This is a genomic window from Arthrobacter sp. Y3224055, from assembly GCF_059090825.1.
Map to the genome: position 1 here is coordinate 1 of NZ_JBNHGB010000006.1, position 56,653 is coordinate 56,653.

Consider the following 56,653-nt stretch of genomic DNA (forward strand, 5'->3'; position numbering starts at 1 on the left):
CGCGCTGATCCTCGGATAACGAACTACATGCATGCATAAAACTGCTCCCCAGGAGTCGGAACTGAATTTCTCAGTCCAACTTCCGGGGAGCAGTTCACCGGCGGCCGGGACCCTCTGCTGTGTGGTACTGGAGCGGCTTTACAGCTGGCCGAACTCCTCGCGCTTCGGCTGCGGTACGTTGGTGTCGTCGTACTCGTAGATGCCGATGTAGGCCTCGGTCGGGTCACCGTTCTCGTCGAACGAGATCGGGCCGGAGATGCCGTCGTAATCGATGTCCTTGCCGTCGCGGAGCAGCGTGACACAGCCGGCGAAGTCGAAGCACTTTTCACCGTCCGCGGACACGCCCTGCATTTCCTTGGCGATGTCCTCGCCCTTGGTGCTTCCGGCAGCCTCGGCTGCCAAGGCCACCAGGTTTACCGCATCGTAGGACTCACCGGCGTAGGAGTAGGAATTGAGCTTATCGTCCATTTTCGCCAGCGCCGCCTGGAAATCTTCCTTGGCGAACGTTCCGGGGATCGTGCCCTGGGCTCCGGCCATGGCACCCGGATCGAGGTCCGCGCTCAGGTCCGAGGTGTTGCCGTCCACCAGGAACATCTGGTCGGGGGTGACTCCCTTGGACAGCAGCAGCGGTGCGATCGACTTGATCTGGTCAAAGGTGATCAGCGCGATCGCGTCGGGCTTGGCGTTGACCACGGCGTCCACCTGCGAGCTGAACTGGGAGTCGCCCTCGTTGAACATCTCGGTGGCCACTACCTGGCCGCCGGCGCCCTCAAACGCCTGCTTGACGTTCTCCGCGAGGCCGGTGCCGTAGGCGTCGTTCAGCACGATCATGCCCAGCGTCTGGGCGCCGCAGGACACCATGTAGCTGCCCAGCGTGCGGCCCTGCAGCACATCGGACGGGGCGGTGCGCCAGTACAGGTTGTTGTCGTCCCAGGTGGTGAAGTCCGGCGACGTGTTCGCAGGGGAAATCTGCACCACGCCCGCGCCGGTAATTTGGTTGATCACCGTCTTGGAGACGCCCGAGGACGCCGCGCCTACGACGGCGCTGACGTCCTCGCTCAGCAGTTCGGTCACGGACTGGGTTGCAATGTCGGTGGTGGTATCGCCGGAGTCTCGCTGGATGGTTTCCACGTCCTTGCCCAGGACGCCGCCGGCCTCGTTGATCCGTTCGACGGCCAGCTCGACGCCCGCGACTTCCGGCGGGCCCAGGAAGGCCAGCGAGCCGGTGGCAGGCAGCAGCGTGCCGATCTTCAGCGGGGTATCGGTGGAGCCCTTCGTCTCCGGAACGGCGGAGGGATCACCCGTCGCGCCTGAGGTGGGGCCAGCGCCCTCTCCCCCCTCGGGACAGACCAAACCGGATGCGCCCGCCGGTGCCGATGTGCCGGCTCCCCCGCCGGTCTCCGAGGGCGTTGACGTGCCCCCGCCGCAAGCCGAGGCAAACAAAGCGATCCCCAATCCGAGCGCGGCCACCCTTCCCGCGCGTGCGGAGTTGGCGCCGGTGCCGAAAAGCACTGCGTTGCGTGTTGCAGTCATGTATGTTTTCTCCTCGATCGAAAGGTCCGCGAACCTTTGATGCGATCACCAGGTATTCCTGATTACAGAGAAAACTAGTCCAATTCGTTGTTGAAAATAAGCGTTTTGGGTTACATCCTTGTAACGCTCGTCACACTTAATCCGTACCCCCGGTGGGACTCGAACCCACACTGGACCGATTTTAAGTCGGTTGTCTCTGCCATTGGACTACGGGGGCCAGCACTCCGGCACCTACCTAGGGTACTTGATGGGCCCGCGCCGGTTCACAATCGCCCGAAGGGTTCGGCGTAGCGGAAAACACCCCCCGGCACCGGCCGGCCGGCCAGCGGGAGGGCCATGAAGTTGGCGTCCCACGACGGATCCGGGGCACCGATGCCCAGTTCGCTGGCTGGCCGATAACCAAACCGCGGATAGTAGCCGGTGCTTCCCAGCAGCACGATCACGCTCTCCCCGGCCGCCTCGGCGCGATGCCGCGTTTCCTGCAGCAGGGCCGCCCCGATCCCTGCACGCTGATGGGTCGGCTCCACGGCAAGGGGCCCCAAACCCAGCGCGGGCTCATCGCCGATCCAGCCGCGGGTGCTGATGACATGGCCAATGACGGCGCCCCCTTCTTCGGCGACGAGCGAAAACTCCGGCAGGAAGCCGTCGCAGCCGTACAACTCGGCCAGCAGCCGGGCTTCCACCGGTTCATCCCCGTCGTCGGTGGCGAAGGCGCGTGCCACCAGCCGGAGCACGGCCGACCGGTCGTCCCGCTGTTCCGTCCTGATCCTCACGGCAGCATTCTATGCGGCCCCGCCCCAACGGAATCTCGTTGAATGCAGTAAGGCCCGGGCACCGCCACAGCGGTACCCGGGCCTGATGCTGGTGCGCCTAGCGACCGGTGGAGGCGAGTTCCTTGTCCGCCCCGCTGCCCTTGGCATCCCCTGCCGGCTTGGGGGTCTCGGCGGCCTGCGGGCGCGGCTTGGGGGAAGCCGCCTCGCGGAACTGGCGGTACGGGGTCTGCAGGTCGGCAAGGCGCGTGGTGTCGCGGCCCAGGAAGATCGTCCAGAACCAGTTCGAGATCACGCGGATCTTGCGCTCCACCGTCGGCATGGCCATCCCGTGGTAGCCGCGGTGAGCCATCCATGCCGGCCAGCCCTTGAGCTTGATGCCCATAATCTTGGCGACGCCCTTGTTCAAGCCGAAGCCGGCGACGGCGCCCAGATTCTTGTGCTTGTACTCGGTGACGGTGCCCACGCCCCAGCGGGCGGCGTAGATGTTCTTGGCGAGACGCTTCGCCTGGCGAATGGCGTGCTGGGCGTTGGGAACGCAGAACCCTCCCACGCCGCCGCCGGTCAGGTCCGGCACGGCGGCGACGTCGCCGGCGGTCCAGGCTCCCTCGATCGGGCCGTTCTCGTCGATGATCTGGAGCGTGGCGTCGGCCTTGATCCGGCCGCGCTCGTCCTGCGGGAAGCCGAAGTTGCGCGCCACCGGGTTCGCCTGCACTCCGGCGGTCCACAGCAGGGTATCGGCCTCGAAGGTTTCGGCGGGAGTCTTGTCCGGCATGTTGATCAGCTCCAGCACGCCGCCTTCTGCCTTGGCCAGCGAGGTGTTAAGCATGACTTCGATGCCGCGCGAGCGCATGTGCTCCACGACCCATTCGGCCTGGTCTTCGGTGACCTCGGGCATGATCCGGCCCATCGCCTCGACCAGGACGAAGCGCAGGTCTTCCTGGCGCAGCCGCCCGTTCTTCTTGACGGCGGCGCGGGCCAGATCCTCGATCTCCGTCATGGCTTCAATGCCGGCGAAGCCTCCGCCGACGCCGACGAAGGTCAGCGCGCGGGTCCGCTCCGGCCCCTCCGGGAGCAACGAACCGGTTTCGATCCGCTCGAGGACCTTGTTGCGCAGCTCCACGGCCTCTTCGACCGTCTTCAGGCCGATGCCGGCTTCGGCCAGTCCCGGGATCGGGAAGGTGCGGGTAATGGCACCGGCGGCAACGACGACGTCGCGGTAGTCCAGCTCGAAGGCCTCGCCGACGGCGGGGGTGATCACGGCCTTCTTCGCGGCATGGTCGATCGACGTCACCTTGCCGGTGATGAGTTCGGTGTCCCGCAGGTGCTGCCGGTGGTTGACCACCACATGGCGGGCTTCGATGCTGCCGGAGGCGACCTCGGGCAGGAACGGCTGGTAGGTCATGTACGGCAGCGGGTCCACCAGGGTAACGATGCCCCCGTGCCGCTTGACCTTCTTCTGGAGGTTCAGCGCGACGTAAAGACCAACATAACCGCCGCCGACCACCAGGACGCGCGGACGATCGGACAGAGCAGGAGTGAGTGCCATGCTCCCAGTATAGCCGCTTTTGTGAAACTTTTCACGAAGTATGGACGGCGGGCGTGACGGCCCTGGGGCCCGGCAGAATCAGCGCTTGGCCGGCTTCCGGATCTCTTCCCGGATCGGCGGGATGAAGTCCGTGTTTGCTTCCTCGACCGCCGACGTGCCCTGCCGCACGGCCTTGCGCGTGCGCAGGGTCTGGACGGCGCCCAATACCAGGACGGCGGCGATCAGTCCGCCGAAGGAAAACACGAGGACGGCCGGCAGCACCGAGTCTTCGCTGTTCGGGGGAACCGCCACGGGCGTAGTCGGTTCCGGAATATCCGGCGCCTCGGCCTTGGACTGCACCGGAGCCTCCGACTGGGGGGCGGCGGCTTCGCCGCGGCGGTGCACCGTAATCCATTGCGCGATGGAGCCGAGCGGGTTGCCGGCGACCTCCGGCACGTCCGCGTTCAGTGCTGCCTCCGCGTCGAGTACGCCGTAGCCGTAGATCGGATCATGGCCCGGAACACCCGCGTCCTTGGCCGTGCTGACGATGCGATTGATCACCTGGGCCGCGCTCATGTCCGGGTACTTGGAGCGGATCAGTGCGGCCACACCCGAGACCAGCGGCGTGGCACCGGAGGTGCCGGACCAGTCGGCATAGAGGCCGCCGGGCAGTCCGCCGACCAGGTTCTCGGCGGGTGCCGCAACACCGATGACGATGCTCTGGGCCGAGGCCTCCTGGCTCGCCTCGCCGTCGCGGTTCAATCCCGCCACGGTCAGCACGCCGGGGATGGTAGCCGGGGCGCCGGACTGTTCCGTGCCGCCCGCGCGGTTGCCCGCGGCGGCGACGACCACCACGTCATGCTGTTCGGCGTAGAGGAACGCCGCGTCCCAGCTCTCCGGCCAGGAGGTGCTGGAGCTGGTCAGTGACATGTTGATGACCTGCGCGCCATTGTCCACGGCCCAGCGGACGGCCGCCGGGATCTGCTCGTCGACGCCTATGCCCGAGGGGTTGGGCGTGCCGAGCCAGGTAGACGCCGTCAGGATCTGTGCCTTCGGTGCCACCCCGATCACGCCGTCCGTGCCGGCGCCGATCCCCTCGTCCTTGTGCTTCGACTTGGGCTTGGACTCTTTGTCGTTCTTCTTTTTGTCGTCCTTTTTGTCTTTCTCCGGCGCGTGGCCGCGTCCGGCCAGCAGGGTGGCAACCAAGGTGCCGTGCTCCGGCGTTTGCCCGATGCCCCGCTGGCCATCGGGATCACCGGAGCCGGAGACGTCGGTACCGCCAACCACGGCGCCCTTAAGGTCCGGGTGCGTCGCGTCAACGCCGCTGTCGATCACTGCTACCTTGACGCCTTCGCCCTGCGATTCGTCCCAGGCTGCGCGAATCCCATAGGCGTCCAGCCAGTATTCCTTGCCGCGGGTGTCGTCCGCCTGGGCCGGACCGGCAAGCACCAACGAGGCGAGCACCGCGATCGCCGTTCCCAGCGAGAAGGCCTTCGACGCGGCCGCGCGTCTGGCCGGCCGTTCACTGTCGCGCTGGCGCATGGATGTCCCTTCGTTGGCAAAGCGGTCTGGTCCCCGGACGTTGGCAAAGCGGTCTGGTCCCCGGAACCCGGGAAGCTCAGTGCGGCAGCCGGGTGGCCGCACTCAGGGCGATTCCGTCAAGAATATCGTGTTCGCTGGCGGTCGCACCGTCCACGCGGCCGCCGCTCAGTGCGGCCAGCCGTCGGGAAACGGTCCGCCAGATGAGCGCGCCGGCGCCGATGACATCGACCCGTCCCGGATGCATGTAGGGCAACGCGGCCCGCTGTTGCCGCGTCATCTCCAGGAGGGAGGTGCACGCAGCATCCAGCCGGGCACCGTCCAGATGCGCCCCGTGGATGGTTTCCGGACGATACTCGGCCAACTGCAAGGCGTGGGCGGTGACCGTGGTGACGGACCCCGCCACTCCGACCAAGCGGTCGACGTCGGCCAGCGGCACCTCGTCGAGCACGCGCGCCAGGTGTTCTTCGGCGCCCGCCACGGCGTGGGAGATCTCGGCGGCGGTTGGCGGATCCGAGAGCAGGTGCCGCTCGGTAAAGCGGACGCAGCCCATGTCGGTGCTGAGCGCGGCCAGCACCCCGTCGGCGGTTCCCAGCACGAACTCGGTGCTGCCGCCGCCCAGGTCCACCACCAGCACCTTCTCCCCCGGTTGCGGCGCCAGGACGTTGGCGGCGCCCGTGAAGGACAGCTCAGCCTCTTCCCGGCCACTGATCACTTCTGGTTCCACGCCGAGGCGCTGGCGGATGCCGTCGACGAAGACCTGGCGGTTGGCGGCGTCGCGGGTGGCGGAGGTGGCAACAAAGCGCAGGGTTTCGGCACCGTGGCTGCGCAGCTGGCCGGCATAGTCCTCCGCCGCCGCGAAGGTCCGCTCCAACGCTTCCGGCGCGAGCGCCCCGGTGGCGTCGACGCCCTGCCCCAGCCGCACGACTCTCATCTCGCGGACCACGTCGGTGAGCCCGCCGTCCTGGACATCGGCGATCAGCAGGCGGATCGAGTTGGTTCCGCAATCGATCGCTCCGACGCGTGCCACTAGGACTCGCCTCCGTCTGCCTGGCCGGACGTGGGGCCATCGACGGTGCCGCCGTCGTCGTCCGCCGCCTCCCTGCCGCCGGCTCGCCGGGCCTTCTTCGCGGCCAGCTCTTCGGCCGTCAGTCCCTGCGTCCGGGTGTGCCGGCTTAGATCCCGGGCCGGAGCGATGCCGTCCACATCCCAGGCTCCGGGGCAGTAGCAGCGGTCCGCGGTCCACCATTCCGCGATACGTTCGATCGCTTCGTCGCCCAGCGGATTCACCCCGGGACCTGCGGCCAGCGAATGACCCACCAGGACGTGCAGGCATTTGACCCGCGTGGGCATGCCGCCGGCGGAGACACCCGCGATTTCGGGCACGTCGCCGATGCCGGCCCGGCGGCCGACCTCGTCGCGGGCCGCCAGGTACTCCTCGTGCGCGCGGCGGTAGGCCGCGGCCAATTCCGGATCCTGCTCCAGCCGTTCGGTCATCTCCGTCATGACCCCTGCGGCCTCCAGCCGGGATACCGCCGACGTGATGACCGGGTGGGTCAGGTAGTACGTGGTCGGGAAAGGGATTCCGTTCCCTAGCCGCGGCGCCGTCGTGGCGACCAGCGGGTTTCCGCAGACGCATCGTGCGCCGATCTCCACGACGTCGCGCACGGGCCTGCCGAGCTGGCGGCTCAGGGTGTCGAGATCGTCGGGGGTGGGGGTGCGCTGAGCGTCGTTCATGGCTCAGTCCTTTCCTGGCGCTGCGGCCCGTGGGGCAGGGCCGTGTGATTCGGCAGGCTCTGCCGGGAGGTCAGTCTGCTGCGGGCGAGTCTGTGGCCGCGCGGGTCACCGAGTTCCACAGGGCGTCGACCCACGGCAGGTCCTCGGGTGCGGTGGCGGAGGCATGTTTGTTGGACTCGCGCAGTCCCTCCGCGCCGGTGACCATGTACCGCTTCTCCCCCGGCATTACATAGAATATGCGATCCCGGGCCTGCTGCTTGATGTAGGCGGGATCGTCCCAGCGGGCCAGTTCCTTGGTCAACTGTTCATTGGAGTCTTTCTTGGCGGCGATATCCGCCTGCAGCGCGGAGAGTTCCGCCCGCTGTTCAATGAAGATCCGCACCGACGGGGCCAGCAGCACGGTGATCGATACCAGCACCAAGGCCAGCGCCAGCAGGCGCCCGGAGAACGCTTTCGCCGGGACCGGCACGGCGTCGGCCGGGATCTCCTTGGCCGGTGGCCGGGGCTTTTGGCCGGCAGCCGGTGCGGCGGGCTGCCGGATGGCCTCGGACAGCTGCCGGCGTTCGGCCGCGCGGGCTTCCGACGGCGAGGGTTTGGGTTTCGCCGGCGGCTTCGGCTTTCGCTGCTGGCCGGCGTCCGGCGCGCGGGGGGTGCGGGCATCCGGCTGCGGAGCGGAGCCGGTCGGGGGCCGGCCGAAGTCGGCCCGGATCACCTGTCCGGACTCCGGTTCCCGCGCGTCGGTGTCCTTGCCGTCCACGCCGCCCGAGGCAGGCCCGCTGCCGGCCGGGCGGCCGGCCCGGGGCATGTTGGGGCGTCGGGTGGACATTCGCGGCTCCTCACCGTGGTCGTCGTGCGGGGCCCGGCTCCGGTTTTGCCGCCGGGCCCCGCTTAAGACATTACCGAGGGTCGGGCCGAACTACGCCGTGAAACGCGGGAAGGCGCCGCGACCGGCGTAGCGGGCTGCGTCGTCGAGCTCCTCTTCGATGCGCAGCAGCTGGTTGTACTTGGCCACGCGCTCGGAACGGGCCGGGGCTCCGGTCTTGATCTGGCCGGCGTTGGTGGCCACGGCGATGTCCGCGATCGTGGTGTCCTCGGTCTCGCCGGAGCGGTGCGAGGTGATCGTGGTGTAGCCGTTGCGCTGGGCCAGGGCCACGGCCTCCAGGGTTTCGGTCAGCGAACCGATCTGGTTGACCTTGACCAACAGGGAGTTGGCGGTCTTGGCATCGATGCCCTGCTGCAGTCGCTCGGGATTGGTGACGAACAGGTCGTCGCCGACCAGCTGCACCTTGTCGCCCAACTCGGCCGTCAGGGCGGCCCAGCCCTCCCAGTCGGATTCGTCCAGCGGATCCTCGATGGAGACCAGCGGGAAGTCGGCCACCAGCTGGGCGTAGTAGGCGCTCATTTCCGCCGCCGTCAGGGACTTGCCCTCGAACTGGTAGGCGCCGTCCTGGTAAAACTCGGAGGACGCCACGTCCAGGGCCAGGGCGATGTCCTTGCCGGGGGCGTAACCGGCACGGGTGATCGCCTCGGTGATCAGATCCAGCGCGGCCCGGTTGCTGGGCAGGTTCGGGGCGAAGCCGCCCTCGTCGCCCAGCCCCGTGGACAGGCCCTTCTCCTTCAGCACGGTCTTGAGGCTGTGGTAGACCTCCACGCCCCAGCGCAGCCCCTCGGAGAACGTGGCGGCGCCCAGCGGCACCACCATGAATTCCTGGATGTCCACGTCGGAGTCGGCGTGCGATCCGCCGTTGAGGATATTCATCAGCGGGACCGGCAGCACGTGCGCGTTGGGGCCGCCCAGGTACTTGTACAGCGGGAGGTTGGCGGATTCGGCGGCGGCCGAGGCCACGGCCAGCGACACACCGAGGATGGCGTTGGCGCCCAGATCGGATTTGTTGGAGGTGCCGTCCAGATCCAGCATGGTCTGGTCGATCAGCCGCTGGTCGGTGGCGTCGAGGCCCGCCAGCGCCGGCTGGATGGTGTCCACCACGGCGGCCACGGCCTGGCCGACGCCCTTGCCCAGGTAGCGGTCCTTCTCGCCGTCGCGGCGTTCCACCGCCTCGAACGCCCCGGTGGAGGCGCCGGACGGAACCGCGGCCCGGCCCATCGAGCCGTCGGAGAGCAGCACCTCAACTTCTACGGTGGGGTTGCCGCGGGAATCAAGGATTTCGCGCGCGTGGATGGCATCGATCAGCGCCATGGAGTAGCTCCTGTTCGTTGGAACGAAAGATGGAATGTCTGCAGGCGAGGCCGGGGCCGGCTGCAAGGTCCGGCTTAAGACTAATCGAGATCACCCGCCGCGGTTTTCTTCCGTTACGCGCTGCTGGAATCTGCGGACGGCACCCCGCAGGGCCTGCTCGGGATCCACGCCCGCCTCGACTGCCCGGCGGACGACGGCGAACAGCTCCTCGCCGACGTCGCGTTCTGCCCGGGCAGCACCGGCCGCGCCGGTGCCCCCGGCCGCGCTGGCCCGCTCCGGCCCGGCCGCCGACGCGCTGGCTTGCTCCCGCTCCGCTGCCGCCGCGCTGCCCGCCCGGGCCGCGCGGTCCAGCGATTTCGCTGCCAACGCCAGCGCCGGCAGCGAGTGCGGAAGCCCGTCGAACGGCGTGGTCCGCTCCGGCTTTTCCGCCGCCTTGACCGCGTCGTAGCCGGCCACGATCTCGGCGATGGTCTCCGGAAACTTGTCCTGCAGGGACCCGTCCGGCCGGAAGACATGCCGGTTCCGCCGGATGAGTTTGGCTGTCAGTTCCGCGGCCACGGCGTCGAAATCAAAGTGTCCCCGCTCTTCCTGCAGACGGGCATGCAGCACTACCTGGTAGAGCACATCGGCCAGCTCGCCCTTGAGCTCGGCAACGTCGGCCCGGCCGGTGTGGCCGGTTTCGATGGCTTCGGCCAGTTCGTGGGCTTCCTCCACAAGGTACTCGAGCAGCGACTCGTGGGTCAGCGCCGCTGTCCACAGGCAGTGTTCGCGCAGTTGTGCCACGACGTCCAGCAGCCTGGCGAGCGCCTCCCCCCGGCCGGGCTCAGCGGCGGCGTCCGGGAGCTCCCCCCGCCCGGACTCGGCGGGGGCGTCCGGGAGCGGCCCCCGCTCATACGAGTGTCCGGCGTGCGGCATCGCGGCGTCAGCCCAACTGGCTGTTGAAGCCCTCGCCGATGAACTCGATGAGCGCCTCACGCTCTTCCAGCGGCAGGAAAGCGGCCTCGGCCGCGTTGAGGGTGATCTCCAGCAGGTCGTCCAGGTCGTAGTCGAAGGTTTCCACCAGCAACTCGTATTCGTCGGAGAGCGTGACTCCGCTCATCAGCCGGTTGTCGGTGTTGATCGTGACCTTGAACCCGGTCTGGTAGAGCAGGTCGAACGGATGGGACTGGATACCCTCGCCGAAGACGGCGATCGCGCCCGTCTGCAGGTTCGATGACGGGCTGCACTCGAGCGGGATGCCGCGGTCGCGGACCCACGAGGCGACCCGGCCCAGCGTGACCATGCCAACCTCTTCACCGTCCTCGTCGTCGGGCCCGAAGTCCACCTGGATGTCCTCGGCGATCCGGACGCCGTGGCCCAGCCGCAGCGCGCGGCCGCTGACCAGCGCGTCCACGATGCTGTCCACTCCGGCCGCCTCGCCGGCGTGGATTGTCACCGGGAACTGTTGTTCGGCCAGGTAGGTGAAGGCGTCCTTGAAGCGCGAGGGCGGGAAGCCGTCCTCGGCTCCGGCGATGTCGAATCCGACCACGCCCCGGTCACGGTGGCGCACGGCGAGTTCTGCGATCTCCTGCGAGCGGTCGGCATGCCGCATGGCGGTGACCAGCTGGCCCACCTGGATGGGGCGGCCGCTGGCTTCCACGGCGTCCACGCCGGCTTCCAGGCCTGCCTGGACGGCCTCTACCGCCTCGTCCAGGGTCAGGCCCTTGGTTAGGTGCTGTTCGGGCGCCCAGCGGACCTCGCCGTAGACCACGCCGTCGTCGGCCAGGTCTTCCACGAATTCGCGGGCCACGCGGAACAGGCCTTCCTTGGTCTGCATCACGGCGATGGTGTGGTCGAAGGTTTCCAAGTAGCGGACCAGCGAGCCGGAATCCGCCGACGCGCGGAACCACTCCCCGAGCGCCACCGGGTCGGTGGAGGGCAACTCGTGGCCCTCGGCGGCGGCAAGTTCAATGATGGTGGCCGGGCGCAGTCCGCCGTCCAGGTGGTCGTGCAGCGAAACCTTCGGCAGGCTGCGGATGTCGACGTCGAGGTCGGCTGCGGTGTCTTCGGAGTATTCAGGCTCAGTCACAGGCACCACCTTACGCGAGCACCGGGCACGCCTGAACCGGCGCGGATCCCCTCGCCGGGTTCAGTCGTCGAGTCTGGCGGCGGAACGGTTGCGGGAGGGCACGGCCAGGGGAACGTACGGTTCGAAGCGGACGGTCCGCGAACCCGTTGCCGGCAGCTGGTCGGCGGGATCGCGCCGTGCCGCCACTGCGGCGTCCCGGCTCTCGGTGGCCGCGCCGGCATCGCCTGCCGCCGCCGAGGGGCCGGCTTCCGCCGTCGACCCGGCATCCGCCGCCGTCCCCGCTTCGGCGGCCGGCTCCGCTCCGCGGTGCCCGGCCGGGGCAGCCGCGCGCAGCCGCGCGGCACGGCGCCGGTTGGCCAATTTCATGCCGTGGTCCAGTGCAAGGCCCAGCAGCAGCGCCAGGATGATCGCCAGGCCCGCGGCCAGGAGGCTGTTGTCGTGGAACCACCGCCCGGCCAGCGCCCCGATGGCTACCGAGTACAAGGACCAGGAGATGCCGGCGGCCACGGAAAACAGGACGAACTTGCGGTGGTTGTACCCGGTGGCGCCGGCGGTCATGTTGACGGCCACCCGGCCCACCGGGATGTAGCGTGCGCTCAGGATCAGCAGCGCGCCGCGCCGGTCCAGCTCCCTGCGGGCCCAGGCGAAGGCCGCGGCAACCCGGGGACGCTGCATCCAGCGGAAACGGTCTGCGCCGATGCGGCGCCCGATCAGGTAAGCGATGTTGTCCCCCGCTATCGCGCCGACGGCAGCAACGGCGGCTACCAGCCAGATATTCGGGGCTCCGGCGGATACCGCGATGGCAGCCAGTGCCACGACCACCGATTCGCTGGGCACCGGCGGGAAGATCCCGTCGATCAGGCAGAGAGCCAGAAGCAGTGGGTAAATCCACCATTGCGCTGCCGCGTCGATGATGAAGACGCTGAGCGCGTCCATGAAAGTCTGCACGAAGTGTTCCTGTCCGCTGGATACCTAGTCCAACGATGCCATGCCGCATCTTGTGCCGCTATCGGGTAGATCCCTGACCGGGCCCCCATCGCTCAACGCCGCAGACCCCGCGGTGCGCCGGGGCATCCCCCGCTCCGGCCGCACCATTTCATCGTAGCGGGGCCGTGGGAACGCCGGGAAGAGCTTGCCCCGGTGGATATATATCCGTGCTGCCCCAGTTGTTTTCAGCTGGGGTTCTGGGTGGGTCAGGCCACCCGGTCGATGATCAGCCGCCGGGCCGGCCGGCTCCCCTCCGGGGCAATAACGACGGCGCCGCGCAGCGCATCCTTGGCGCGGTCGAACCTTTCGGGGGTATCGGTCAGCAGCGTCATCAGCGGTTCGCCTGCGCGGACCACCGCCCCGGGCTTGGCGTGCATCCGCACGCCGGCCCCGGCCTGCACGGCGTCTTCCTTGCGCGCGCGTCCGGCACCGAGCCGCCAGGCGGCGACGCCGACCGCCAGGGCGTCCAGCTGCATCAGCACGCCGTCGGCCTCGGCGTAGACGACCTCCGACTCCCTGGCCACCGGCAGCTTGGCGTCGGGGTCCCCGCCCTGGGCGCGGATCATGGATTTCCAGACGTCCATGGCGCGGCCGTCCCGCAGCGCGGCAGCAGGGTCGGCATCCGTCACGCCGGCGGCGTGCAGCATCTCCTCGGCCAGCCTCACGGTCAGCTCCACGACGTCCTCGGGGCCGCCGCCCGCCAGCACCTCCACGGATTCCTCGACCTCGATGGCGTTGCCGGCGGTCAGCCCGAGCGGCGTGCTCATATCGGTCAGCAGTGCGACGGTGTTAACGCCCGCGTCCTGGCCCAGGGCGACCATGGTTTCGGCCAGTTCCCGGGCGTTGCGCTCGTCCTTCATGAAGGCCCCGCTGCCGACCTTCACGTCGAGCACCAGCGAGCCGGTGCCTTCGGCAATCTTCTTGCTCATGATCGAGGAGGCGATCAACGGGATCGCCTCGACCGTGCCGGTCACGTCGCGCAGCGCGTAGAGCTTCTTGTCCGCGGGAGCCAGACCGGCCCCGGCCGCACAGATCACGGCGCCGATGCCGGCCAGTTGGCTCATCATCTCGTCATTGCTGAGCAGGGCCCGCCAGCCCGGAATCGACTCGAGCTTGTCCAGGGTGCCGCCGGTGTGGCCGAGGCCGCGGCCGGACAACTGGGGCACCGCCACGCCGAAGACTGCCACCAGCGGGGCCAGCGGGAGGGTGATCTTGTCCCCCACGCCGCCGGTGGAATGCTTGTCCGCGGTCGGCTTGCCGAGCGAGGAGAAGTCCATCCGCTCGCCGGAGGCGATCATCGCCGTCGTCCAGTGCGCGATCTCCTCCCGGTCCATGCCGTTGAGCAGGATCGCCATGTTCAGCGCGGACATCTGCTCGTCGGCAATGGTCCCGCGGGTGTAGGCGTCGATGGTCCAGGCGATCTGCTCCGGGCTGAGCGTTCCCTTGTCCCGCTTGGTCCGGATGATGTCGACGGCGTCGAATGTTTCGGTCATGTCCTGCTCCTTAGGTGATGCGTTCCGGCCGTCAGGCCAGGTGCTGCGGTCCGAAGGCGTCGGGCAGCACCTGGTCCATGGTCCTGACGCCGGCCGGCGTCATCAGCAGCATGCCGGGCGCGCGGAACTCGTACAGCAGCTGACGGCACCGGCCGCACGGCATCAGGGCGTTGCCCTCCCCGTCCACGCAGCTGAAGGCGGCCAGTTTCCCGCCGCCCGTCATGTTCAACTGGCTCACCAGCGAACATTCCGCGCACAGGGTCAAGCCGTAGGAGGCGTTCTCCACGTTGCAGCCGGAGACGATCCGGCCGTCGTCGGTCAGCGCGGCGGCACCGACCGGGAAGCCCGAATACGGCACGTAGGCCAGCCGCATGGCGGCTTCCGCGGCCTGCTGGAGGGCGTGCCAGTCCACCTGGGCCGTCGTTGGTGCTTCCACGGTCATCCCTTGATGTATGGCACGCCGCTGGCGGCCGGGGGTCGGGCGCGGCCCACCAGGCCGGCGACGGCGAAAATGGTCACCACGTAAGGCAGCATGGCCAGGAACTGGTTCGGCACCGTGGAGCCCAGGGCGCTGAGCACGTACTGGAGGTTGGTCGCGAAGCCAAACAGCAGCGCCGCGAAGAACGCGTACAGCGGGTTCCAGCGGCCGAAGATCAGCGCCGCCAGGGCGATGTAGCCCTGCCCGGCGGTCATGTCGCGGCCGAAGCTGGAAACAAGGACCAGGGTGAAGAAGGCGCCGCCGAAACCGGCGACGACGCCGGCCAGCAGCACGTTCATGAACCGCATCCGGTTGACCTTTACGCCCAGGGTGTCCGCCGCCTTCGGGTGCTCCCCGACGGCACGGGTGCGCAGGCCCCACTTGGTGTGGAACAGGCCGAAGTAAATCACGGCCACCGCGACGTACATCAGGTAGCCGACCACCGACTGTTCGAACAGGATGGGGCCGATGATCGGGATGTCGGACAGCACCGGAATGCTGATGATCGGCAGCCGCGGCGGAGAGTTCCAGGTGGCCGAGTCGGCCGAGAGGACGGTGGAGAACAGGAAACCGGTCAGGCCGGAAACCAGCACGTTGAGCACCACGCCGACGATCACCTGGTTGACGATGTACTTGATGCTGAACACCGCCAGTACCGCCGAGACGAGCACGCCGCCGACGGCCGCTGCGGCCAGGCCGATGAACGCGTTGCCGGAGAGCGATCCGGCGACCGAGGCGGAGAAGGCACCGAACAGCAGCTGTCCTTCGATGGCGATGTTGACGACGCCGGAGCGCTCGCACAGCACGCCGGAGAGGGAGCCGAAAATCAGCGGCACGGCCAGCGTGACCGAACCGGCCAGCAGCCCGTAGAGGGCCACGTTGGGGGTCCGGGCGCTGCCGACCACCCAGGTGAGGAATCCGACCACGAACAGCACGGCAAAGACGGCCACGAGCCAGCCGGGGACCTTTCGTCCGGACCGGACCAGCATGAACGACCAGACGGCGGCGGCGAGCATCAGGACGGCCGTGACCCAGCCGGTGACGACGGCCGAGAGCACCACCGACGGCAGCACCACCGGGTCGTTGGGGTCCGACAGCCGGAAGGTCACCGAGTTGTCCGGTGCCCCGACCGCGAAAACCAGGACGGCCGCGAAGGCCAGGACGGCCAGGATGACCGGCGTCTTCCAGTTCCGCACGGTGTCCGCGGCGGCTGGGCTTTGCTGCGGGGCGGTGGCGGTAACCGTGCTCATGCTGCACCTCCGGTGCTTGCGGTCTTACGGGGTTTTGCCGTCAGCTTGCCCGGCTCGGGGAGCCGGAAGATCGCGCGCACGAGCGGCGGCGCCGCGATGAACAGCACGATCATGGACTGGACCACCAGCACGATGTCGATGCCGGTGCCGGTGTTGGTCTGCATGGTCACCCCGCCGGCGCGGAAGGCGCCGAACAGCAGGCCGGCCGCAAAGGTGCCCCACGGCGTCGAACGTCCCAGCAGTGCAACGGTGATGGCGTCGAACCCGAAACTGGCAGCGACGCCCGCGGTCAGAACGCGTTCGGTGCCGGCCACCTGCGCGACGCCGGCCAGGCCGGCGAGGGCGCCCGCCAGCACCATCACCACGACGTAGCCCTTGGTGACGCTGATGCCGGCGGTGCGGGCGGCGTGCGGGTTGGAGCCGACCGCGCGCAGCTCGAAGCCGATGGTGGAGCGGTTGAGCAGCCACCAGCAGAATACGGTGGCCAGGATGGCTACCACGAAGCCCCAGTGCAGCCGGAAGGTGTCGCCGAAGAGCGGCGGATACATGGCCGTGGCATCCAGTTGCGGGCTGATCGGGTTGGTGGAGCCCGGTCGCTGGAACGCCGGCATGGTCAGCAGGTACAGCACCAGGTTGATGGCCACGTAGTTGAGCATGATCGACAGGATCACTTCGTGGGCACCGGTCTTGGCCTTCAGCAGGCCGACGAGGCCGCCCCACAGTGCGCCGCCGATGATGCCGGCGATGATGACCAGGAGCAGGTGCAGGCCCACCGGAAGGTGCCAGCTGAAACCGACCCAGGCGGCCAGGGTGGCGCCGATGATGATCTGGCCCTGCGCGCCGATGTTGAACAGTCCCGCGCGGAACGCCAGCGCCACGCCCAGGCCGGCGCAGATGAGCGGCGTGGCCACGGTCAGCGTCTGGGTCAACGGGTAGATCATCCGGGCGAACGTGGCGCCCTCAAAGTTGAAGATCGAGCCCTGGAACAGGGCGGCGTAGGCGTTGGCGGCGGCCGTCCAGCCGGCAGCCAGCATGTCCTGCGGCCGGGCGAAGAAGTAGCTGGAGGTCCGGGCCACTTCCTCGTTCGTCAACGCGATCAGGATGCCGCCGGCGATCAGGGACAGCACGATGGCGAGGACAGCCACCAGCGCGTTCCCGGAGACGATCCGCTGCATGATGGTCTGATGCGCCCGCAACTCGGGGTGCAGGCTCTCCCCCGTGGGCAACACGGCCGGCGGTGCCTGGGTGCCGTCGCCGAGGGCGGCAGCCGCCTCGAGCCGCTGCTCGTCGCCCTCCGCCGCGGGCGTTCCCGCGTGTTTCGACCGCTTCCCGTGCTTGCCGGACTCGTCCGCGCTCATTCCTCGCCTCCTTCGGCGTCTGTCTGCTGTACTTCGGCGTCCGTCCGGTGTGCCTGTGCTTCCTCGGCGCTCATGCCGGCCATCATCAGGCCCAGCTCGCCGCGCGAGGTGCCGGCGGGGACGATGCCCATCAGCCGGCCCTGGTAGAGCACGGCGATCCGGTCGGCAAGTTCCAGCACCTCGTCCAGTTCGGTGGAGACGATCATCACCGGAGTGCCGACGTCGCGCTCGGCGACGATCCGCTTGTGCAGGAATTCGATGGAGCCTACGTCCACGCCGCGGGTGGGCTGGGAAGCGATAAAGAGCTTCAACGGCCTGGACAGTTCCCGGGCCATGACCACCTTTTGCTGGTTTCCGCCGGAGAGCGTACCGGCCGCCGCCGCCGCGGACTGGGTGCGGACGTCGAACTCCGAGATGTATTGCTCGGCGTTGCGGGCGACCAGGGCCGGCTTCATGGCCAGGCCGCGGGCAAACGGCGGCTGGTCGTAGCGGTTGAGGATGAGGTTTTCGGCCACCGAGAAGGTCCCGACCAGGCCCTCGACGCTGCGGTCCTCCGGCACGAAACCGACGCCGGCCTCGATGATGTCCTTGACCTTGCGCCCCACCAGTTCGCGGCCTTCGAGCCTGATGGAGCCGGACACGTGGTCCTGCAGCCCCAGGATCGCCTCGGTCAGTTCGGTCTGCCCGTTGCCTTGGACGCCGGCCACCGCGAGGATTTCGCCGCGCGCTATGCCGAAACTGATGCCGTCCACCACGCGCTGGCCCGTGGCCGAACGCACGGTGAGGTTGTTGACGGTGAACGTTTCTTCGCCCGGCCGGGCCGGTTCCTTGTTGAGGGTCAGGCTGACGGCGCGGCCCACCATCATTTCCGCCAACTCGGTCGTGGAGGCCGAGGGCGGCGCGTCGCCGATGACCTTGCCACGGCGAATGACCGTGATGATGTCCGAAACCGCCTTGACTTCACGCAGCTTGTGGGAGATGAAGACGATGGCCTTGCCGTCGGCCTTGAGCTGGCCCATGATGCCCAGCAGCTCATCCGTTTCCTTGGGTGTCAGGACGGCGGTCGGCTCGTCCAGGATCAGCACTTCGGCGTCCCGGACCAGGGCCTTGATGATCTCGACCCGCTGCTGCACCCCGACCGGCAGGTCCTCGACCACCGCGTCGGGGTCCACCTCGAAACCGTATTGGTCGGAGATCTCCCTGATCCGGGCCCGGGTCTCCTCCAGATTGAGTTGGCCGCCGGCCTTGGTCGCCTCATTGCCGAGCGCCACGTTCTCGGCCACGGTGAACACCGGGACCAGCATGAAGTGCTGGTGCACCATGCCGATGCCGGCCGCCATGGCGTCCCCGGGGCCGTCGAAGGTAACGGGCTTGTCGTCGACCAGGATCTGGCCTTCGCTGGGCTCGTAAAGCCCGTAGAGGACGTTCATCAGCGTCGATTTCCCGGCGCCGTTTTCACCCAGCAGGCTGTGCACCTGTCCCGGCTGCACCACCAGGTCAATGTGGTCGTTGGCAACCAGGGAGCCGAATCGCTTGGTGATTCCCTTGAGCTCGAGTTTCAAACCCCAACCCACCTGTTCTTTGTCCGTAGGTACGACGGTCGTCATCCAGCGGCGCGGTGCCGGGCGGTGCTGCTGCCCGGACGCTGTGCCTAGCCTAAACCGGTTCGGCCGCTTACAGCGCGAACCGCCGCCCTCGGCACCGGTATCCGGTACGGAGGGCGGCGGTCCGCGGCGTGCTTACTGCTGCGGGGTGGACTTGGATTCGACCTTGATCTCGCCCGAGATGATCGATTCCTTGATGGTTTCCAGTTCCGACTTGGTCTCATCGGAAACCGCTGCGTCGAGGTCATGGAACGGGGCCAGTGCCACGCCCCCGTTCTCCAGGGTTCCGATGTACGGGGTGCTGTCGAAGTTGCCCTCGGCGTCGGTCCGAATAACGTCCTCTACCGAGGCGCCCATCTCCTTGACAACCGAAGTAAGGATGAACTCCTCAGCCTTGCCGGCACTTTCGTAGCCGTCCGAATCGACCCATACGACCTTGGCATCCTTGCCGTCGGCGTTGGCTTCGAGCACGGCGTCCAGCGTGCCCAGGCCGACCGGGCCGGCCACCGGCATGATGATGTCGGCGCCCTCGTTGATGAAGTTCAGGGTGTTGGTCTTGCCCTTGCCCTGATCCTCGAAGTTGCCGACGAAAGTGCCGTTCTGGGCTTCCTTGTTCCAGCCGAGCAGTTCGACGTTGGCGTCCTTCTGCTCGTTGTAGTAGTCCACGCCGTCTGCGAAGCCGTCCATGAAGATGGTGACGGTGGGGATGTTCATGCCGCCGTAGGTGGCCACCTTGCCGGTCTCGCTGGTTGCGGCCGCCACGTAGCCGGCCAGGAACGCCGCCTGCCCCGTGTCATAGATGATCGGCTTGACGTTGTCGCCGAACTCCGGGTCGTTGTAGTCGACGATCGCGAAGTTGGTCTCGGGGTTGGCCGCCGCCGCCTCCTTGGTCACGTCGCCCAGCAGGAAGCCGACCGTCAGGACCATGTCGCAGTTGGCCTGCACCATGGCATCCACGTTGGGACCGAAATCGGTTTCGGCCTGGGACTCGGCCTCGCGGATCTTGATGCCCAGCTCTTCCTCGGCCATTTTCAGGCCTTCGTAGCTCGACTGGTTGAACGAGCGGTCGTCGAATCCACCGGAGTCGGAGACGATGCAGCCGAGATAGTCGGTGCCTTCCGCTGCCGGGCTGCCGCTGGCGCCGCCCTCTTGGGCCGGCGGTGCGCCGCAAGCGGTCAGAACCAGTGCGGACGCGCCCAGCACCGCGGCGGAGAGGCCGGTGCCGCGCTTAATCTTGCGCAGTGAAGTCTTCAATGTTCCTCCATAAAAGAATGTCTGCCCCGCCACAGTTCAATGGTCGCTTCACAAGAAGTGCGGCGTTTGACTTGTACTCCGCGTGGCACAGCACCTGTCCTGCAGGTGCACAGTTGATGACCCTACAGTAGTTCCCACGCGCCCCACCGGCGAAGCAATCGCTACCGGCGCGCGCAGATTGTTCAAAAGTTGTTACTTTTGGGTAGCACCGGCTGCCGTGTCCCGGTGACGCCGGGCGGCCAGCACGGCGGCCTTGGCCATGACGCGCACGCCCACGCCGATGGCGTGCTCGTCGGGAACGTAGTCGCCGCGGTGCAGGTCGAAGGTTTCGCCGCCCGGGCTCCGGGTGCCCAGCCGCATCATGGCGCCGGGCACTTCCTGGGTCATCCAGGCGAAGTCCTCCCCGCCCATCGACTGCGGCGTGAGGGTCACCGCGTCCTCCCCCAGCTCACTCCGGGCCGCCGCTTCGAGCAGCGTGGTTTCCCGCTCGGTGTTGATCACGGGAGGCACGCCGCGGATGTGTTCGAGCTTGACGTCCACGCCGAACGGTGCGGCCACCTGGTTGACCACCTCGTCCACCAGCTCACCGGCGGCCTGCCAGGCTTCCCCGTCCAGGCAGCGCATGGTGCCGGCCATGTAGCCGACTGCCGGGATCGCGTTGGGGGCGGCGCCCGCCTGGATTTGCCCCCACACGAGCGAGACGGCGCTGCGGACATCGATCCGCCGGTTGATGACGGCCGGGACGCTGACGGCGATCTCGGCCAGCGCGAACACCAGGTCCTCCGTCAGGTGCGGGCGGGACGTGTGGCCGCCGCGCCCGCGCAGTTCAATCCGTATGGTGTCCGAGGCGGAGGTGATGGCTCCGATCCGCGTGCCGACCAGGCCGACGTCGATGCGCGGGTCGCAGTGCAGTGCCAGGATCCGCGGCAGCCCTTCCAGCACGCCCTGCTCGATGACGGCCAACGCGCCGCCGGGCATGGTCTCCTCGGCCGGCTGGAAGATGACCCGCACGCGGGCGGACAGTTCGCCTTCCAGATCCAGTTTGCGCAGGACCAGCGCGACGCCGAGCATCACCGTGGTGTGGATGTCGTGTCCGCAGGCATGGCTGATGCCGGTGTTAACCGAGGCGTAGTCGAGGCCGGTTTCTTCCATGATCGGCAGGGCGTCGATGTCCGCGCGCAGCCCGATGGCCAGCGGGCCCTCCCCGATGTCGACGAACAGCCCGGTGCCGTCCAGCAGTTGCGGCTCGAGTCCTGCGGCCGTCAGCCGCTCGGCCAGCTTCCGGGTGGTGAGGAATTCCTTGTGCGACAGCTCGGGATGCTGGTGCAGGTCCCGCCGGAACCGCCGGAGTTCATCCAGCAGTGGCGATGCCCAGACGCCGATATTGAGATTGGCCAGCGGAGTTTCTGAAATCTTCTGCACACCTGCACTCTATCGATTTGAGCGACGTTCCGAGGACGGTCGCCGGCCTTGCACACGATCAGGCTTTCGCCGCCGGTCCCGGGTGCCTTGCGGCTTTAGAGGACGTCGGTGTCGCCGCTGGCCCTGAGGTGTTCGACGGCGGACTTCACCTTCTGCGCGTGTTCCTTAGTGGTCACCAGCAGCGCGTCCGGGGTGTCGACCACGACGACGTCGTCGATGCCGATCAGCGCGATCACGCGTTTGGTGTCGGAGACCACGACGCCGGTGGCCGACTCCGCGAAGACTCTCGCCCCTTCGCCGAGGACCGTGAGCCCGGAGGTTTCGCTGGCGGTATTCAGCCGCCCGATCGCAGCGAAGTCGCCCACATCGTCCCAGGAGAAGGAACCGGGAATCATCGCCACGTCCCCGGCAGCCGCCGCGGGTTCGGCCACCGCGTAGTCGATGGCCGTCTTGGGCAGGTCCGGCCAGATCCTGCGCATCACCGCGCCGCGGGCCGGGGTGTCCCAGGCCTCGGCGATCTCGGTCAGGCCGGCAAAGAGTTCGGGTTCGTTGGTTTCCAGATGCTTCAGCAGCAGGTCAACCGGTGCCACGAACATGCCGGCGTTCCAGGAATATTCCCCCGTCGCCAGGTAGCCGCGGGCCACCTGCTCGTCAGGTTTCTCCACGAACTCGGCCACCGCCTGCGCGGAGGGCGCCCCGGGGACCTGCAGCGCCCCGGCGGAACGGATGTACCCGAAGCCGGTAGCCGGATGCGTCGGGGTGATCCCGATCGTGACGATGTAGCCCTCGGCGGCGGTGTGCACCGCCTCGCGAACCGCCTGCTGGAACTCCTCCACCGGGGTGATCACCTGGTCCGCGGCGAAGGAGCCCATGATGATCCGCGGGTCCCGCCGGTACAGGATCGCCGCGGCGAGACCGATCGCCGCCGCCGAGTCCTTCGGTTCCGGCTCCAGCACCAGGTTCGCATCCTGAAGCTCGGGCAGCTGCGTACAGACGGCATGCCGGTGCACCTTGCCGGTCACCACCAGGGTCCGCCCCTGGCACAGCGGCTCGAGACGGGAATAGGTGGCGCGGATCAGCGTGGACCCGGAACCGGTCAGGTCGTGCAGGAACTTCGGCGCCGCCGCGCGGGACAGCGGCCACAACCGCGTCCCGGTCCCGCCGGCCGGTATAACGGCATGAAAACGGTCCAGCACGGCGTCGTCGTCGGCCGCACCCCGGCCTGCTGCTTGAGTGTTCACGCTCTCCACGGTAATCCAGCCTCGTGGGTACCGCCTTCATCCTGGAGGCCGATTTCTCCCATCGGGGTGGTTTGCCGGTGCCGTGTCGGCGCCAACCGGCGCCGAGTCAAAATCCAGGTCCTGCGGGGGCGCGGACCGGCCTCAACCGCCCCGTGGAAGCCGGTACAACACGGGCGGTTAAGCCCCTGCTGTTAAAAAGGTCACACCCTGCCGTACCTAAATTGAATAAGCCCTCAGCGAAGCCTAGATTAGTCTTGAGCTATAGAGCGCTCTCGCACCGGCGTCAACTCTTGCGTGGAAGCCACGCTGCGCCTCTGCGATGCAGGGAGGGTAATTCAGTGTCGAAGACACCAGCAGGGACCTTATACCGCGGCCGTGAAGGCATGTGGTCTTGGGTAGGACACCGCATCACGGGCGTCGCAATCTTTTTCTTTCTCTTGGTTCACGTGCTCGATACCGCGCTGGTCCGGGTATCCCCGGGCGCCTACGACGCCGTCATGGCCACGTACAAGAACCCGATCATGGCCATTCTGGAAGCCGGCCTGGTAGCGGCCATCGTCTACCACGCCTTTAACGGGCTTCGCGTCATCCTCATCGACTTCTGGAAGAAGGGGCCCAAGTACCAGGCCAAGCTTCTGTGGGGGGTTGTCGGCCTCTGGGTCGTCGTCATGGTTCCGTTCCTCATCCGCCACCTCACGCTCGCTTTCACCGGGGGTCACTAACTCATGTCGGTCAACTCTGAAATCCAGGCTCCCCGCAGCGCCCGCATTGCTCCCGAGTACATGCGCAACAAGGGGCGCAAGGGCAACTTCGAACTGTACGCATGGCTGTTCATGCGGCTCTCCGGCCTCATCCTGGTGGTGCTGGTCTTTGGGCACCTGTTCGTCAACCTGATGGTGGGCGAAGGCGTCCACGCCATCAACTTCGGCTTTGTGGCCGGCAAGTGGGCCGACCCGTTCTGGCAGATCTGGGACCTGGCCATGCTGTGGCTGGCCATGCTGCACGGCACCAACGGCGTGCGGACCATCATCGAGGACTATGCGGAAAAGGACATCACCCGCTTCTGGTTCAAGATGGTCCTCTACGTAGCCTCTGCCGTCATCATCGTGCTCGGCACCCTGGTGATCTTCACCTTCGATCCGTGCCCGGCGAACGCCACCGCCGATCTGCTGCCGTCGTTCTGCCCGGCACCCTAACCGTCCCCGCGACAGACCGCGGCGCCGTTGCCCGTCGTGACCCCCACACGGCGAAGAAAACCCAGTTTCAACAGAAAGAGCATCCAGTATGCAGGTCCATAAGTACGACGTCGTCATTGTCGGTGCCGGTGGCGCCGGTATGCGCGCCGCGATCGAATCAGGCCAGCGCGCGCACACCGCAGTACTGACCAAGCTGTACCCCACCCGTTCCCACACCGGCGCGGCCCAGGGCGGCATGTGCGCCGCACTGGCGAACGTCGAAGAGGACAACTGGGAATGGCACACCTTTGACACGATCAAGGGCGGCGATTACCTGGTTGACCAGGATGCCGCCGAAGTGATGGCCAAGGAAGCCATCGACGCGGTGCTGGACCTGGAAAAGATGGGCCTGCCGTTCAACCGGACGCCCGAGGGCAAGATCGACCAGCGCCGCTTCGGCGGACACACCCGCGACCACGGCAAGGCCCCGGTGCGCCGCGCCTGCTACGCCGCCGACCGCACCGGACACATGATCCTGCAGACCCTCTACCAAAACTGCGTCAAGCACAACGTTGAGTTCTACAACGAGTACTACGTGCTGGACCTGCTGTTGGTCGAGGAAGACGCCACCCGCGCAGACGGCACCCCCTACAAGCAGAAGCGCGTCGCCGGCGTCGTCAGCTATGACCTGGCCTCCGGCGAGCTTCACGTCTTCCAGGCCAAGTCCGTCATCTTCGCTTCGGGCGGGGTGGGCAAGGTCTTCAAGACCACCTCCAACGCGCACACCCTCACCGGCGACGGCATGGGCATCGCGTTCCGCCGCGGCCTCCCGCTGGAGGACATGGAGTTCGTCCAGTTCCACCCGACCGGCCTGGCCGGCCTGGGCATCCTGCTCTCCGAGGCCGCCCGCGGCGAAGGCGGCATCCTTCGCAACGCCGACGGTGAGCGCTTCATGGAGCGCTACGCCCCCACCATCAAGGACCTGGCGCCGCGCGACATCGTGGCCCGCTCCATGGCCCTCGAAGTCCGGGAAGGCCGCGGCTGCGGCCCGAACAAGGACTACGTGCTGCTGGACCTGACCCACCTGGAGCCGGCGCACATTGACGCGAAGCTGCCGGACATCACGGAGTTCGCGCGCACCTACCTCGGCGTCGAGCCCTACACCGAGCCGGTGCCGGTGTTCCCCACCGCCCACTACGCCATGGGTGGCATTCCCACCAACATCAAGGCCGAGGTGCTGCAGGACAACGACACCGTTGTGCCGGGCCTGTACGCCGCCGGCGAGGTGGCCTGCGTCTCCGTCCACGGCTCGAACCGGCTGGGAACCAACTCCCTGCTGGACATCAACGTCTTCGGCAAGCGCTCCGGCATCAACGCCGCCGAGTACGCCAAGACCGCTGACTTCGTCGAGCTGCCGGAGAACCCGGAGCTGTACACGATGGAGCTGCTCGAGACGGTGCGCGGCGGCACCGGTACCGAGCGGGTCGCCCAGATCCGCAAGGAACTGCAGGACATCATGGACGCCAACGTGCAGGTGTTCCGCGACGAGAAGTCCCTGACCGAGGCGCTTAACGTGATCGCTTCGCTGCGCGAGCGCTACAAGAACATCAGCGTCCAGGACAAGGGCAAGCGCTTCAACCTGGACCTGCTGGAGGCCGTGGAACTCGGCTTCCTGCTGGACATGGCCCAGGTGATGACCGTAGCGGCGCTGCACCGCACGGAGTCCCGCGGCGGACACTTCCGCGAGGACTACCCGGACCGCGACGACGAGAACTTCATGAAGCACTCCATGTGCTACCTGGACGTCGACGCCGTGACCGATCAGACGGCCGGCATCCGCATGGATACCAAACCCGTGGTATTCACGCGCTACGAACCGATGGTGAGGAAATACTGATGAGCACCGCGACCGAAATTCCCGAAGGACCGTCCAAGGTCGAGCTGGCTCCCGGGGTCGGCGGCGGCGGCGAAATCCCCAGCTTTGACATTACGCTGAAGGTCCGCCGCTACGACCCGGAGGTTTCCGAGGAAGCCCGCTGGGACGAGTTCAAGCTCACCATGTACGGCACCGACCGCGTGCTGGATGCCCTGCACAAGGTCAAGTGGGAGCACGACGGTTCCGTATCCTTCCGCCGGTCCTGCGCCCACGGCGTCTGCGGCTCCGATGCGATGCGCATCAACGGCCGCAACCGCCTGGCCTGCAAGACGCTGCTGAAGGACCTGGACACGGCCAAGCCCATCACAGTGGAGCCGATCAAGGGCCTGCCGGTGGAGAAGGACCTGATCGTGGACATGGAGCCGTTCTTCCAGTCCTACCGCGAGATCATGCCGTTCCTGATCAACAACGGCCACGCGCCCACCCGCGAGCGGCTGCAGTCGCAGGAGGACCGCGAGCGGTTCGACGACACCACCAAGTGCATCCTCTGCGCCGCCTGCACCTCCTCCTGCCCGGTGTTCTGGACCGACGGCCAGTACTTCGGGCCGGCGGCGATCGTGAACGCGCACCGCTTCATCTTCGATTCCCGCGACGATGCCGGCGACATGCGTCTGGAGGTCCTCAACGACAAGGAAGGCGTGTGGCGTTGCCGCACCACCTTCAACTGCAGCGAGGCCTGCCCCCGCGGCATCCAGGTGACCAAGGCGATCACCGAGGTGCGCCAGGCCATCCTGCACCGCTCCGTCTAGCCCATCGCGGCGGTCCCCTTCGGGACTGCGCGGTCCTGGTGGCGCCGATTCCTTCCGGGAGTCGGCGCCACCGGTGTTTAAGGTTCCGGCAGGGGCCTCCGCCGGCGCAGGCTCCACGCCCGCTGCCGCAGCGACCGGCCTCCCCCGGCCGCCTGCCGGGCCAGCGCGTCCGCCGTGCCGACCGCTCCCCAGGCGGTGGCGATCAGGTAGACCTGGCTCAGCAGGTAGAACCACACGAACAGACCCAGGATGACGGCGTAAGAAGCCAGCAACGGGTTGCTGCCCGCGTTGCCCAGGAGCGTCGAGGAGAAGTACCTGAGGACCGTACTGCCGACGCCGGCTAGCAAGGCGGACTGAAGCATCACTGGGCGTGGCATCCGGATCCCTGACGCCACGCGGAAAAGGACCACGGCAACCGCCGTATCCAGCAACAGCATGACCACGATGCCGGCAATCCGGGTCAGCGGAACCACGGCATCGCCTTCGATACGGAGCAATTCCACGATCAGGTCCAGCGCGGTATTGGCTATGGCCGCGACGAGCGACGTCACGATCAAGGCCACGCCCACGATCAGCAGCGTGCCGGTGTCCTTGAGCTTGACCAGGACGACGTTCGTATCCAGCGGGGGCAGGTCAAAGATGCCCCGCATCCCCGTCCGCAGCCCGGCGATCCAGCCCAACGAGGTCCAGATCATGACTACGGTAGAGATGATCAGGCTGACCCCGAATGCCTCGCTGCGGGAGAAGAGCTCTTGGGGTGTGGCCAGGCCCCCGTCTCCGGTGTCGATGAGTCCCGGGATGAAGTCGTTCACCACCCGGATGATGGCCATCTGCAGGTCGCGGTTGCCGGAAACCACCAGGCCCAGGATGGAGAAACCGGCCACCAGCATCGCGGCCACGGAGAAGAACATCTTGTAGGCACACCCGGCCGCCAGCAGCGACCCGTGCCTCAGGGCGTAGAGATTCATGACCCGCATCAGGCGCCGGGAGTTGAGCGTTGCCAGCCTGTACCTGGCCGCGGCCAGGACGCTTTGCAGGGTGCCTTCTTCGCGCTTGGCGCGGCCTGCTTCCCGCCGCTGCCTTACGGCGGCGAGCAGCAGTTGCTGCCGTTCCAGCGGATCCGGCGTTGCCTCAGCCTGCTCCTGCTGGTCCGGCGCCAAAGGTCAACTCTTCCCGTAGTATCCACACACCAGTCTCGTCGTGCTCGTAGAGCCCCATGCTACTGACCCGGAATGCGGCGTCATAATCAGCGAGCTTGCTTTCGGCCGAGTCCATGCTGGCTTCGCTGACGTCGTGCGCCACCGTCACGTGCGGGTGGAAGCCGAACTCGAGGTCGCGTTCCAGCGGCCCGGACTGGAGTTTTTGGTGCAGCGCGACGCACTCGTCGAAGCCCTCGTCGATGCTCAGGTAGACCACGGGCGAAACCGGGCGGAAACTGCCCGTGCCGCGCAGGGAGAGGGTGAACGGGGACTGCGAACTGGCCACGGCCCGGACGTGCTGGACGGCCTCGTCCCAGTCAAGCACCGGAGTGGTGGTGACCAGGGTGATGTGCGGCGGTATCACCGAGGCCAGCGGGTCTCCGAACGAGGCCCGCCAGCCCTGCAGCTCACTGGCCATCGGCTCCGGGACCCCGATGACCACGCCGACGCAACCGACCGCCGTCCGGGCACCGCGGCCAGCACCGCCGTCGTGTTCCACACGGGCGATGCTGTCCTGGTCCTGCTGGCGCATGGCTAGCGCCCGCCTCCGGCGGGCAGGAAACCTACCTTGGAGTACACATCAGCGAGTGTAGCCGATGCGATTGAACGAGCCCTCTGGGCCCCCCGCGCCAGCAGCCGGTCCAGTTCGGCCGGATCGTCCAGCAGCTCCTGGGCCCGCGCCTGCACCGGGGCGAGCGTTTCGACGACCACCTCGGCCAGATCGACCTTCAGGTGACCGTACATCTTGCCCTGGTACTCCTGCTCAAGCTGCCCGACGGTCTTGCCCGACAGCGTGGAGTAGATGGTGAGCAGATTGGAGATGCCCGGCTTGGCCTCGCGGTCGAAGCGGATTTCCGTACCGTCGTCGGTGACGGCCGACTTGATCTTCTTGGCGGCCTGCTTCGGGTTGTCGAGTATGTTGATCAGGCCGGCGGTCGACTCGGCCGACTTGGACATCTTCGCGGTGGGGTGCTGGAGATCGTAGATCTTCGCCCCCTCCTTGGGGATCACCGCTTCGGGCACCACGAAAGTTTCCCCGAACCGGTGGTTGAACCGCTGGGCGAGGTTCCGCGCCAGTTCCAGGTGCTGGCGCTGGTCCTCGCCGACGGGCACGCCGTAGGGGCGGTACAGCAGGATGTCCGCGGCCATCAGCACCGGGTAGGCGAACAGCCCCACGGTCGCGGCGTCGGTACCGTTCTTCTGCGTCTTGTCCTTGAACTGGGTCATCCGGGAGGCCTCGCCGAAGCCTGTCACGCAGTTCAGGACCCAGGCCAGCTCGGCGTGCTCCGGCACGTGGGACTGAACGAAGAGCGCGGTGCGGTCGACGTCGATGCCGCCGGCGATGTACTGCGCGCAGGTGACCCTGGTGCGGTGGGCGAGATCCTTCGGATCGTAGTCAACGGTGATGGCGTGCAGGTCAGGGATGAAGTAGAAGGTTTCGTACTCGTCCTGCAGCTTGACCCAATTGACGAGTGCGCCCAAGTAGTTGCCCAGGTGCAGGGAGTCGGCGGAGGGCTGCATGCCGGAGAGAAGCCGCGGACGCTCGGCCTGCGGCCGGCCTGCTTGCCCGGCGGCCCGCACGGCGGCGGTTTCTGTCGGTTCTGTGGTTCCTGTGCTCATCGGGATGCTTCCTAGAACTGGTAGTCGACGACCAGCGGTGCGTGGTCGGAGAATCGGGCGTCGTAGGTGGCGGCACGGTCGACGGCGGCGGTCGTCGCGAGATCGGCCAGCGACGGGGTGGCCACCTGGTAATCGATGCGCCAGCCGGAGTCGTTGTCGAAGGCCTGGCCGCGCCAGGACCACCAGGTGTAGGGACCGCTGACATCCCCGGCCAGCGACCGGTGCACATCGCGCCAACCGATCTCCTCGCCGAAGAAGCGGTCGAAGTAGGCCCGTTCCTCGGGCAGGAAGCCGGCACGCTTGACGTTGCCCTTCCAGTTCTTGATGTCCAGCTCGGTGTGGCCCACGTTCAGGTCGCCGACGACCAGCGCGTAGTCCCGCTCGGCCTTCAGCTGCGGCAGGCGGTGGCACATGGCGTCCAGGAAACGGTACTTGTCCACCTGCTTGGGGGTGTCCACCTCGCCGGAATGCACGTAGGCGCTCACCACCGTCAGGGTCTTTTCGCCGTCGATGCCGTCCACCGCAAAGTCGGCCTCCACCCAGCGGCCGGCGGAGAGAAAGTACTCATCGCCGATGTGGCTGCGGGTGGCAGTGGGCTCCACGCGGGAGGCAATGGCGACACCGGCGCGGCCCTTGGCCTCGGCTTCGGCATGCAGAATGTGCCAGTCGCTGCCCAGCAGCTCACGTACTACCGCGTCCGGTGCGCGCACCTCCTGCAGGCAGAGGATGTCCACGTCCCGGACGGCCAGCCAGTCGGCCATCCCGCGCTTGTAGGCGGCGCGGATGCCATTGACGTTGACGCTGGCAATCCGCAGTGTCTTGCCTGCCTGGATCAGTCCGCCGGCGGCGTCGCGGGAGGTGGTCGGTGCGGTGGAAACGGTTGCCAAAGTCACCCGACTACCTTACCCAACCCTTCAGTTCAGCCAACAACTGTGCCGCTGACCGTTCCGCCGCCGTCTTCCTTGCGGATCATGCCGCGGCCGTTGTGGGCCGTGATCTCCACCGTTTCCAGCGCCCGGTCCACCATGCCCTCGTCTTTGCCGCGGTAGTCGCGGATCACCTTGGCCTGCACCTGGATGATCTTGAAGCTGTGGTCCAGCTTTTCGTCCCGCACGGCATTCGCCCTGGAGATTTCTTCCTCGACGAGGGCGGTACCGCCGCCGGGAGCGGGGTTGACCCGCCCGGCATAATCGGCCTGCACGTTGGCCAGCTTCTCCTTCGCCTTGCGGGCGGCACCGCGGACGCTGAACACCACGAAGGCGGCCAGGGCCAGCCATGCCAGCGACACTGCGACGACGATCCAGCCGATGACGTCGTTCTCATTGGCGGCAAAGATGACCGCGACCAGGAAGACAAGCACCAGCACTGCCAGACTGATGTTGCCGGCCTTGAACGGCAGCTGGCGGGCGGTGGACGAAACGGAAGACTCGGGACCAATTGATCGCATGGGCCTATTCTCTCAAATCCGTGCGCCTGCGTGCGCCGTGTCCGCCCACGGCTCAGCGCGCTACCACTGCACCAGGCAGAACGGGTGCCCGGCCGGGTCCAGGTACACCCTGAAGGTCTCGCTGCCCGAGTCCATGCTCGTGGCTCCCAGCTGGAGTACCAGTCCTTCGGCGATGTCCAGGTCCCTGACCCTGACGTCAACATGCATCTGCTGGGGATGCTCCTGTCCCGGCCACTGGGGCGGTTCGTAATCCCGGACCTGCTGGAAGGCGATGGCCGGCCGGTCCGGGGCATCCCCGATGCTGATCCAGCCGTCGTCGTCCTGTTGGACCCGGATCATGCCCAGCAGCTCCTCGTAAAAGGTGGCCAGGGCGTCGCTGTCCGGACAATCGATGACCAGTGCCTGCCACGTGCCGATCATGTGCCAGCTCCTTAGTTGGTTCGGGCCTTTGGACGGTGTCTCCATCATTGATGCGCCGCAAGGGTGTGGCAAGGACAAGGCGGCAGCCCGCCCGCCGCACCTCGGTCCGCGGTCAGTTCAGGAAGAGCTTGCGCAGCCTGCCAGTGGTCAGGATCAGTCCGAGCACGATCATGACCAGGAAGTACGCCACGTGGATCCAGGTGGCGGCGGTGAAGGCGCCGACGCTGAGCTGGCGCAGCAGTTCAACGCCGTGCCAGAGCGGGAATGCCTGGATCAGCCACTGGATCGGCTCCGGGTAGACACTGAGCGGGTAGAAAGTCGCGGAGAACAGGAACATCGGGAGCATGATGAAGTTGATCCAGTCCATCTGCTGGAACGTTTTCATGTAGCTGGTGATCGCCATGCCGAAGGAAGCGAAGCCGAAGGCCACCACCACGGCTGCGGGGATCATCAACAGCGCCCAGGGCGAGGTGATCAGCCCCATCGCCCCCATCACCGCGGTGAAGCCGGTGGCGTAGAGCGCTCCGCGCATCAGCGCCAGCAGGATTTCGCCGAGCGCCACGTCGAGCGGTCCCAGGGAGGTGTACAACATGCCTTCGTAGAGCTTGGCGAAGTTCAGTTTGAAGAAGACGTTCCAAGTGGAGTCGTACACCGCGCCGTTCATCGCCGAGACGGCCAGCAGCGCCGGCGCAATGTAGTTCGCATAACCGATCTCGGTTCCGCCGGGGCCGCTTATCGTGCCGATCAGCGAGCCCAGTCCGATACCCATCGCCACCAGGTAGAGGACCGGCTCGACGAACCCGCTGACCATGATCGCCCAGTTGGTTCCCCAGGTCGCCTTGACGCCGCGGGCGAAGACCGCCCGCACATTGCCGGCATAGAGCGAGCCAAACGGGCGGCGCGCCGGCTCGAGCCGCGGCGGCTGCGGGAGAACGTGCTGGCTCATTTGCCCAGCCTCCTGATATAGATGCGGCGCGCGAAGACCCAGCCGGCCGCGCAGAGGACGGCAAGGTAGGCGACGTGCAGCACGGTCAGCCAGGCCGGTTCAACATAGCCGTAGCTGAGCACCCGGCCCAGCTCCGTCGAATGCCACAGCGGCGAGATCCATCCGATCCAGCGCACCACCAGCGGCATGGCCTCCAGCGGAAAGAACGTGCCGGAGAAGAGGAACAGCGGCATCACGATGAACCGCTGCACCAGCGCGAACTGGCCGCGGTCTTCTTCGATGCTGGCCGAGTACGCCATCAGCGGCAGCCCGAAGGCCATCCCGCCCAGGGCCGCCGTGATGACCATCAGCCAGGCGGTGGCCTCGGTTACCGCGCCGAAGATGACCAGGCAGAGGAAATACAAGCCGGTGGTCAGCAGCAGGCGGGCCAGCACGCCCAACGAGTGCCCGTTGACCAGTTGGTGGCTCTGCAGCGGCGAGGCGTTGGGACCGTAGTAGGTCTTGCGCCATCGGAACCCCGACATCACCGAGTACGTGTTCTCTTCGCTGGCCACCATGATCGCGGCGGTCGCCAGGAGGGCAGGCGCCACGAAGACCAGATACGGCACGGACTGGCCGTTTCCGGCGTCGAGCGAGGCGTTGGTGTTGGCGTCCACCAACGTGGCGAGCCCCACGCCCATGGCAAACAGGTATACCAGCGGCGTGCCGACCGCCGTCATCAAGACGGTCCAGCCGTAGCCGCGCAACTGCCGCAGCCAATGCTCCAGGAAGTAGACGGAACCGAAGTTCCGGGCGCGCTCGGCCGACTGCAGCGGGGTCAGCGGCGAGCGCAGGCCGGTGACTGGCCGCGTCAGCGCGTCGATTTCCCGCAGTGACAGCTGCTCCGGGGCCCGCGCATCGACCGAGCCCGCGGCGGCCGCGGCGTCCGGCACGGAGGCTGCAGCGGTCGCGGTTCGCCCGGACTCTTGGGCCGCGGGCGCCGGTGATTCTTCGGCCGCGCGGACCGGAGTTTCTTGGGACGCGCGCGCCGTGGTGTCTTCGCCCGCGCGCGCGGTGGTTTTCTCGGCCGGGCGCGCCGTGGTCTCCATGTCCTGCCCGCCCGGCACCTGCGTGGGCTGTTGCTCAGTCAATGAGGCTCCTGCCGGTCAGCCGGAGGAAGACGTCCTCCAGGCTGGAGCGCCGTACCAGGGACGTGATCGGGCGCAGGCCGCGGTTGGACACCTGCTCGAGCGCCGCCTCGCCGTCGTCGGCATAGACCAGCACACGGTCCGGCAGCGTTTCGAGCCGCTCCCCGATGCCGGCGAGCTCCGGGGCCACGGTGGTATTCCGCTCGGAACCGAACCGAAGCTCGAGGACCTCTCGGGTGGAATGTTCGCGGATCAGGGCTGCCGGCGACCCTTCCGCCATGATCTTTCCCTTGTCCACCACGATGAGTCGGTCGCAGAGCTGCTCGGCCTCGTCCATGTAGTGCGTGGTCAGGATCAGGGTCACGCCCGCTTCCTTGAGCCGGAAGAGCCGGTCCCAGAGGATGTGGCGCGCCTGCGGATCGAGTCCGGTGGTCGGCTCGTCGAGCAGCAGCACCTTCGGATCGTTCATCAGCGAACGGGCGATGGTCAGCCGCCGTTTCATGCCGCCGGAGAGAGCATCGACCTTCGCCTTGGCCTTGTCCGTCAGCTGCGCGAACTCCAGCAGTTCGTCCGCCTTGGGCCGCAGGTAGGAGTACGGCAGCCCGAAGTAGCGGCCGTAAACAATCAGGTTGTCGCGGACCTTCAGTTCCTCGTCCAGGTTGTCCTGCTGCGGCACCACGCCCAGATGCGCCCGCACCTCCGGCCCGTGTCGGTCCGGGTCCAGGCCCATGATGCTCAGTTCGCCGGACGTCCGCTGCGACACGCCGCCGATCATCCGCATCGTCGTGGACTTGCCCGCACCGTTGGGGCCGAGCAGCCCGAACGACTCCCCCGCCGGGACTTCGAAGGAGATACCGTCGACGGCGTTGAAATTGCCGTAGGTCTTCACGACGTCCCGGGCGGAAATGACGGCCGCGGAGGTTCGCTGAGGCAACCGGTGTGAGAGAGATGTTTGAGGCACTGCTATAGCCTAGATCACACTAGCGATTGAGGAAAGCCAATCGGGATTCAGCCTCCGGTGTGTCCGATTGGCAGCAGCGCCTGACAACAGCGAGCCGGCGGCGGTTGCACTTATCGGCCAGAGCCACCACTCTGGCGGGGCGCGTGGGCCTCGACCGCATACCTGACCACCTCCGCGGCCCGGTCGGTCAGCCTGACCCCTTCGGGCCAGACGATCTTCACGCCAACCGGTCGGACCGCCGGCTCGATTGGCAACGCGGTGAAAGTCCGGCCTTCATAGGTGGCATCGCCGGACGGCCGCTGCACCAGGACCGAGTAGCCGATACCCCGCCCGACCAGCGAGCGGGTCAGCTCGAAGTCAGTGGTGCGGTACTTGATTTTCGGCACGACGGAAGCGTCACGAAACACCGACATCGTGTGATGGCTGCTCGGCGGTGCATCGAGCAGGATCATTGGTTCCTCGGCCAGCTCGGCCAGGCTCACCGCTTCCCGGCCGGCCAGCCGATGGCCGGCCGGCAATAGCGCGTAGGCATGCATGGCGTCCAGCTGCACCGACTCCAGCCCCGGCCGCAGATCCATGTCGTAGACGATGGCCAGGTCCAGCTCCCCCGTGAACAGCTTGTCCTGCACGGCATCCTGGGCGCCTTCGACGAAGTCCAACTGCACCTTGGGATGCTCGGCTGCGAAACGCTCCAGCAGCCCGGGCAGGACGGTCGGCGCCAAGGTCAGGTAGCAGCCCACGACCAGCGGGCCGGCCAGCTCTCCCCCGCCGCTGCTGGTGCTTAGCTCCAGCTCCTCGGCCTCGCGCAGGAAGGTAGCGGCGCGGGCGTGCAGCTGCCGGCCGGCAGGTGTCAGGCTGACGCCGTGTGCCTTGCGGCGGACCGTGAGCTGGGTGCCGAAAATACGCTCCAGTTCCTTCACTGCCGCGGCCACTGCCGTCTGTGAGACATGCAGTTCGTCGGCGGCGGCGGCGATCGTGCCGGCCTCTGCCACTGCGACAAAGTACGCCAGCTGCCGCAGCGTGTACCGGACCAAAGTGCCTCCTGCGCCGCAGGGATGTTAACCAAAGCTTTTCGGGGGATATTTCCCCTCTTTATGCACTTTACCGGCGGATATGTCTGCTGTCACACTCGTGGGAGACACACCTCACGCCGGACACGGTGCGAGGCCCGCCGGCAAGGATCCGGCAACCCGTTTCCGGACCAACACGACGAGGAGAGCGAGAATGACCGCCGCCACCGAAGCCCGCCCGGTTCCCACCGCGGACTGGGTCACCATCCCGGATCTCTACCGGAACCCGTATCCGATCTATCAAAAGCTGCGGGCCGAAGCGCCCGTGCACTGGGTGCCCGCCGTCAACCGGTACATGGTTACCAGCTACCAGGCCTGCCACGTGATCGAGCAGGACCAGGAGCGTTTTTCCGCCAACGAGACCAACTCGCTCATGAAGCGGGCCATGGGCCACTCGATGCTGCGCAAGGACGACCCGGAGCATGAGGTGGACCGGAAATCCTACGGGAACGTGCTGCGGCCCAAAGCCATCAAGGAGCACTGGAACGCCATCTTCCAGGCCAACAGCGACAAATACCTGGCGCAGTTAAAGGCGGCCGGCCCGGGCGCCGACTTTGTCTGGGAGTATGCCGCTCCCTACGCCGCGGAAAACCTGCGGCTGATCATGGGCTTCCACAATGCCACCCAGGAAGACATGCAGCGTTGGTCGCAGACCATGATCGACGGCACCGGCAACTACGCGGACGACCCGGACGTCTGGAGCAAGTCGGAGCAGTCGTACAACGAAGTCGACGACGCGATCGATGAAATCCTGCCCTACCTGCGCAAGAATCCGGATGCCAGCCTGCTGTCCGGGCTCACCTCCATGCCGATCCCGCTCGAGGCCATCCGGGCGAACATGAAGATGACCATCGGCGGCGGCCTCAACGAACCGCGCGACGTCCTGGGCACCACCGTGTGGGCGCTGCTGGCCAACCCGGACCAGTTGGCCCAGGTGCTCGCTGACGAATCCCTCTACGCGCGCGCCTTCGAGGAGTCCGTGCGCTGGGTCGCACCCATCGGCATGTACCCGCGGGAGGTCACCCGCGACACCGTCCTGGAAGGCATGCAACTGCCGGCCGGCGCGCGACTGGGCATCGTCGTCGGCGCAGCCAACCGCGACCCGGCGGTGTTCGAGGACCCCGAATCCTTCAACATCAACCGGGAAAAGAAGCCGCACCTGGCATTCGGCGGCGGCAACCACTTCTGCGCAGGCGCCTGGGTGGCACGCGCTTCGGTGGCACACATTGCCATGCCGCAGGTTTTCCGCGAACTGCCGAACCTCCGTCTGGATCCGGAGAACGCTCCGGTCGACGCCGGCTGGGTCTTCCGCGGCATGACCAAATTCCCGGTGCTCTGGGGCTAAGACCGGCCCGCTCACCCTTCCGTCCACCCAAACCAGCGCCCACAGCAAGGACACTTCCCCATGGCAAAGATCAGCTTCCACCACTCTGACGGCAACGTTGAGGTGCTCGACGTCGACCCCGGCACCTCCCTGATGCGCGCCGCCGTGACCAACGGCGTCGACGGCATCGTCGGCGAATGCGGCGGCCAGGCCATGTGCGCCACCTGCCACGTCTACGTCCGCCCCGAATACCTCGACGGCCTGCCCGAAATCGGCGACGACGAAGACGAAATGCTCGACTGCACCGCCGGCCCCCGCGACGAAACCCGCAGCCGGCTCGGCTGCCAGATCACGGTCGGCGACGGCCTCGAACAGATCGAAGTCGACGTCCCCGATCACCAGATCTAAGGGCAGACCATGAGGCAAACGTCAAGCAACATCGTCATTGTTGGCAACGGCCAGGCCGGCATCCAGTTGGTGGATTCGCTGCGCAAGGAAGGCCACGCCGGGGCCATCACCTTGCTCGGCGACGAACCGCACCAGCCCTACCAGCGGCCCCCGCTGTCCAAGGACTACCTCGCCGGGAAGACCCCGGCCCCGCTGCCGCTGCGCCCGGAAAAATTCTTCACCGCCAACGACGTCGACGCCCGCCTCGGCGTGCGCGCCACCTCCATCGACCGGGCCGCCGGGACCGTCACCCTCGACGACGGCACCACCGTGTCCTACACCAAGCTGGTGCTCGCCACCGGGGCCGCCAACCGCGAACTCACCGTGCCCGGCGCCGGCTTGGCCGGCATCCACGGCCTGCGCACCCTCACCGACGCCCAGACCCTGCACGCCCGCCTCGACACGGTGGGCTCCGTCGTCGTCATCGGCGCCGGCTTCATCGGCCTGGAGTTCGCCGCCGCCGCCCGCGCCCGCGGCCTGGACGTCACCGTCCTCGAGTACGCCGACCGGCCCATGGGCCGGGCCCTGACCCCCACCATGAGCGCGTTCTTCGCCGACGCCCACCGGCGCCTGGGCGTGAACCTGCGCCTGGGCGAAGGCATCGCGTCCTTCGACGCCGACGAGAACGGCCACGTCACCGCCGCCATCAGCACCACCGGCGAACGCTACCCAGCGGACCTGGTCCTGGTCGGTGTCGGCGTCATCCCGCGCACCGAACTCGCTTCTGCCGCCGGCCTCGAGGCGGACAACGGCATCACCGTGGACGCCACCCTGCGCACCTCCGACCCGGACATCTACGCCATCGGCGACTGCGCGTCCTTCCCCAACGCCCACGCCGGCGCCCGCACCCGGCTCGAATCCGTGCAGAACGCCACCGACCAGGCCCGGCACGCCGCCCGCGCCATCCTCGGCACCGGGTCCGGCGGCTACGCGGATCTGCCCTGGTTCTGGTCCAACCAGGGGCCGCTGCGCCTGCAGATCGCCGGCCTGGTCGCCCCGGGCGACGAGGTAGTTCTCCGCGGCGACCCCGCCGACGAAAAGTTCTCCGTCTTCTGCTTCCGCAACGGCGCCCTCGCCGCCGTCGAATCCGTCAACCAGCCCGCGGACCACATGGCCGCCCGCCGCCTCCTCGCCGCCGGCGCCACCCTCACCCCCGAACAGGCCGCCGACCCCGCCTTCGACCTCAAGGCACACTCAAAACTGCAGCCGGCGGCGCTCTAGCCACACCGCCGGTAAGGCAGGCAGCGGCGGCGCTGGCGCTCTAGCATCACCGCCGGTGCGGCAGGAAGCCGCAGCGCTCTAGCAACACCACCGGCAAGGCAGGGCAGCGGCGGCGGGTCTGGTGGCGGCGGGTTAGGTTGCGCGCGGCGGGTCAGGTCGCGGCGGGTCAGGTTGCGGCGGGCGGGTCAGGTGGCGGCAGGGTCAGGTGCCTCCGCCGCTGCCCAGTGCCTGCACTGCATGGCCCAACACCGCCTCGGCCCTGGGACTGAGGACCATGGTGTCCGGCCAGATCGCACACATGGTCGTCTGCGATACGGGCGGCGACAGCGGCCGCACCGCGACCGGCCGGCCTTCGACCGTCACGGCCGGGGCGGCCGGACGTGACATCAGCAGCGCGTACCCCAGCCCCCGCCCGACGAGTGCCTGCACGAGCACCGCCTGCGGCATGGACGTGGCGACGTACGGGCGCAGGCCGCGTTCCTCAAAGACGCGATACGTGTTCGCCGTGCTCGGACTCGACTCGTACATGATGAGGGGTTCGGCGGCGAGGTCCGCCAAATCCACCGTTGGCTGCCCGGCCAAGGGATGTTCCGGCGGCAGCACCGCCTGCAACTCGGTCTGATAGATGGTGCGCTGGCTGTACCCGGCCGGGAGCTCCATGTCGTAGACCATGGCCAGGTCCAGCAGCCCGGCGTCCAGGGCGGGCAGCAGGTCGTCGTGGGAGCCGACCGTGACGTCCACGCTGATGCCCGGATACTGTTCGGGCAGGCGATCGAGCACCGAGGGCAGGACGCTGCTGGCGAAGCTCGCGAAGCACCCCAACCGCACCGGTCCCTTCAGTTCGCCCGCTGCGCCTGAGAGGTCGCTGATCAGTGCTTCCGCATCGCGCAGCAGCAGTCGGGCCCGTTGCGCGAAGAACTGGCCCGACGGCGTCAGCTGGAGGCCGCGAGCCTTTCGCCGCACGCAGAGCTGCTCACCCGCGGCCCGTTCGAGGGCCGTGATGGCCTGCGACAGCGCGGACTCCGAGATGTTCAGGCTGGCGGCAGCCGAGCTCAGTGTCGGATGGTCCGGGAGGGCAGCGAAGAGTTGAAGCTGTCGCAAGGTGAAATCGACCACAGTACTTCAGTCCAATCAAAGAAGTTTGCCGCTTATCTGAAGTTTACCGAGGATTGCGAGGCGTGTCACAATGGTTGTCACGTTCAACGTTCTGCCCCGAATGGTGGCTGATCCCAACCGGCGGGCATCGCCGGGCTGCCAAGCAGACCCGGCGGCGGAACCACACGACCCGGGCCGAAAACCCCGGCCTCGTTGTTCCCGCCCGCCTAAGCTCCACCCATCTGGTCGCGCCGGCCTCCTCGGTGTGACCGACCCAAGAGGACAACTATGAGCACTACAGTTTCCGGGCAATCGTCCGCGGCTAATCAGCGTCGCGTCGCGTTTGCCACCATCATCGGCACCACCATCGAGTGGTACGACTTCTTCATCTACGCGACGGCAGCGGGCCTGGTCTTCGCGCACCTGTTCTTCGAGCCGGCCGGCGAATCCATCGGGCTGCTCCTTGCCTTCGCCTCAGTTGGCATCAGCTTCCTGTTCCGGCCACTGGGCGCCTTCCTGGCCGGCCACTACGGCGACAAGCTGGGCCGCCGCGCCATGCTGGTCATCACGTTGATGATGATGGGTGCAGCGACGACGCTGATCGGTATCCTGCCGACGTACGAGACCGTCGGGGTGCTGGCCCCGGTGCTGCTGCTCTCGCTGCGCATCCTGCAGGGCATCTCCGCCGGCGGCGAATGGGGCGGAGCCGTCCTGATGGCCGTGGAGCACGCCCCGCGTGACCGCCGCGGCCGTGCAGGCTCCTTCCCCCAGTTGGGTGTTCCGCTCGGCATGCTGCTCGCTTCGGGCGTCATGACTTTGATGACCGGCGTGATCTCCCCCGGCGAGGCCTTCCTTGAGTGGGGCTGGCGCATCCCGTTCCTGCTTAGCGTCGTGTTGATCGCCATCGGCTACATGGTTCGCCGCTCGGTGGACGAGTCCCCGGTGTTCAAGGAGATTGCCGACAAGAAGCAGCAGCAGAAGGTCCCCATCGTGGAACTGTTCCGCAAGCACTGGCTGCTGGTCATCCTGGCCGCACTGATCTTCGCCGGCAACAACTCTGCCGGCTACATGGCCACCGGCGGGTTCATCCCCAGCTACGCCACCAGCGAGGCAGTGGGCATGGAGCGCACCGACGTGCTGCTGGCCATCACGTTCGCCTCGGCCATGTGGTTCATCTTCACCGCCCTGGCCGGCATCATGGCCGACAAGATCGGTCGCAAGCGCACGTACCTGATTGGTTTCGGCGCCCAGCTGCTGACGGTCTTCCCGCTGTTCTGGCTGATCGACACCGGTTCGCTGGGCATGCTGTACCTGGCGCTGGCGCTGTTCAGTTTCGGCCTGGGCTTGAGCTACGGCCCGCAGGCGGCCTGGTACAGCGAGATCTTCCCGGCCTCCGTGCGATACTCGGGTGTCTCGATCGCCTACGCACTGGGCGCGATTCTCGGCGGCGCGTTCGCCCCGACCATCGCCCAGGCACTGATCAATTCCACCGGGACCAGCAGCTCCGTCTCGGCGTACCTGTTCGGCATGACGATCATCTCCATCATCGCCGTGCTGATCCTGCGCGACCGCCCCGGCATCGATCTGTCGATCAACAATCAGGCCGAGCAGGAAGTCGGCGCCACCGTCTTCGATAAGCGCCGCGGAGTTTCCACCGACGACGCCGTCAAGGCCGGCGTCTAAGCCACCAAGGCTGTGCTGGAGTAACCCCAGCTGACTCAACACCGAGGCGGGTTTCCTGCCGGAGCTAGTCCGGCCGGAGGCCCGCCTCGGTCGTGTCCGGCCGGTCCGTCGACCTCTTCGGCGCCCGATGAGACGTCGCGCCTCGGTTGTGTCCTCCGGTCCGTCGACCTCTTCGGCGCCCGATGAGACGTCGCGCCTCGGTTGTGTCCTCCGGTCCGTCGACCTCTTCGGCGCCCCGATGGGACGCCCGCCTCGGTCGTGTCCGGCCGGTCCGTCGAGCTCTTCGACGCCCCGACCGGGGTCGTCTTTTTGCACCAGAACATGCTGCGGGGCCGGCTGTGAGCTCAGGCAGCCTGCTCCGCGGACCAACCACGCCGCTGCAGTGCCGCGGTGATTTTTCGGATCGCGCGGTCTGCGCCGTTGGCCATGTGCCGCCTGGAGATCCGGACTTCGTCCCAGTCTGCTGCCCGGGCCCGTTCGGCCCGCTCGATGTCCCGCGCGATTTGGTCGGCCTGGCCGTGGCCTTCGCCCTCGTATTCGATGGCGATCCGGTATTCAGGCAGCGACAGGTCGGGGCTGTGCAGAATAGCGCCGTCGTCGTCCCTGATCGGCTTGTTCACCTCGGGTTCCGGCAATCCCGCGCTGAGCATGGCCAGCCGAAGCCTGGTCTCGGGCGGAGAGTCCGCTCCGACCCGGGCCAACGCCAAGGCTGCACGAGCCTTGCGCAGGCCCCGCTTTCCGGGGTGGCGGTTCAGCAGGGCCTGGAGATCCTCCCGGGTGGCGAATGGAGCCACGCGCCCTTCGAAGTCCGGCCGCGGAATGCGCAGGAGGTAGTCGGCTATCACCACCAAGTCAGCCAGATCGAGGGCCTCCGCCAAGTCCAGCCATGTCCGCGTGCGCGTCGTGACGCACAGTCCGTCCACCCAAGCCACTTCATCCGGAACGAGCCGGGACCGGTGGCCCACCACGCCCGGGCGTTGCATCCGTGCGCGGTCGCTTGGACGCGAGATATGGACCCGCCGATCGAAGCCGGCGGCAGGTTCGGGAAAGCCCCAAAGGCGTGCCGCGGTGTCATGTGAGGCAGCGCTCGAATCGCTGATCCGCGTGAACGGGCGCACGCGGGCTGCGAGGTCGAGGCCGGCCGGCTGGAGGGTGCAGATGCCCCGGCTTATGCGGATGAGGCGTGGGTGGCGCAACTGGTTCTTGCTCAGCCCCGATCTCAGGCCGTCCTCGATCGTGAACGCGGCGGCCTGCAGGTGCGGCGGGAGCGGCCTCAGCCGCGGCAGGCGCTGTTCCGGTCCCGGTCGATGTGCTGGGCTCATCCGGACATTATCTAGAGCCGGCGCTGTGGCGTGCGGAAGTTATTCACAGGTCATCGAGTGGCGAGTAGCTGCAGCGGACGTCGGCGTGTCGCTGCAACTTTCCACCAGTCGATTGTCGCCAAAGTTGCCGCCGCGCGGGCTGCTGACGATTGGCTGCCGTAACAGTTTCGGCCGCCGCTCATGATTGGCCGCCGGCTCAATGCAGCCGCCGCTGACTGTCTGTCGGCCGCGCGCGGCCAAACCCCGGCCGCCGGCTCAATGCAGCCGCTGCTCATGATTGGCCACCGGCTCCGTCCGGCCGCCGCTGACTGTCCACCGCGCGCGGGGCCAAGCGCCCGGCCGCCGCTGATTCTCCGGCCGCGCGCGGAGGCCAAGCGCCCGGCCGCCGGCTTACCGGACAAGGCCACCTGAACCAAGCAGCGTGGCCGGAAACGTCAGAGGGCGGCATCCGGAGTCCGGACACCGCCCTCTTGACGTTCAGCGCAAGGTTCAGCCGGCCTGGCGCTCGGCGGCTCCCACGACGTTGGCCAGCAGCATGGCGCGCGTCATCGGACCGACGCCGCCCGGATTGGGCGAGAGCCAACTGGCCACGTTGCGGGCCTCGGGCTCCACGTCGCCGGTCACCCGGGCCTTGCCGTCCTCGTCCTCGACGCGGCTGACCCCGACGTCCAGCACGACGGCGCCGGGCTTGAGGTCGGATGCCTTGATCATGTGCGGCATCCCGGCGGCGGCAATCACGACGTCGGCCTCGCGCAGTTCCGCCGCCAGGTCGATCGTTCCGGTATGGGCAAGGATCACCGTCGCGTTGATCTCCTTGCGGGTCAGCAACAGGCCCAGGGGGCGCCCCACGGTGACGCCACGGCCGACGACCAGCACGCGTTTACCCGCCAACTCGACGTCGTGGCGTAGCAGCAGCTCGACACAGCCGTGCGGGGTGCAGGGCAGCGGCGAGTCCAGCGGCTCGCCCACGTTGAGCACCAGCCGGCCCAGGTTCATCGGGTGCAGGCCGTCGGCGTCCTTGGCCGGGTCGATTTTCTCCAGGATGCGGTTGGTGTCGATGTGCTTGGGCAGCGGCAGCTGCACGATGTAACCGGTGCAGGCCGGGTCGGCGTTGAGCTCATCGAGGACCGCTTCGAGTTCCTCCTGCGAAACGGAGTCGGGCAGGTCGCGCCGGATCGACTCGATGCCCACTTCGGCGCAGTCTTTGTGCTTGCCGCCGACGTACCATTTGCTGCCCGGGTCCTCACCGACGAGCACAGTCCCCAGGCCGGGCACGATGCCCCTGGCCTTGAGCGCCGCTACCCGTTCCGTGAGCTCGGTCTTGATTTGCGCCGCGGTGGCCTTGCCGTCCAGCACGCGGGCGGTCGGCGGGGTCGTGTAGAGGTTCATGTCACCACTCCTCGTGGCCGGGGTAGAGCGGGAAGTCGTCGGCGAGCTTCTTCACGCGGGCCCGCAAGGCGGCAGTATCGGCGCCGCCCTTGAGCGCGGTGGCAATGATGTCTGCGACCTCGGTGAATTCGGCCGCCCCAAAACCGCGGGTGGCCAGCGCCGGCGTACCGATGCGCAGCCCCGAGGTAACCATCGGCGGGCGCGGATCGAACGGCACGGCGTTGCGGTTGACGGTAATGCCAGTCTCGTGCAGCAGGTCTTCGGCCTGCTTGCCGTCCAACTGGGAATTGCGCAGGTCCACCAGGACCAGGTGGACGTCGGTGCCGCCGGTCAGCACGGACACGCCGGCCTCGGCCACGTCGGCGGCGGCCAGGCGCTCGGCCAAGATCCGGGCGCCTTCGAGCACGCGTTCCTGGCGCTGCTTGAATTCCTCGCCGGCGGCAATCTTGAAGGCCACCGCCTTGGCAGCGACCACATGCATCAGCGGGCCGCCCTGCTGACCCGGGAAAACGGCCGAGTTGACCTTCTTGGCGAAGGATTCCTTGCCCAGGATCACGCCGGAGCGCGGGCCGGACAGGGTCTTGTGGACCGTGGAGGTGACGATGTCCGAGTGCGGCACCGGGTTCGGATGCAGGCCGGCGGCGACCAGCCCGGCGAAGTGCGCCATGTCGGTCCAGAGGTAGGCTCCGACCTCGTCGGCGATGGAACGGAAGGCCTCAAAGTCCAGCTGGCGGGGGTACGCGGACCAGCCGGCCACGAGCACGTTCGGACGTTCGGCCAGCGCCTGCTCGCGGACCTTATCCATGTCCACCCGGAAGGTCTTCGGGTCAACCTCGTAGGCGGCGACCTGGTAGAGCTTGCCGGAGAAGTTCAGCCTCATCCCGTGGGTCAGGTGGCCGCCGTGGGCCAGGGACAGGCCCATCATCTTGTCGCCCGGCTGGATGAGGGCGGAGAGGGCGGCCGCGTTGGCCTGGGCGCCGGCGTGCGGCTGGACGTTGGCGAATTCCGCGCCGAAGAGCGACTTGGCCCGCTCGATGGCCAGGTTCTCGGCGACGTCTACGTGCTCGCAGCCGCCGTAGTAGCGCCGTCCCGGGTATCCCTCGGCGTATTTGTTGGTCAGGACCGAGCCTTGGACTTCGAGCACCGAACGCGGCGCGAAGTTTTCGGAGGCGATCATTTCGAGAGTGTCGCGCTGGCGACCGAGTTCGGCGTCGATCACGGCGGCGATTTCAGGATCCACCTGGGACAGCGGCAGATCGGTCACAGAGGGCGTAGAAGTCAAGGGAGAATCTCCTGGGTGGTGGGGCTTATCTCACTGCTACAGGCCAGATTACCGGCTGCAGGCACCCGCACGCATGACGCATGACCTGCCCCGGACACACTCCGGCCCGAACGTGACCTTACGTCCCAGGCGTGCGATCCGAGGTCGGTATATGCAGGAGCGGTAACCGACGGTCTCCGGCCCTGCTGCCGCTTCCTGGTGGTGTCCCACCTAACGCCAGTCGCGGCGAGCCAATCCTAGCAGCCGGTCACGGCACCGGGCGGTCCGAGAGCGCAACCTGCACGCTCCGGGTCTCGTCGTCGCGGCGCACTTCCACGCTGACTGTGTCGCCCGGGTTGTGCTGGCGGATTGCGGCCAGCAGGTCTTCGGCGCTCGCCAGCGCCTCGCCGTCCACGCTCAGCAGCACATCGCCGGCGCGGATTCCCGCCTCGTCGGCCGGGCCGCCGTCGCCTACGGACAGGGCCAGGACGCCCTCCGCCTGGGGCACGCCAAGCTGCTCGGCGATCGCCGCCGTAATGCTGGCGGGAGTCAGGCCCATGAAAGCGTGGTCGGCGGTCCCGTCTTCGAGCAGTTCCTCGGCGACTTCCCGGGCGGTGGCGGCGGGAATGGCGAAACCGAGCGACACCGCGCCGGCCTCCGGCGGGATGTAGGCCTCGCTGATGCCCACCACTTGGCTCCGCGCATTGACGACGGCGCCGCCCGAGTTGCCGGGGCTGATCGGCGCGTCGGTCTGGATCAGGTCCACCAGCGCCAGGCTCGACGAGGCGGAGCCCGGGATGGAACGGTGCAGGCCGGAGATAATGCCTGCCGTGGCAGTATTCTCGAAGCCCAGCGGCGAACCGATCACGACGGCAAGTTCGCCGATCCTCGGCAGCGACGTGTTGAACTCGGCGGCCGGGAGCCCGTCGCGCTCGGTCCGCACCAGCGCCAAATCGGACACCGCATCCGTCGCCAGGACCTTGCCCGCGCTGCGTTGCCCGTCGGCGAAGCCAACCTCGACGGTGGTGCTGTCGCCGACCACATGTTCATTGGTCAGGATCAGCCCGTCTCCGGAATAGACCACGCCGCTGCCCAGGCCGTTGTCGGTAAAGACCGTCACCACGGACGGCTGCACGTTCTCCACGATTTCCGGAATGCCGCCGGCAGGCTGCGCCCCCGCGGGCTGTCCTCCTGCATCACCCGGCGCCTGCGTGGTCCCACCGGTCGCGGCCGTGTCCCCTCCGCCGGTCACCGCCGGCTCCCCGCCGGTCTCGCCGGTGCACCCGGCCAGGCCAACCAGGAGCGCGGCGGTCAGCAGCACGCGCCCTGCACTACGGAGCGTTTTCTCCCGTTCCAAATGCGTCATGGCCCGGACCTTCCGTCGTCGCTGCTGCCACCCTAGACCCATCGGGATTGGCAGAAAACGCCTTCCGGCCATCGGATGGATCCGGCACGCGATACTCTTCCCGCCGGCCCGCCACACTCTCGGGCCGGTCTGCCATGGGGGATCCCGGGGCACCGGCCCGCTGCGCTCTCGGGCCCGCCTGCCACGCTCCCCCGCCGGCCGCCTCCGGAAACCCCACCCGGCCGCGACGGAATACCCGGCTGGTTCGCTGCACTGTCGGGCCCGCCCGCCCCGCTCCCCCGCCGCCCGCCTCACCGTTCCGGCCGCCGCCCACGGAATACCCGGCCGGCGGCCATCGTTGCACCGGACAGATGTTGAAGTGTCAACAAATCGGAGGGGCATCGTGACGGACCAGGCAATCGGCACCGGGCAACAGCCGCTGCAGGCGGTGGTGATCGGCGCGGGCCAGGCCGGGCTGAGCGCCGCCTACCAACTGGCCCGCCGCGGCCTGGTCCCGGACCAGGACTTCGTGGTCCTCGACGCCAACGACGGCCCCGGCGGCGCCTGGCGCCACCGCTGGCCCTCGCTGACCTTCGACGCGGCGCACGGCCTGCACGACCTCCCCGGCCTGCCCCTCGGGGTTCCGGACCCGCAGGAGCCGTCCTCCGCCGTCGTGCGCCGTTATTACGGCACCTACGAGCGGCGGTTCAATCTCCCCGTGCACCGCCCCGTGCGCGTGACCTCGGTGGACGACGACGGTGCCTTCCTGCGCGTGCGCAGCGCCACCGGCGGCGAGTGGCGGGCGCGGACCGTCATCAGCGGCACCGGCACCTGGGACAAGCCGCACTGGCCGCACTACCCGGGCCGGGAGACGTTTGGCGGCCGCCAGTTGCATACCCGGGACTTCTGGTCGGCGGACGAGTTCCGTGGGCAGCGGGTGCTGGTGATCGGCGGCGGGACGTCCGCGCTGCAGTTCCTGCTCCAACTGGACGCGGCCGGCGCGGACACGCTCTGGTCCACCCGCCGCGACCCCGACTTTACCGCCGCCCCGTTCGACATGGAATGGGGTGTCGACGTGGAACGCCGCGTCAGCGAGCGCACGCGCGCGGGCCTGCCCACCCTGAGCGTGGTTGCCGCCACCGGGCTGCCGCTGACCGAGACGTACCGGAAGGGCATCGACGACGGCGTGCTCGTCTCGCGCGGAAAGCTGGCCCGCATCACGGAGCACGGCGTCGAATTCGCCGACGGCTCGGCCGAAGATGTGGACGTCATCCTCTGGGCCACCGGATTCCGGCCGTCACTGGACCACCTGGCGCCGCTTCGGCTGCGTGAACCGGGCGGCGGGATCAGGATGGGCGACGACGGCGTCTCGGTGGTGAAGGAGCCGCGGCTGTTCCTGGTGGGATACGGCGCATCCGCGTCCACGGTCGGGGCCACCCGCGCCGGCCGGGCGGCCGCCGTGGCCGCGGGCAGGTACCTTGCCGCGGAAGCCGAAGCCCAGCCGGTAGCCTAGGATGCGTGACTGAAGCCCCCGCCGCCACCGCCTACACCCTGATCCTCTCCTGCCCGGACCGCCCCGGCATCGTGCATGCCGTCGCCGGCGCCCTGGCCGGGGCCGGCGGAAACATCACCGACTCGCAGCAGTACGGCAGCCCGCAGTCGGGCCGGTTCTTCATGCGGGTGGCTGTGGCCACGGACCTCTCCTACACAGAACTCCATGCCCGGCTGCAGCCGGTCGCGCAGGAGTTCGGCATGGACTGGAAGCTGCGCCGCGACGGCGTGAAGATGCGCACGCTGGTGATGGCGTCCAAGTCGGCGCACTGCCTGAACCACCTGCTGTTCCTGCAGCGCTCGGGCACGTTGCCGATCGAGATCCCCGCCATCGTCTCCAACCATCAGGACCTGGCCGAGCTCGCCGCGTTCTACGGCATCCCCTTCCACCACATTCCCGTCACCCCGGACACCAAGCCGCAGGCCGAGCAGGCCCTGCGGGACCTGGCCGCGCAACACGACGTGGAACTGGTGGTGCTGGCCCGCTACATGCAGGTGCTCAGCAACGAGCTCTGCACCGAACTGGCCGGCAAGGCCATCAACATCCACCACTCGTTCCTGCCCAGCTTTAAGGGCGCCAGGCCGTACCACCAGGCGCACGCCCGCGGCGTGAAGCTCATCGGCGCCACGGCGCACTACGTCACCGGCGACCTGGACGAGGGCCCGATCATCGACCAGGAAGTCATTCCGGTCCGCCACGCCCACACCGCCGAGCAGTTCGTGGCCCTGGGCCGGGACGGCGAGGCGCGCACCCTGGCCCGCGCCGTGCAGTGGCACGCCGAACACCGCGTGCTCCTCGACGGCACCCGCACCGTCGTCTTCAACTAGTCCGACGCCGGCATCCACGCGCCGGGCTCCCCTCGTCGGGGCCCGCTGCCTGGTCCATTTACGACGACGGTGTCCGCCCCTGTGCCCGGCCCGGCGCAGGGCGTACTCTCATCGGATGGGCAACCATGAGCCTGAACTGAAGGCGTTCTACGACCGGCAGGCGCCCGAGCGCGACCGGCGCTGGAGGGATCCCCGCAGGGACGCAGCCCGGCAGGAGTTCATTGCCTCCCTGGTCGCAGCCCGGCGGCACAGCGTGTTGGAGATCGGCTGCGGCACCGGCACGGACGGGCTCGCGTTCAAGGCCGCGGGAATCCATTACACCGGCGTGGATCTGTCCGAGCAGAACGTCCGGCTGGCCCGGACGAAGCATCTGGAGGCGGTGGTCGGCTCGGCCCGGGAGTTGCCGTTCGCCGGGGGAACGTTCTCCGCGGGCTGGACCATGAGCACGCTGCTGCACATCCCCGACCAGGACCTGCCCGATGTTCTCGCCGAAACCATGCGGGTGTTGGCCTCGGGCGCTCCGCTGGCGGTCGGGCTCTGGTCCGGCGACGATGAGGAGGGCATCGTTGCCGACGACGACTTCGAACCGCGCCGCTTCTACAGCCGCCGCAGCGACGCAACCGTCCGGCGGCTCTTCGGGGAGCACGGCCTGATCTCCGGTTTCACCACCTGGGAGCGGCCGGAGTCCGACCGGCACTATCAGTTCTTTATCCTGACCAAGCCGTAAGCGGCAGGCTCCGCGGCACGGAAGGTCCGTCACGAAGCTCCTGCGGCGGGTCCGGTGTCGCTAGGCTGATGGGATGGCCCACATCATCACCATCTCCGGCATGCTGCCGGCCGTCGATCCGTCCGCCTTCGTCGCCCCCACGGCGACGCTCAGCGGCGACGTGGCGCTGGCAGCCGACTCCAGCGCCTTCTACGGCGTCAGCGTCCGCGGCGACACCGCTCCCATCCGCGTCGGCGAGCGCAGCAACCTGCAGGACAACGTGGTCCTGCACGCGGACCCCGGTTTCCCCTGCACCGTCGGCGCCGGCGTCAGCGTCGGCCACGCCGCCGTGATCCACGGCTGCACGATCGAGGACAACTGCCTGATCGGCATGAGCGCCACGGTCATGAACGGCGCGGTGGTCGGTGAGGGTTCACTGGTGGCAGCCGGCGCCGTCGTGCTGGAGGGCACACAGATCCCCCCGCGTTCGCTCGTCGCGGGTGTCCCGGCCAAGGTCCGCCGCGAACTGAGCGAGGACGAGTACCAGTCGGTGTTGGACAATGCCGCCCGCTATGTGGAAATCGCCGCCTTGCACCGCGACGCGATCGACGACGCCGCGGAGGCGTAGCCGCCGAGAGCCCGGTCAGGCCGTGGATTGCTGCAGGTGCCTGGCCGGATCGAGGGTCTCAAACGCGGCCGTGCCGATCATGAACGTGCCGCGCTGCGGGACCCAGAAGCCGCCCAGCCTGGCCTGCTCGGGAAGCGGTCCCGGCGGCCCGAAGTCCGTTGCCCCCAGCCGTGCACTGCTGTTGTCGATGAACCAGAGCCGGCGCGGGGCGGCGCGGAACCGCTGCCGGTTCGGGGCGGTCCCCGCCAGCCGCATCCGCCCCAGCCGCAGTGCCGGGCCTGACATAACGCCCATGGCGGCCAGGAAGGGACCACTCTTCCACAGCCGGTCCGGCGTCTTGGCCGTCATTCCGGACATGAGCCGGGTGACCGGGGTGTCCGAGACGGTTGCGTCCCAAGAGAAGTCGATGTCCGGGATGGACACGGTGAAACCGCGCGGCCCGGTCCAATCAACCGCGATGGCGTGCACCGAGGTGTGCCGCAGTCCGCTGCCGAAATACCGGGGACAGGATTTTTCCGCCGGCACCGTGGTGAAGATGCTCCAGTTTTCGGCGGGGTCACGCAGCCACACGGAGGTGTAGCCGGGGCCGACCGAGGTGACCGGAAACCGCCGCAGCCCCAGCACATGGCCGGAGGAGAAGGTCAGCCCCGACACGACGTAACCGAAGAACCGTTCGTCGTCGCCGGCGGGAAGCCGTGCGTTGCGTTCCAGATCGTTGACAGTGAGCCTGAGGTCTTCCATGTCATTCGCCTCCGCGCTTTGCGGCCAGTCTACGCTCGGGAAAAGCCGGCCGGATCGGTGGCAAGGTTCGGCCGCACACGGGCCGCGCCGAGGCAGTTGCGTTAACTTCTTGACTACAATGCGGCACTGCCGCACGCTTTTCTGTATGCGAGCCGATCACCCGTCCACCCTCGAGGCCCCGCAGCCTCCGGTGCCGCGCACACCCCAGCTCCGGCCGGGATCCCAAAGCGCCCTGCGGCGGCGGAACAGCCAACGGGTCCTGCAGGCGCTGATGTCACGCGGCCCGCTTACCCAGGCCGAACTGTCCCGGCAAACGGGGCTGTCCACCGCCACGGTCTCCAACATCGTCAAGGCGATGGCCGACGACGGACTTGTCAGCACTGCGCCCACCACGAGTTCCGGCCGCCGCGCCCTGTCGGTCCTGCTCGACGGCCGTGGCGCGGTTGCCGTCGGAGTGGATTTCGGCCGCCGGCACGTGCACGTGGTGCTGGTCAGCCTCGACCACCAGGTGCTCGCCGAAGGCGCCGTCGAATTGCCGCTCGGCCACGGGGCCGAGCAGGGCATCGACACCGCCGCCCGGCTGGCGCAGCGGCTGTTGGATGAAAACTCCGTTTCCCCCCGGGCCGTGATCGGGGTGGGCGCAGGCATACCGGGCCCGATCGACCGGAGGACCGGCACCGTGATCCACGGTGCCATCCTGCCTGAATGGGTGGGCATCAACCTGCTGGCCCGCCTGCGGGAGAGGTTCGGCACCGACGTCTTCGTGGACAACGACGCAAATCTGGGCGCCCTCGCCCAAGTCAGCTGGGGCCCCTACCAGCACGCGCAGAACCTGGTCTTCCTGAAGATCGGATCCGGGATCGGGGCCGGCCTGGTCCTCAACGGCAAGCTCTATTACGGCCATGTCGGCGTCACGGGCGAGGTAGGCCATGCCACGGTCGCCGAACACGGCATCATCTGCCGGTGCGGCAACCGCGGGTGCCTGGAGACGGTGGCCTCCACCTCCACCATGATCGACCTCCTCAGTCGCGGCCGCGGCGAGCCCATCGGCACCGAGGACATCGTCCGGATCGCACTGGAGGGCGACCCGGCCGTCCTGCGCGTGATCGATGATGCGGGCCTGGCCGTGGGACGCGCCCTCGCCAACGTCTGCAACCTGCTCAATCCCGAGGTCATCGTGGTCGGCGGTTCGCTGACGGGCCTCGGCAGCATCCTGCTGGACCCGATACGGCGCGGGCTGCTGCGCCACGCGGTTCCGGTCGTCGGAGAATCCACGGAGTTGGCGATGTCCACCTTGGGCAGCCGGGCCGAGGCGTTGGGCGCTGCGACGCTGGTGCTTCAACAGGCCGAACTCCCCGTCGCCTAAGCACGGACGGGACCCTCCCGGGATCGTGTTTGCGTTCAACTCTTGACGACAAGGTGTGTGACGGAGTTAACTTCGGTACTAAGCCACACATCCGTGTGCGGGTCTTTTGCCGACCCCGTGGCCATGACTGCTGATTGATGGAGGCGTTTATGCGACGCAAATCTTTGCTCGCCGGCGTTGCGGCCGCGGGTTTGCTCCTGTCCGCGTGCGGCGGCGGAAGCGCGGTGGACGAAGCCAACTCTGAGGAAGCGTCGGGGTCGGTAGGAGTCTTCACCTGGTGGGCGGACGGTTCCGAGAAGGTCGGGCTGGATGCGCTGGTGGAAATCTTCACCGAACAGTATCCGGAGCTGAAGTTCGACAACCTTGCCGTCGCCGGCGGCGCCGGCAGCCAGGCCAAGAGTGTGCTGGCGGCCAACCTGAAGTCGGGCAATCCGCCGGACTCGTTCCAGGCGCATGCCGGAGCCGAGCTGCAGGACTACATCGCCGCCGACCAGCTGGAGGACCTGACTTCCTTCTACGAGGACGCCCAGCTCAACGAGGCGTTCCCCCAGGACCTGCTGGACCGGCTGACCGTTGAGGGCAAGATCTACTCCGTCCCGTCGAATATCCACCGGGCCAACGTGGTGTGGGCCAACGTGGACGTGCTGGAGGACGCCGGCCTGGATCCGAACAGCCCGCCGGCCGATCTCGACGCCTGGTTCGCGGACATGGACAAGATCAAGGAGGCGGGGAAGACCCCGCTGGCCGTGGCCGGCACCTGGACCCAGGTCCAGCTGTTCGAGAACATCCTGCTCGCCACCCTTGGCGCCGAGGGCTACAACGGGCTCTGGGACGGCACCACCGACTGGTCCGGCCCCGACGTGACCGAGGCGATCGAGAACTACAAGAAGACCCTCAGCTACACCAACTCCGACCGTGACACCCTCAGCGACTGGGGTCCTGCCACCCAGTTGGTGGAGGACGGCGCCGCCGCCTACAACGTGATGGGCGACTGGGCCGAAGCCAAGTTCGCGCAGGACGGCAAGAAGCCCGGTGAGGACTACGTCTACTTCCCCACCCCGGGCACCGACGGCATCTTCGACTTCCTGGCCGATTCATTCACGCTGCCCAAGGGTGCTCCCAACCCGGCCGGTGCCGAGGCGTGGCTGACCACCATCTCCAGCGTTGAGGGCCAGCAGGCATTCAACGCGGCGAAGGGCTCCATCCCGGCCCGCACCGACGTGCCGTCCGACGAGTTCGGCGAATACCAGCAGAGCGCCATCGAGGACTTCTCGTCCGACACCATCGTGTCCTCGCTGGCCCACGGCGCCGCCGTGCCGGTGGCCTGGCTGAACGAGCTGAGCACCGCCGTCAGCAAGTTCGGCGGCCCGCAGGACGTGGCTGCCCTGCAGGAATCCTTGGCGTCCATCGCCGAGAAGTTCATGCAGTAGCCAGGACGCCCCGGAAGGGCGGGCGCGGCACCACCACCGCGCCCGCCCTTCCATGTCAGACCGGCGTGTACGGCGGCACTAGGAGAAGTCCATGTTCAAGAAAGTGAAGACCTGGGGACCGGGGCTGGCCCTGATCGCCCCTACCCTCATCCTGCTGGCGGTCTTCGTCTACGCGTTGATCGCGGAAAACGTCCGCATCTCGATGACCAACCAGCACACGGCCCGGCCGTCGTCGGAATTCGTCGGCCTGGAGAACTACCTCCGGCTGTTCGGGGACGCAGATTTCCAGCACGCACTGCGCAACCTGCTCCTGCTGACGGTGGTGTTCCTGGCCGGCACGCTGATCTTCGGCTTCCTCTGGGCCTGGATTCTGGAGCGGCCCGGCGCCGGCGAGGGGCTGTTCCGCTCGGTCTACCTCTTCCCGATGGCGGTGTCCTTCATCGCCTCGGGCGTGGTCTGGCGCTGGCTGCTGTCAAGCCTGCAGACCAGCGAGCCCGGCGGTGAGCGTGCCACAGGGTTGAACCGGCTGCTGGACAGCACGGGGCTCGGCTTCCTGCAGAACAGCTGGTGGTCCGATCCCAACTGGGGCATTGCCGCCATCGCCGTGCCGGCCATCTGGCAGCTCTCCGGCTACGTGATGGCCCTGTTCCTGGCCGGATTCCGCGGCATCCCGGAAGAACTGCGCGAGGCGGCGCGGATCGACGGCTGCAGCGAGTGGAAGCTCTACCGTCACGTGATCTTTCCGCAGCTGAGCCCGGTGATGCTCTCGGCTGTCATCATCATCGGCCATATGTCGTTGAAGCTGTTCGACCTGATCCGGGCGATCGTTCCCGACGCCAATACCTACGACATCCAGGTCCCGGCCACCATGATGTGGGTCAAGTACATCGGCAGCGACTACGCCGACTCGGCCGCCATCGGCACCATCATGCTGGTGCTGGTCGCGCTGGTGGTCGTCCCGTACCTCGTCTACACCTCACGGCAGGAGAAGCGCTGATGGCCACTGCAACTGTCCCGCCACCCGTCGAGGTTGCCCGGCCCCGGCCGGCGGCTCCCCGCACCGGCCGGCAGAGGATGAACCGGACGCTCAAGTACTCCATCCTGCTGCTCTTCGTGTTTGTGGTGCTGATTCCGGCCTACGTCCTGTTCATTACCAGTTTCAAGGGCCCGTCCGACGCCGATCCTTCCACCGCGTGGCTCTTCCCGACGACGTGGGAAACCGCGGGCTGGGCCAAGGCCTGGGACACCCTGGGCCCGGCGTTGGGCCGCACCTTCGCCATGGTCATCCCCGCCTCGATCATCTCGGCCCTGCTCGGATCGATGAACGGGTTCGTGCTCTCCCGCTGGCGCTTCCCCTACGCCAACGTGGTTTTCACCCTCATCCTGTTCGGCATGTTCATCCCGTACCAGGCCGTGATGATCCCGTTGACCCAGCTGATGCAGGGTCTCGGGGTGCCCAACGGCATCCCCTCGCTGCTGGTGCTGCACATCGTTTACGGTTTGCCGATCTGCACCCTGATCTTCCGCAACTACTACGAATCCGTGCCGGCCGAGCTGATCGAAGCGGCGCGCATGGACGGAGCCGGGCTGCTGCGCACCTACGCCTCGGTGATCCTCCCGGTCTCCGCCCCGGGCTTCGTGGTGGTGCTCATCTGGCAGTTCACCTCCGCCTGGAATGACTACCTGTTCGCGGCGTTCTTCTCCTCCGGCTCCAACGGCCCGGTCACCATCGCGCTGAGCTTCCTGGCCGGCGGACAGCTGACCGACTACGCCGCGTCGATGGCGGGCGCGCTGATCGCCTCGCTGCCCACGCTGCTGGTCTACATCATCCTGGGCAAGTACTTCGTCGGCGGCCTGATGAGCGGTTCCGTCAAGGGCTGAGCGGCTCCCCCAACAACACCTGGCGCCTGCCTCCCCGGGGGAAGCAGGCGCCAGGTGTTGTTGTGATCGGGCCTAGATGTTGTGGCTGCCGCCCTCGCCGCGGCGGGTGTCGTCGGCAGCCCGGGCGCCGTCGTTGCGCGCGTCATCGACATGCCGGCCGCCGTCGTCGCCGTACCCCGCGGCCGTGTCTACACCGCGGTCGGGGTCGGCGTCGCCGCGGTGGGCGCCGCCGTCGTGCTTGCGGTCTTTCCGGGCGTCCCGGTCGTTGGTGTTGACGTCGGGGTCCAGGTCATCGGCGCGGCGCAACTGCTCTTCGCTCTCCTGCCGGATTCCCTGGGCGTCGGCCTGCCGCCGCTCGGCAGCCTGGCGCAGGCGGTCGGCTTCAATCTTGGCACGCTCGGCTTCGACGTCCGCCCGCTGGGCCTCGGCCTGCGCCTGGGTGGCGTCCGCCTGGCGTTCCCGCGCCTCGACGGAGGACACCTGCGCGTTCTGCCGCAACTCCGCTGCTTCCCTGCGGTTCTCTTCCTGCTTCTCGTACTTCCGCTTGGTGTTCCGCTTCTGCGCAAAGAAGACAATGACTCCGATGATGATCAGGAGTACAACTATCGCAATGATGATTCCGACGATCATGCCTGTATCCATGGTGCGGGCTCCTCCTCGTTGTGGCGAAATTACTGAGCCTGCTTACTTTGTACCATCGATAGGTCCACATCGGTAGGGCAGCGAGGCACGTGTCAGGACGGGACAAAGGCCAATCGGTGCCCATGGACGTCCAGCCCGCCGGCCGCCAAGATGGAGCCATGGCAGAACTGCCCCGGATCGTCACCCCGCCCTGCGCCCGGCCCGGAGCGCCGGATCCGCGCGCAGCCACCGGGCGGACGCTGCGCTGGGGCGTGGTCTCCACCGGGGCCATCGCCACCCGGGTCACCGAGGACATCGCCCGGCTGGAGGATGCCGTGCTGCAGGCGGTCAGTTCCCGCAACCAGGCCAACGCGGTGGCCTTCCAACGGCGTTTCGGCTTCGCGACCGCCTATTTCGACGGCGACGCCGGCAAGGGCTACGACCAGCTTTTCGCCGACCCGGACGTCGACGTGGTCTACGTGGCCACTCCGCACGGCCAGCATTACGAGATCGCGGGACGCGCGCTGCAGGCCGGCAAGCACGTGCTGTGCGAAAAGTCCCTGACCATCAACGCCCGGGAAGCCCTGGAGCTGACGGAACTGGCGGCCGCGCGGGGACTGTTCCTGATGGAGGCGGTCTGGACGCGCTTCCTGCCGATCATCAACCGCGTCTGGGACATCCTCGCGTCCGGCGAACTCGGCGAGG

53 protein-coding genes and 1 tRNA gene (1 of these 54 cut by a window edge) are annotated in these 56,653 nt (G+C 67.7%); 17 read left to right on the forward strand and 37 right to left on the reverse strand.

What is annotated here, in order from left to right; genetic code table 11:
- Positions 1-138: 138 nt before the first annotated feature.
- The 20 genes from AC5RTY_RS14100 to AC5RTY_RS14195 form a co-directional block, all read right to left on the reverse strand.
- Positions 139-1,533, reverse strand: a complete 1,395-nt coding sequence (locus AC5RTY_RS14100; protein ID WP_494001476.1) for an ABC transporter substrate-binding protein — start codon at positions 1,531-1,533, stop codon at positions 139-141.
- 144 nt (positions 1,534-1,677) lie between these two features.
- Positions 1,678-1,750, reverse strand: a tRNA-Leu gene (locus AC5RTY_RS14105).
- 46 nt (positions 1,751-1,796) lie between these two features.
- Complete coding sequence (locus tag AC5RTY_RS14110; RefSeq protein ID WP_494139722.1) at positions 1,797-2,306, reverse strand: GNAT family N-acetyltransferase; 510 nt, start codon at positions 2,304-2,306, stop codon at positions 1,797-1,799.
- 97 nt (positions 2,307-2,403) lie between these two features.
- On the reverse strand, positions 2,404-3,852 hold the full coding sequence (locus tag AC5RTY_RS14115) for an NAD(P)/FAD-dependent oxidoreductase (RefSeq protein WP_494139723.1): 1,449 nt from the start codon (positions 3,850-3,852) through the stop codon (positions 2,404-2,406).
- 78 nt (positions 3,853-3,930) lie between these two features.
- Positions 3,931-5,373: a S8 family serine peptidase gene (locus AC5RTY_RS14120; RefSeq protein ID WP_494139724.1), complete on the reverse strand. Its 1,443-nt coding sequence runs from the start codon at positions 5,371-5,373 to the stop codon at positions 3,931-3,933.
- 76 nt (positions 5,374-5,449) lie between these two features.
- Complete coding sequence (locus tag AC5RTY_RS14125) at positions 5,450-6,400, reverse strand: Ppx/GppA phosphatase family protein (RefSeq protein ID WP_494139725.1); 951 nt, start codon at positions 6,398-6,400, stop codon at positions 5,450-5,452.
- On the reverse strand, positions 6,400-7,107 hold the full coding sequence (locus AC5RTY_RS14130; RefSeq protein ID WP_494023634.1) for a DUF501 domain-containing protein: 708 nt from the start codon (positions 7,105-7,107) through the stop codon (positions 6,400-6,402). The genes AC5RTY_RS14125 and AC5RTY_RS14130 overlap by 1 nt, the downstream gene beginning before the upstream one ends.
- Positions 7,108-7,177: 70 nt before the next feature.
- A complete protein-coding gene (locus AC5RTY_RS14135; protein ID WP_494109911.1) occupies positions 7,178-7,933 on the reverse strand; it encodes an FtsB family cell division protein in 756 nt (251 codons plus the stop codon).
- A 90-nt stretch (positions 7,934-8,023) separates the two neighbouring features.
- Positions 8,024-9,304, reverse strand: coding sequence for a phosphopyruvate hydratase (eno, locus tag AC5RTY_RS14140; protein WP_494001483.1), 1,281 nt, complete (start codon positions 9,302-9,304; stop codon positions 8,024-8,026).
- Positions 9,305-9,394: 90 nt separating this feature from the next.
- Positions 9,395-10,219: a MazG nucleotide pyrophosphohydrolase domain-containing protein gene (locus AC5RTY_RS14145; RefSeq protein WP_494139726.1), complete on the reverse strand. Its 825-nt coding sequence runs from the start codon at positions 10,217-10,219 to the stop codon at positions 9,395-9,397.
- Between the two features lie 7 nt (positions 10,220-10,226).
- Positions 10,227-11,372: an adenosine deaminase gene (locus tag AC5RTY_RS14150; RefSeq protein WP_494026095.1), complete on the reverse strand. Its 1,146-nt coding sequence runs from the start codon at positions 11,370-11,372 to the stop codon at positions 10,227-10,229.
- A 60-nt stretch (positions 11,373-11,432) separates the two neighbouring features.
- Positions 11,433-12,320, reverse strand: coding sequence for a DedA family protein (locus tag AC5RTY_RS14155; protein WP_494101039.1), 888 nt, complete (start codon positions 12,318-12,320; stop codon positions 11,433-11,435).
- Positions 12,321-12,565: 245 nt separating this feature from the next.
- Positions 12,566-13,852: a thymidine phosphorylase gene (locus AC5RTY_RS14160; protein ID WP_494101040.1), complete on the reverse strand. Its 1,287-nt coding sequence runs from the start codon at positions 13,850-13,852 to the stop codon at positions 12,566-12,568.
- A 31-nt stretch (positions 13,853-13,883) separates the two neighbouring features.
- Positions 13,884-14,294, reverse strand: a complete 411-nt coding sequence (locus tag AC5RTY_RS14165; protein WP_494014854.1) for a cytidine deaminase — start codon at positions 14,292-14,294, stop codon at positions 13,884-13,886.
- Complete coding sequence (locus AC5RTY_RS14170) at positions 14,291-15,580, reverse strand: ABC transporter permease (protein ID WP_494139727.1); 1,290 nt, start codon at positions 15,578-15,580, stop codon at positions 14,291-14,293. Before AC5RTY_RS14170 ends, AC5RTY_RS14165 begins: the two co-directional genes overlap by 4 nt.
- On the reverse strand, positions 15,577-16,938 hold the full coding sequence (locus AC5RTY_RS14175) for an ABC transporter permease (protein ID WP_494023628.1): 1,362 nt from the start codon (positions 16,936-16,938) through the stop codon (positions 15,577-15,579). Before AC5RTY_RS14175 ends, AC5RTY_RS14170 begins: the two co-directional genes overlap by 4 nt.
- Positions 16,935-18,500, reverse strand: a complete 1,566-nt coding sequence (locus AC5RTY_RS14180; protein WP_494001871.1) for an ABC transporter ATP-binding protein — start codon at positions 18,498-18,500, stop codon at positions 16,935-16,937. Before AC5RTY_RS14180 ends, AC5RTY_RS14175 begins: the two co-directional genes overlap by 4 nt.
- Positions 18,501-18,677: 177 nt before the next feature.
- A complete protein-coding gene (locus tag AC5RTY_RS14185) occupies positions 18,678-19,796 on the reverse strand; it encodes a BMP family lipoprotein (protein WP_494023626.1) in 1,119 nt (372 codons plus the stop codon).
- 192 nt (positions 19,797-19,988) lie between these two features.
- A complete protein-coding gene (locus AC5RTY_RS14190) occupies positions 19,989-21,218 on the reverse strand; it encodes an amidohydrolase (protein ID WP_494014409.1) in 1,230 nt (409 codons plus the stop codon).
- A 95-nt stretch (positions 21,219-21,313) separates the two neighbouring features.
- Positions 21,314-22,459 (reverse strand): mannose-1-phosphate guanylyltransferase, encoded by a 1,146-nt coding sequence (locus tag AC5RTY_RS14195; protein WP_494139728.1) that lies wholly within the window; start codon positions 22,457-22,459, stop codon positions 21,314-21,316.
- Between the two features lie 338 nt (positions 22,460-22,797).
- Here AC5RTY_RS14195 and sdhC point away from each other — a divergent pair, with 338 nt between their 5' ends.
- From sdhC to AC5RTY_RS14215, 4 genes are all read left to right on the forward strand, one after another.
- Positions 22,798-23,181 carry a succinate dehydrogenase, cytochrome b556 subunit gene (sdhC, locus tag AC5RTY_RS14200; RefSeq protein ID WP_493987889.1) on the forward strand — a complete coding sequence of 128 codons (384 nt, stop codon included), beginning with the start codon at positions 22,798-22,800 and terminating at the stop codon, positions 23,179-23,181.
- Positions 23,182-23,184: 3 nt separating this feature from the next.
- Positions 23,185-23,655 (forward strand): succinate dehydrogenase hydrophobic membrane anchor subunit, encoded by a 471-nt coding sequence (locus AC5RTY_RS14205; RefSeq protein ID WP_494101042.1) that lies wholly within the window; start codon positions 23,185-23,187, stop codon positions 23,653-23,655.
- Positions 23,656-23,743: 88 nt separating this feature from the next.
- Positions 23,744-25,531: a succinate dehydrogenase flavoprotein subunit gene (sdhA, locus tag AC5RTY_RS14210; protein ID WP_493978599.1), complete on the forward strand. Its 1,788-nt coding sequence runs from the start codon at positions 23,744-23,746 to the stop codon at positions 25,529-25,531.
- Positions 25,531-26,319, forward strand: coding sequence for a succinate dehydrogenase iron-sulfur subunit (locus AC5RTY_RS14215; protein ID WP_494001495.1), 789 nt, complete (start codon positions 25,531-25,533; stop codon positions 26,317-26,319). The genes sdhA and AC5RTY_RS14215 overlap by 1 nt, the downstream gene beginning before the upstream one ends.
- Before the next feature lie 77 nt (positions 26,320-26,396).
- On the opposite strand, the gene AC5RTY_RS14220 is transcribed toward AC5RTY_RS14215, so the two are convergent.
- From AC5RTY_RS14220 to AC5RTY_RS14265, 10 genes are all read right to left on the reverse strand, one after another.
- The gene (locus AC5RTY_RS14220) at positions 26,397-27,479 is read right to left on the reverse strand and encodes a YihY/virulence factor BrkB family protein (protein WP_494001496.1); all 1,083 of its coding nucleotides are present in this window, start codon (positions 27,477-27,479) and stop codon (positions 26,397-26,399) included.
- Complete coding sequence (locus AC5RTY_RS14225) at positions 27,451-28,050, reverse strand: 2'-5' RNA ligase family protein (RefSeq protein WP_494128013.1); 600 nt, start codon at positions 28,048-28,050, stop codon at positions 27,451-27,453. The genes AC5RTY_RS14220 and AC5RTY_RS14225 overlap by 29 nt, the downstream gene beginning before the upstream one ends.
- 2 nt (positions 28,051-28,052) lie before the next feature.
- Positions 28,053-29,138, reverse strand: a complete 1,086-nt coding sequence (trpS, locus tag AC5RTY_RS14230) for a tryptophan--tRNA ligase (RefSeq protein ID WP_494139729.1) — start codon at positions 29,136-29,138, stop codon at positions 28,053-28,055.
- 11 nt (positions 29,139-29,149) lie between these two features.
- A complete protein-coding gene (locus tag AC5RTY_RS14235) occupies positions 29,150-29,974 on the reverse strand; it encodes an exodeoxyribonuclease III (protein WP_494001872.1) in 825 nt (274 codons plus the stop codon).
- Positions 29,975-30,057: 83 nt separating this feature from the next.
- Positions 30,058-30,585, reverse strand: a complete 528-nt coding sequence (locus AC5RTY_RS14240; RefSeq protein ID WP_494139730.1) for a hypothetical protein — start codon at positions 30,583-30,585, stop codon at positions 30,058-30,060.
- A 60-nt stretch (positions 30,586-30,645) separates the two neighbouring features.
- Complete coding sequence (locus AC5RTY_RS14245; RefSeq protein WP_494139731.1) at positions 30,646-31,005, reverse strand: VOC family protein; 360 nt, start codon at positions 31,003-31,005, stop codon at positions 30,646-30,648.
- Between the two features lie 112 nt (positions 31,006-31,117).
- Positions 31,118-31,951 (reverse strand): ABC transporter permease, encoded by an 834-nt coding sequence (locus AC5RTY_RS14250; protein WP_494001500.1) that lies wholly within the window; start codon positions 31,949-31,951, stop codon positions 31,118-31,120.
- Positions 31,948-33,081 carry an ABC transporter permease gene (locus AC5RTY_RS14255; protein WP_494014414.1) on the reverse strand — a complete coding sequence of 378 codons (1,134 nt, stop codon included), beginning with the start codon at positions 33,079-33,081 and terminating at the stop codon, positions 31,948-31,950. Before AC5RTY_RS14255 ends, AC5RTY_RS14250 begins: the two co-directional genes overlap by 4 nt.
- Positions 33,074-34,012 carry an ABC transporter ATP-binding protein gene (locus AC5RTY_RS14260; RefSeq protein ID WP_494023851.1) on the reverse strand — a complete coding sequence of 313 codons (939 nt, stop codon included), beginning with the start codon at positions 34,010-34,012 and terminating at the stop codon, positions 33,074-33,076. Before AC5RTY_RS14260 ends, AC5RTY_RS14255 begins: the two co-directional genes overlap by 8 nt.
- Before the next feature lie 137 nt (positions 34,013-34,149).
- Complete coding sequence (locus AC5RTY_RS14265) at positions 34,150-35,073, reverse strand: LysR substrate-binding domain-containing protein (RefSeq protein WP_494023619.1); 924 nt, start codon at positions 35,071-35,073, stop codon at positions 34,150-34,152.
- 190 nt (positions 35,074-35,263) lie between these two features.
- Between AC5RTY_RS14265 and AC5RTY_RS14270 the strand changes: the two genes are divergently transcribed.
- The 3 genes from AC5RTY_RS14270 to AC5RTY_RS14280 are packed head-to-tail and all read left to right on the forward strand — an operon-like array spanning position 35,264 to position 38,101.
- Complete coding sequence (locus AC5RTY_RS14270; RefSeq protein WP_494023618.1) at positions 35,264-36,454, forward strand: cytochrome P450; 1,191 nt, start codon at positions 35,264-35,266, stop codon at positions 36,452-36,454.
- 60 nt (positions 36,455-36,514) lie between these two features.
- Positions 36,515-36,841, forward strand: a complete 327-nt coding sequence (locus AC5RTY_RS14275; protein WP_494023617.1) for a 2Fe-2S iron-sulfur cluster-binding protein — start codon at positions 36,515-36,517, stop codon at positions 36,839-36,841.
- Positions 36,842-36,850: 9 nt separating this feature from the next.
- Complete coding sequence (locus AC5RTY_RS14280; RefSeq protein WP_494023616.1) at positions 36,851-38,101, forward strand: NAD(P)/FAD-dependent oxidoreductase; 1,251 nt, start codon at positions 36,851-36,853, stop codon at positions 38,099-38,101.
- Between the two features lie 201 nt (positions 38,102-38,302).
- Here the strand turns inward: AC5RTY_RS14280 and AC5RTY_RS14285 are convergent, their stop codons facing one another.
- The gene (locus AC5RTY_RS14285; protein ID WP_494001506.1) at positions 38,303-39,217 is read right to left on the reverse strand and encodes a LysR family transcriptional regulator; all 915 of its coding nucleotides are present in this window, start codon (positions 39,215-39,217) and stop codon (positions 38,303-38,305) included.
- Positions 39,218-39,484: 267 nt separating this feature from the next.
- Between AC5RTY_RS14285 and AC5RTY_RS14290 the strand changes: the two genes are divergently transcribed.
- A complete protein-coding gene (locus AC5RTY_RS14290) occupies positions 39,485-40,879 on the forward strand; it encodes an MFS transporter (RefSeq protein ID WP_494023615.1) in 1,395 nt (464 codons plus the stop codon).
- A 344-nt stretch (positions 40,880-41,223) separates the two neighbouring features.
- Here the strand turns inward: AC5RTY_RS14290 and AC5RTY_RS14295 are convergent, their stop codons facing one another.
- From AC5RTY_RS14295 to AC5RTY_RS14310, 4 genes are all read right to left on the reverse strand, one after another.
- Positions 41,224-42,201, reverse strand: coding sequence for a putative endonuclease domain-containing protein (locus AC5RTY_RS14295; RefSeq protein ID WP_494023614.1), 978 nt, complete (start codon positions 42,199-42,201; stop codon positions 41,224-41,226).
- Between the two features lie 489 nt (positions 42,202-42,690).
- Positions 42,691-43,590 carry a bifunctional methylenetetrahydrofolate dehydrogenase/methenyltetrahydrofolate cyclohydrolase gene (locus AC5RTY_RS14300; protein ID WP_494001509.1) on the reverse strand — a complete coding sequence of 300 codons (900 nt, stop codon included), beginning with the start codon at positions 43,588-43,590 and terminating at the stop codon, positions 42,691-42,693.
- Between the two features lies 1 nt (position 43,591).
- Positions 43,592-44,872, reverse strand: coding sequence for a serine hydroxymethyltransferase (gene glyA / locus AC5RTY_RS14305; RefSeq protein WP_494139732.1), 1,281 nt, complete (start codon positions 44,870-44,872; stop codon positions 43,592-43,594).
- Between the two features lie 247 nt (positions 44,873-45,119).
- On the reverse strand, positions 45,120-46,217 hold the full coding sequence (locus AC5RTY_RS14310; RefSeq protein WP_494139733.1) for a S1C family serine protease: 1,098 nt from the start codon (positions 46,215-46,217) through the stop codon (positions 45,120-45,122).
- Positions 46,218-46,599: 382 nt separating this feature from the next.
- Between AC5RTY_RS14310 and AC5RTY_RS14315 the strand changes: the two genes are divergently transcribed.
- The 4 genes from AC5RTY_RS14315 (at position 46,600) to AC5RTY_RS14330 (ending at position 49,909) form a co-directional block, all read left to right on the forward strand.
- On the forward strand, positions 46,600-47,709 hold the full coding sequence (locus AC5RTY_RS14315) for an FAD-dependent oxidoreductase (protein WP_494139734.1): 1,110 nt from the start codon (positions 46,600-46,602) through the stop codon (positions 47,707-47,709).
- Positions 47,710-47,714: 5 nt separating this feature from the next.
- Positions 47,715-48,575 (forward strand): formyltetrahydrofolate deformylase, encoded by an 861-nt coding sequence (gene purU, locus AC5RTY_RS14320; RefSeq protein ID WP_494139735.1) that lies wholly within the window; start codon positions 47,715-47,717, stop codon positions 48,573-48,575.
- A gap of 115 nt (positions 48,576-48,690) precedes the next feature.
- Positions 48,691-49,302 (forward strand): class I SAM-dependent methyltransferase, encoded by a 612-nt coding sequence (locus tag AC5RTY_RS14325; protein WP_494023609.1) that lies wholly within the window; start codon positions 48,691-48,693, stop codon positions 49,300-49,302.
- Between the two features lie 73 nt (positions 49,303-49,375).
- Positions 49,376-49,909: a gamma carbonic anhydrase family protein gene (locus AC5RTY_RS14330; RefSeq protein ID WP_494001515.1), complete on the forward strand. Its 534-nt coding sequence runs from the start codon at positions 49,376-49,378 to the stop codon at positions 49,907-49,909.
- A 15-nt stretch (positions 49,910-49,924) separates the two neighbouring features.
- Here AC5RTY_RS14330 and AC5RTY_RS14335 read toward each other — a convergent pair whose 3' ends face one another.
- Positions 49,925-50,650 (reverse strand): hypothetical protein, encoded by a 726-nt coding sequence (locus AC5RTY_RS14335; protein ID WP_494139736.1) that lies wholly within the window; start codon positions 50,648-50,650, stop codon positions 49,925-49,927.
- Positions 50,651-50,795: 145 nt separating this feature from the next.
- Between AC5RTY_RS14335 and AC5RTY_RS14340 the strand changes: the two genes are divergently transcribed.
- The 4 genes from AC5RTY_RS14340 (at position 50,796) to AC5RTY_RS14355 (ending at position 55,327) form a co-directional block, all read left to right on the forward strand.
- Positions 50,796-52,016, forward strand: coding sequence for an ROK family transcriptional regulator (locus tag AC5RTY_RS14340; RefSeq protein ID WP_494023606.1), 1,221 nt, complete (start codon positions 50,796-50,798; stop codon positions 52,014-52,016).
- 149 nt (positions 52,017-52,165) lie between these two features.
- Positions 52,166-53,446 carry an ABC transporter substrate-binding protein gene (locus AC5RTY_RS14345; RefSeq protein WP_494139737.1) on the forward strand — a complete coding sequence of 427 codons (1,281 nt, stop codon included), beginning with the start codon at positions 52,166-52,168 and terminating at the stop codon, positions 53,444-53,446.
- A 91-nt stretch (positions 53,447-53,537) separates the two neighbouring features.
- Positions 53,538-54,443: a carbohydrate ABC transporter permease gene (locus AC5RTY_RS14350; RefSeq protein ID WP_494014426.1), complete on the forward strand. Its 906-nt coding sequence runs from the start codon at positions 53,538-53,540 to the stop codon at positions 54,441-54,443.
- Positions 54,443-55,327: a carbohydrate ABC transporter permease gene (locus AC5RTY_RS14355; protein ID WP_494014427.1), complete on the forward strand. Its 885-nt coding sequence runs from the start codon at positions 54,443-54,445 to the stop codon at positions 55,325-55,327. The genes AC5RTY_RS14350 and AC5RTY_RS14355 overlap by 1 nt, the downstream gene beginning before the upstream one ends.
- 72 nt (positions 55,328-55,399) lie before the next feature.
- Here AC5RTY_RS14355 and AC5RTY_RS14360 read toward each other — a convergent pair whose 3' ends face one another.
- On the reverse strand, positions 55,400-55,969 hold the full coding sequence (locus tag AC5RTY_RS14360; RefSeq protein ID WP_494139738.1) for a hypothetical protein: 570 nt from the start codon (positions 55,967-55,969) through the stop codon (positions 55,400-55,402).
- Positions 55,970-56,127: 158 nt separating this feature from the next.
- Between AC5RTY_RS14360 and AC5RTY_RS14365 the strand changes: the two genes are divergently transcribed.
- Positions 56,128-56,653, forward strand: the 5' portion of a protein-coding gene (locus tag AC5RTY_RS14365) for a Gfo/Idh/MocA family protein (RefSeq protein ID WP_494023603.1). It continues 566 nt past the right edge of the window; the window shows 526 of its 1,092 coding nt (coding positions 1-526); it begins with the start codon at positions 56,128-56,130; its stop codon lies off the right edge, out of view.

Excerpts from the sequence above, each read along its gene's own strand:
- AC5RTY_RS14100 (WP_494001476.1), bottom strand. The coding sequence starts at position 1,533 with ATGACTGCAACACGCAACGCAGTGCTTTTCGGCACCGGCGCCAACTCC.
- AC5RTY_RS14115 (WP_494139723.1), bottom strand. The coding sequence starts at position 3,852 with ATGGCACTCACTCCTGCTCTGTCCGATCGTCCGCGCGTCCTGGTGGTC.
- AC5RTY_RS14120 (WP_494139724.1), bottom strand. The coding sequence starts at position 5,373 with ATGCGCCAGCGCGACAGTGAACGGCCGGCCAGACGCGCGGCCGCGTCG.
- AC5RTY_RS14130 (WP_494023634.1), bottom strand. The coding sequence starts at position 7,107 with ATGAACGACGCTCAGCGCACCCCCACCCCCGACGATCTCGACACCCTG.
- AC5RTY_RS14135 (WP_494109911.1), bottom strand. The coding sequence starts at position 7,933 with ATGTCCACCCGACGCCCCAACATGCCCCGGGCCGGCCGCCCGGCCGGC.
- eno (WP_494001483.1), bottom strand. The coding sequence starts at position 9,304 with ATGGCGCTGATCGATGCCATCCACGCGCGCGAAATCCTTGATTCCCGC.
- AC5RTY_RS14145 (WP_494139726.1), bottom strand. The coding sequence starts at position 10,219 with ATGCCGCACGCCGGACACTCGTATGAGCGGGGGCCGCTCCCGGACGCC.
- AC5RTY_RS14160 (WP_494101040.1), bottom strand. The coding sequence starts at position 13,852 with ATGACCGAAACATTCGACGCCGTCGACATCATCCGGACCAAGCGGGAC.
- AC5RTY_RS14165 (WP_494014854.1), bottom strand. The coding sequence starts at position 14,294 with ATGACCGTGGAAGCACCAACGACGGCCCAGGTGGACTGGCACGCCCTC.
- AC5RTY_RS14170 (WP_494139727.1), bottom strand. The coding sequence starts at position 15,580 with ATGAGCACGGTTACCGCCACCGCCCCGCAGCAAAGCCCAGCCGCCGCG.
- AC5RTY_RS14175 (WP_494023628.1), bottom strand. The coding sequence starts at position 16,938 with ATGAGCGCGGACGAGTCCGGCAAGCACGGGAAGCGGTCGAAACACGCG.
- AC5RTY_RS14205 (WP_494101042.1), top strand. The coding sequence starts at position 23,185 with ATGTCGGTCAACTCTGAAATCCAGGCTCCCCGCAGCGCCCGCATTGCT.
- sdhA (WP_493978599.1), top strand. The coding sequence starts at position 23,744 with ATGCAGGTCCATAAGTACGACGTCGTCATTGTCGGTGCCGGTGGCGCC.
- AC5RTY_RS14215 (WP_494001495.1), top strand. The coding sequence starts at position 25,531 with ATGAGCACCGCGACCGAAATTCCCGAAGGACCGTCCAAGGTCGAGCTG.
- AC5RTY_RS14225 (WP_494128013.1), bottom strand. The coding sequence starts at position 28,050 with ATGCGCCAGCAGGACCAGGACAGCATCGCCCGTGTGGAACACGACGGC.
- trpS (WP_494139729.1), bottom strand. The coding sequence starts at position 29,138 with ATGAGCACAGGAACCACAGAACCGACAGAAACCGCCGCCGTGCGGGCC.
- AC5RTY_RS14240 (WP_494139730.1), bottom strand. The coding sequence starts at position 30,585 with ATGCGATCAATTGGTCCCGAGTCTTCCGTTTCGTCCACCGCCCGCCAG.
- AC5RTY_RS14245 (WP_494139731.1), bottom strand. The coding sequence starts at position 31,005 with ATGATCGGCACGTGGCAGGCACTGGTCATCGATTGTCCGGACAGCGAC.
- AC5RTY_RS14250 (WP_494001500.1), bottom strand. The coding sequence starts at position 31,951 with ATGAGCCAGCACGTTCTCCCGCAGCCGCCGCGGCTCGAGCCGGCGCGC.
- AC5RTY_RS14270 (WP_494023618.1), top strand. The coding sequence starts at position 35,264 with ATGACCGCCGCCACCGAAGCCCGCCCGGTTCCCACCGCGGACTGGGTC.
- AC5RTY_RS14275 (WP_494023617.1), top strand. The coding sequence starts at position 36,515 with ATGGCAAAGATCAGCTTCCACCACTCTGACGGCAACGTTGAGGTGCTC.
- AC5RTY_RS14280 (WP_494023616.1), top strand. The coding sequence starts at position 36,851 with ATGAGGCAAACGTCAAGCAACATCGTCATTGTTGGCAACGGCCAGGCC.
- AC5RTY_RS14290 (WP_494023615.1), top strand. The coding sequence starts at position 39,485 with ATGAGCACTACAGTTTCCGGGCAATCGTCCGCGGCTAATCAGCGTCGC.
- AC5RTY_RS14295 (WP_494023614.1), bottom strand. The coding sequence starts at position 42,201 with ATGAGCCCAGCACATCGACCGGGACCGGAACAGCGCCTGCCGCGGCTG.
- AC5RTY_RS14300 (WP_494001509.1), bottom strand. The coding sequence starts at position 43,590 with ATGAACCTCTACACGACCCCGCCGACCGCCCGCGTGCTGGACGGCAAG.
- AC5RTY_RS14310 (WP_494139733.1), bottom strand. The coding sequence starts at position 46,217 with ATGACGCATTTGGAACGGGAGAAAACGCTCCGTAGTGCAGGGCGCGTG.
- AC5RTY_RS14325 (WP_494023609.1), top strand. The coding sequence starts at position 48,691 with ATGGGCAACCATGAGCCTGAACTGAAGGCGTTCTACGACCGGCAGGCG.
- AC5RTY_RS14330 (WP_494001515.1), top strand. The coding sequence starts at position 49,376 with ATGGCCCACATCATCACCATCTCCGGCATGCTGCCGGCCGTCGATCCG.
- AC5RTY_RS14335 (WP_494139736.1), bottom strand. The coding sequence starts at position 50,650 with ATGGAAGACCTCAGGCTCACTGTCAACGATCTGGAACGCAACGCACGG.
- AC5RTY_RS14340 (WP_494023606.1), top strand. The coding sequence starts at position 50,796 with ATGCGAGCCGATCACCCGTCCACCCTCGAGGCCCCGCAGCCTCCGGTG.
- AC5RTY_RS14345 (WP_494139737.1), top strand. The coding sequence starts at position 52,166 with ATGCGACGCAAATCTTTGCTCGCCGGCGTTGCGGCCGCGGGTTTGCTC.
- AC5RTY_RS14350 (WP_494014426.1), top strand. The coding sequence starts at position 53,538 with ATGTTCAAGAAAGTGAAGACCTGGGGACCGGGGCTGGCCCTGATCGCC.
- AC5RTY_RS14355 (WP_494014427.1), top strand. The coding sequence starts at position 54,443 with ATGGCCACTGCAACTGTCCCGCCACCCGTCGAGGTTGCCCGGCCCCGG.
- AC5RTY_RS14360 (WP_494139738.1), bottom strand. The coding sequence starts at position 55,969 with ATGGATACAGGCATGATCGTCGGAATCATCATTGCGATAGTTGTACTC.